Annotated in this window: 16 protein-coding genes; 1 reads left to right on the forward strand and 15 read right to left on the reverse strand. The window is 50.6% G+C overall.

All coding sequences use genetic code 11. The features are described from left to right. The 15 genes from L691_RS27415 to L691_RS27420 all read right to left on the reverse strand — a co-directional run. Positions 1–3,814, reverse strand: a 3,814-nt coding sequence (locus tag L691_RS27415; protein ID WP_025688020.1) for a non-ribosomal peptide synthetase, incomplete at its 3' end; no start/stop codon positions are given. After that, positions 3,799–6,981: a type I polyketide synthase gene (locus L691_RS0100275; protein ID WP_025688022.1), complete on the reverse strand. Its 3,183-nt coding sequence runs from the start codon at positions 6,979–6,981 to the stop codon at positions 3,799–3,801. The genes L691_RS27415 and L691_RS0100275, both read right to left, overlap by 16 nt. A gap of 1 nt (position 6,982) precedes the next feature. Next, positions 6,983–10,303, reverse strand: a complete 3,321-nt coding sequence (locus L691_RS0100280) for a non-ribosomal peptide synthetase (protein ID WP_025688023.1) — start codon at positions 10,301–10,303, stop codon at positions 6,983–6,985. Between the two features lie 15 nt (positions 10,304–10,318). Then, positions 10,319–11,938, reverse strand: a complete 1,620-nt coding sequence (locus tag L691_RS0100285; protein ID WP_025688024.1) for a non-ribosomal peptide synthetase — start codon at positions 11,936–11,938, stop codon at positions 10,319–10,321. Then, positions 11,919–13,220 (reverse strand): ACP S-malonyltransferase, encoded by a 1,302-nt coding sequence (locus L691_RS0100290; RefSeq protein ID WP_025688025.1) that lies wholly within the window; start codon positions 13,218–13,220, stop codon positions 11,919–11,921. Before L691_RS0100290 ends, L691_RS0100285 begins: the two co-directional genes overlap by 20 nt. Positions 13,221–13,254: 34 nt before the next feature. Continuing rightward, positions 13,255–14,382, reverse strand: coding sequence for an acyl-CoA dehydrogenase family protein (locus L691_RS0100295; protein WP_025688026.1), 1,128 nt, complete (start codon positions 14,380–14,382; stop codon positions 13,255–13,257). Continuing rightward, positions 14,382–14,639, reverse strand: a complete 258-nt coding sequence (locus tag L691_RS0100300) for an acyl carrier protein (RefSeq protein ID WP_025688027.1) — start codon at positions 14,637–14,639, stop codon at positions 14,382–14,384. Before L691_RS0100300 ends, L691_RS0100295 begins: the two co-directional genes overlap by 1 nt. 19 nt (positions 14,640–14,658) lie before the next feature. Then, complete coding sequence (locus L691_RS0100305) at positions 14,659–15,510, reverse strand: 3-hydroxyacyl-CoA dehydrogenase family protein (protein WP_025688028.1); 852 nt, start codon at positions 15,508–15,510, stop codon at positions 14,659–14,661. A gap of 4 nt (positions 15,511–15,514) precedes the next feature. After that, on the reverse strand, positions 15,515–19,939 hold the full coding sequence (locus tag L691_RS0100310; protein WP_025688030.1) for a type I polyketide synthase: 4,425 nt from the start codon (positions 19,937–19,939) through the stop codon (positions 15,515–15,517). Between the two features lie 4 nt (positions 19,940–19,943). Further along, the gene (locus tag L691_RS0100315; RefSeq protein WP_025688032.1) at positions 19,944–29,783 is read right to left on the reverse strand and encodes a hybrid non-ribosomal peptide synthetase/type I polyketide synthase; all 9,840 of its coding nucleotides are present in this window, start codon (positions 29,781–29,783) and stop codon (positions 19,944–19,946) included. Positions 29,784–29,795: 12 nt separating this feature from the next. Continuing rightward, positions 29,796–30,503 (reverse strand): thioesterase II family protein, encoded by a 708-nt coding sequence (locus L691_RS0100320; RefSeq protein WP_025688033.1) that lies wholly within the window; start codon positions 30,501–30,503, stop codon positions 29,796–29,798. 21 nt (positions 30,504–30,524) lie between these two features. After that, positions 30,525–30,785 (reverse strand): hypothetical protein, encoded by a 261-nt coding sequence (locus tag L691_RS0100325; RefSeq protein ID WP_025688035.1) that lies wholly within the window; start codon positions 30,783–30,785, stop codon positions 30,525–30,527. Positions 30,786–30,813: 28 nt separating this feature from the next. Next, a complete protein-coding gene (locus L691_RS0100330) occupies positions 30,814–32,262 on the reverse strand; it encodes a serine hydrolase domain-containing protein (RefSeq protein ID WP_198022946.1) in 1,449 nt (482 codons plus the stop codon). Positions 32,263–32,355: 93 nt separating this feature from the next. Further along, positions 32,356–36,831: a non-ribosomal peptide synthetase gene (locus tag L691_RS0100335; protein WP_198022947.1), complete on the reverse strand. Its 4,476-nt coding sequence runs from the start codon at positions 36,829–36,831 to the stop codon at positions 32,356–32,358. Between the two features lie 10 nt (positions 36,832–36,841). Continuing rightward, entirely contained in the window at positions 36,842–39,586 is a 2,745-nt protein-coding gene (locus L691_RS27420; RefSeq protein ID WP_025688039.1) for a type I polyketide synthase, read from the reverse strand. 834 nt (positions 39,587–40,420) lie between these two features. On the opposite strand from L691_RS27420, the gene L691_RS30385 reads away from it, so the two are divergent. Further along, a complete protein-coding gene (locus tag L691_RS30385) occupies positions 40,421–40,594 on the forward strand; it encodes a hypothetical protein (RefSeq protein ID WP_156934110.1) in 174 nt (57 codons plus the stop codon). Positions 40,595–40,955: the final 361 nt, after the last annotated feature.

Consider the following 40,955-nt stretch of genomic DNA (forward strand, 5'->3'; position numbering starts at 1 on the left):
GAAGCTCTGGCAGAACTGCTTCCTTACCTGCGTAGAGCCTGGCCAGATCGTTCAGAATAATTTGGAAGCTGCGGGCATCTGCGATCATTAGATCCATGCTGATGTGCAGCCGGGTAATGTTCCCCGGCATTACCACAGCTTTAAGCGCAAACATGGGCCAGGATCCAGGATGTATATGGTGAGACAGCTCCTGTCTGATCTCATCCAGAACCTGATTGCATGCCTCTTCTGAAAAGCCGGAGGCATTCACGGTCTCGATCGGGTAATCAGGGACCTCTCTCAGTACCTGCTGAACGCCATCGGGTCTGATAACTGCGCGAAGCATAGGATGCCTCGAAATCAATTGCTGAAAACAATGATGCAGTCGTTCCAGGTCCAAATCTTCGAAATCCATTTCTTGATATACATGTGTAGCCACCTGTCTAGACGTTTCCAGCGCCTGCCGACCTGTCCAATAGGCCATCTGCACTTCGGTTAGCGGGAATGTGTCAAAGGCTTCAGCAGGTGAAGCTATATAGGGAGGAAGCATGACCTCCCTTCCGGTTACTTCTACTGTATTTTGCTTGCGTAGCCGGGCAGCGAGCCTGGAAATGGTGGAATGCTCCAGCAGTTCACGTAAGGTAAGTCTGCTGTTCATTTGCCTGTTCATCTCGTGAAGCAGCTTCACCGCGGTTAGCGAATTTCCTCCTAAATCGAAGAAGTGATCATCCGCCCCGATGGGAGAACGGCCCAGAACCTGCTCCCATAATTCCATAAGCTGGCGTTCTGCTTGGTCCGCCGGCGGCCGGTATTTTCCCGAATCGGTCAAGCGGGGTAGCGGACGCCTAACCAGGGTGCGGCGGTCTACTTTTTTATTGGGCGTGAGCGGCAGCTCCTCTAACCGGATGAACCGGTCCGGTACCATATAAGCCGGAAGGGCTTCCCGAAGCTTGCTTCTCCACTTTCTGGTCAGTTCTTCTTCCGACGGTCCGCTGACTGCAGCCACCCAGTATGCTGTAAGTGTATGGCTTCCTCCATCATCCTCTGATACGACAACCACCGCGGCAGCCACCTCAGGCTCGTTCCATAGAAGCTGTTCTATTTCTGCCGGTTCAATACGGAAACCGCGAATCTTGATTTGCTGGTCTGCCCTTCCGACGTAGACCATCGTTCCGTCCGGCAGCCACCTCATCAAGTCACCAGTGTCATACAGCTGCTTTTCACCAAAAGGCGGCTTTCCAAGCTTCACAAATTTGCGGTGGGTTAGCTCCTCTTGACCATAATAACCTGGCGTAACACCGTCTCCACCAATATATAGCTTGCCGATTGCCCCCATTGGCAGCAGCCTGTGCTCCTCATCCAGAATATAGCAAGTCGTTCGTCCAATCGGTCTGCCTACGGGGACAGGCTGCAGACCCTTGTCCTCAAGTCGGTAGGCCAATGACCATATGGTCGTCTCTGTAGGACCGTAGAGATTCCAGACACTCTTCCCCCGCTTCATCAGCTGCGAAGCCAGCTCGGATTGCAGCTCTTCTCCCCCGCAGAGAAGCGTCATCTGCTTCGCTCCCTGCCATCCTTCCAGGATCAGCATGTTCCACAGTACCGGCGTAGCCTGCATGAGGGTTGGCGCATATTGATGAATCTCCCGAATGAGAAGCTGCGCATCACCACGGCTATCGACGCTTGGGAATATCACGGTTGCCCCTTGTGACAGAGGCAAAAACAGCTCGAGGACAAAAATATCAAAAGAGCAAGTAGTTACAGATAATAAGGAATCTTCAGGTTGAACCTGAAGCAGCTCCTGCATCGCATTCAGAAAATGTACCGCATTCCGGTGAGTGACCGGGACTCCTTTGGGCTCACCGGTGCTTCCGGAGGTATAGATCATATAAGCCAGCTTGGATTGCCCTTCGCCGGATTCACGATAGCAGCGGTCAGTGTTCTGCCAGCATTCACTGTTCTTGGCTATATCCACACAAGGGATGCCGGCAAACATCGAAGCCAAGGAACTGTCCTGCATGAGAATACAGTCCAGTTCTGCATGCCGGGCGATGTATTGCAGACGCTGCTTAGGAAAGGCTGGGTCCAGCGGAACGTAGGCAGAGCCGGTCTTCAAAATGCCTAAAATGCCCGCGGCGAGCTCTACAGATGGAGACGCACAAATACCGGTCCGTCGTGCAGGGCCAATCAAGTTCGCATGCTGCAAATACGCCGCTAGCTGGTGAGCTTGCTCCATAAGCTCCGCATAGGTATAGGCTGCTCCTGAACTAATTATGGCCGGAGCTGTCGGAGTAAGCCTCGCGTATTCATCGGCCATGGTATACAGGAGCGCTTCCTCCGGATACTCTACTCCTGGACCTGTTCCGGAAGCGAGCAGCCGGGAGGTCTCTTGAGGAGATAGCATATTCAGGCTGGTTAGCGGTGTGCGCAGCTCCACAGGCAGCTGGCCAAGCAGCCATAGATAATTCTCCAGCAAATTAGCCGCCATCTCTTCGGAATACAGCGCTGAATTGAACTCAAGGGAGATATCTAGTGAATCTCTTTGCTCAATGACCTCTAAGGTCATATCGAATTTAGTGGTTGACTGCGGGATGACTTGGGGTTCACAGATCGCTCCCTGCATCTGACCAAGCGCTTCTCCGCCTTTCTGAAAGATAAAAAAGATCTGGAACAGTGGAGCATAAGCCGGATCGCGTTCCGGGTGAATCATATCCAGCACCATCTCGAAGGGAACGTTCTGATGCTTGAGGGCTCCAAGCACCGTCCGAGCCGTACAGCTTAAGACCTCGGCGAAATTGCTTGCTTGCTCTATATCCGTCCGGAGGACCAGATTATTGACAAAGCAGCCGATCATGGATTCCGTCTCTTCCCGGGACCGCCCTGCCGTTGGTGTGCCTACAATGATGTCCCTCCTGCCGGTATAGCGTGACAGCATCAGCTTAAAGGCGGCAAGCATCGTCATGTACAGCGTTGCTCCAGCACTCTGGCTGACTATTCTTAATCCATCAAGCTGCTCCTGTCCGACGCGGGCGTGGATCGTTTTCCCTTTGAAAGTGATATGTCTGGGACGAGAGCGATCCGGCGGAACCGTGAAGAAGGGATCCATTCCTTCAAGCTGCTTCTCCCAGTACAAAGCCTCCTCCCGCAGCATCTCCAGATCCATCCATTCACGCTGCCAGACTGAATAATCCGGATAGTCATACTTAACAGAAGCTTCAGCAGGAGCCCTTCCTAGAAGAAGTTCGTTATAGAGATGAATCCATTCCTCGGTCAGTAGTTTCAGAGACCAGCCATCTGAAATAATATGATGCATTACAAAGACCAGCACATGCTCATTCGCAGATAACGGGTACAAACCTGCCCGAAGCAAAGGAGGACGGTTCAAGAGAAAGGGTTCGTTTACCAGCTTAAGTGCCTCTTCTTCGAGATTCCGCAGTCGCTCTTCCTTATCCTCACCCTTGACCTTCAATTGCCGAATGGCTACGGGCGTGTCAGCCGCAATGTACTGAACCGGAGTTCCCTGCTCTTCGACAAAACAGGTACGGAAGCTGTCATGACGATGGGCCAGCAGCTGCAAGCTCTGTTCCAGAAGCTCTGGCTCCAAATGACCGGTAATACGAATCACCTGATGCAGATGATAGCTGGAGCCGGCCTCACTCATCTGTTCCATAAGCCACAGTCGTTCTTGGCTGTAAGACAAAGGAAAGCTATTGCCCTTCCTGGGCTGCCTTTCCAGTGGAATCTGCGATATAGGAATGCCGCGTTCTTGCATCTGCTGCCTTAACCATTGCTTTTTGTCCGGTGATAATGCGGATAAGGTTACTTGTTGTCCCATAAACCGTCCCCTCCACGCTTTTTGGGATCATCCTCAGCAAGGGCGCTTGCAGGCTCTGTTCTGCTCATAACAGCCAACTCTTGAAACAGATCTTCTATACTAGGCTGCTTAGCAGAAGCGCTCCGTTCCGGCTCTATTGCGGCAGCGATCTCCCGGACGGTCGGCTGAATAAAGATCGTCTCGATTGGAAGCCTCACGTTCAGAGTGCGGTAGATCTTATCCAATACTTGTGTAGCTAGCAATGAATGTCCTCCGAGCTCGAAAAAGTTATCGTTGACTCCAATGGGACTTAGGTGAAGCTGATCCTCAAGAATGCTGACCAGGATCTGTTCTGTCTCCGTAGAAGGAGAATGGTAAGCAGTCGAGAGCTTTGGACGAGCATGTTTGACTGGTGCTGCCGCAGCTACATGTTCTGCTCCAAAAGCAGCTGGGCGTGACTCTGCAGCGGGGGCCACACTAGAGACTTCCGCATGTACCGCGCTACTGGGTGCATCCGCATGCACCCAGTAGCTTTCATGGGAGAAGGAATAGGTTGGCAGCGGGACCCGATTTCGCTTCTGGCCTGAGAAGAATTTGCTCCAATCCACACTTCCGCCTCTGACCCACAGCTGTGCGATCGCTCGCATGAGGTATTTGCTGTCCTCCTCCAGGAGATGGCTCGGCTTTAGCGCCGATACAAATAGACTCTCCTCTTGTGCCAACTTGTTCTGACGCGCTAAGCCGCACAAAGTCACTCCCGGTCCAACCTCCAAGAACAGCCGCTGCGGGTCGGCAAGCAGCTCCTCCATCCCTGTCATGAATAAAACCGGCTCTGTAATATGACGGGCCCAATACTCGATATCGACAGCCTGCTCGGGCTTCAGCCATGAACCGCTCAAGCAGGACATGATCGGCGTTGAAGGTGCTTTGAGCTTAATTTGCGAGAGCAATTCGCGATATGGCTCAAGCACCGGATTCATGAGCGGTGAATGGAACGCATGAGAGGTTGTCAGCCGTTTATGAAAAACCCCATCTTGCGTCAGCTGATTCTCCAGAGCTTCAATAGCGCTCATTGACCCGGACATAACGCATATTCCGGGGCTATTTATAGCCGCTAAGGCTATTGCTTCTCCTACATATCTATGAATCTGATTCTTGTTTACGCCGACAGCTAGCATAGCTCCCCGTTCCATGCGCATCATCCATTCTGCCCTCCGGCACACAAGAAGCAGGGCATCTTCGAGGCTGAACACACCTGCAACGGCAGCTGCGACATATTCTCCCAGACTGTGACCGATCATGGCTTCCGGCTTCAGTCCTCTGCTGATCAAAAGCTGGGCCAGGGCATATTCGACTGCGAACAGCAGAGGCTGGGTCAGTGAAGTTTGGTGAATATCAAGGCTTGTCCCCTGTCTTTCCTGAGTGCTCTCTTCCGAGCACATCAGTGGAAGAATGTCCGTCCCCGTGTAACGCCGAATCCAATCCGCACACTGGTCAAACTGCTGCCGGAATACTTTTTCATCTCGGTATAAGCCTTGCCCCATTCCAGCATATTGAGCGCCCTGTCCTGTAAACATGAACACTAGCGGACGATCCGCTGACACCTCTTCTGCGTAATAAATGTCGGCCGATCCCCGTCCGTTCTCCAGCATCTCTTCCGCTTCATGGGGAGTTGTACAGATCACAGCGGTCCGATGAGAGAAGGCCTGACGACCCGTTGCAAGAGTATATGCAGTATCTTCAATTGAAACGGCAGGATCTCTGTGCATGTATTTCTTCATATTTCTTAAATTTCCTTCCAGGGATTCCTTATTTTTGGCGGATACAGGGAGAGTGCTCCAGCTCGCTTTAAGCGTGCCTTTATTTCGTTCAGGGGCTTCTTCCAAAATAACATGTGCATTCGTCCCCCCCATCCCAAGTGAATTCACAGCAGCACGTCTGGGGTAAGATCCCTTCTCCCAATCTTGGAGACTTGTATTCACATAAAAGGGACTGTTCTCAAAATCTATAGCAGAATTAGGTCTGCTGAAGTTAAGGGATGGCGGGATCTGCTTATAATGAAGCATTAGTGTAGCCTTCATGAATCCAGCGATCCCCGCTGCAGAGTCCAAGTGACCAATGTTGGTCTTTACCGATCCAATGAGACAATATCCGCTTTGGTCCGTAGAGTGGCGGAAAGCCTGCGACAAGGCTTGAATCTCAATAGGATCTCCCATTCGAGTCCCCGTACCATGAGTTTCAACATAGCCGATTGTAGAGGCATCTACTTCGGCGAGAGCCTGAGCCTGAGCGATGACTTCCGACTGCGCATTGACGCTAGGTGCTGTGTAGCTTACTTTTTCCGATCCGTCATTATTGACAGCAAACCCTTTGATGATAGACCAGATATGGTCACCATCTCTTAAGGCCTCTTCAAGTCTTTTCAGCACAACCAGTCCATAACCATTCCCGGGAACAAAACCGCTGCTCCCCTCATCAAAAGCACGGCAGTGGCCATCCGTGGACATGATTCCACCTGGTTCATACATATAGCCTGAACGCTCCGGCGGCCCCACGGTGATCCCTCCTGCAAGCGCCATATCGCACTGATAAGTCAGCAGACTCTGAGCGGCCATACAGACAGATACTAAAGAGGTAGAAGAAGAGGATTGGATGGCCATAGACGGCCCCTTCAAATTCAAACGATAGGAGATCGTCGTGGCCATGCTATCTTTGTCATTGCCGATTGCGGCCTGAAGGTTACCGGTTGCCAGCATCTTCTGAATATGCGGATATAAGTTAAGAAACAGATAAGAGCTCATGCTTTTGCCGACATATACGCCTACAGATCCAGGGACCTTTCCGGGATGATAGCCGGCATGTTCCAGAGCAGCCCAGGCGCATTCCAGCATCATCCGGTGCTGAGGGTCCATCAGTTCGGCGTCCCTGGGATTAATCCCAAAGAAAGAGGCATCGAATGCATCCAATCCGCGAATTTCGCCCTTGGCTTTCACATAATTGGGATGATTGAGAACTTCCGCAGGGATCCCTGCTTCCTCCAGCTCCTCGTCGGAGTAGAAGGTAATGCATTCCTTGCCCTGCACTAAGTTGTCCCAAAACTCGTCAATGCTGTCTGACTTCGGGAATCTTCCCGCTAGTCCGATAACAGCGATCTCATTTCCGGTATAGGGATGCTCTGCATAACTCATATCATCTTCCTCCCTCGATTTCAGTACTGACAGCCGCTTCTGCAGAAGAAGCTCTCCGGTAACGGCGGAACGCACTTTTTTGCTTCTCTGCCTTTTCTTGAATGATCGCGGCCGACGGGTCTTCGGTTTCCTCATTCAAAAATGCAGCCAATGAACGGACAGTGGGATACTTAAACAAACTGATTAAAGTCAGATGATTGTCAAGCTGCTGGCTCAATCGATCCAGCACTTTGGCAAGCAGGAGGGAATGCCCGCCTAAGTCAAAGAAATTATCGTTTACCCCAATGTGATTCAGATGGAGTACCTCTCCCCAGACGCGCGCAATCCATTTTTCGGTTTCGGTAACAGGCTTGTCGTAGATACTTGGCTGACTAGAGACAGCCTTAGCCGGATCTGGCAGTGCTGTCGTATTCAGCTTGCCGTTCAGATTCCAGGGAATGCTCTCCAGCTCAAGATATGCTGAAGGCTTCATATAAGACGGGATGCGAGTATCCAACCAGGCTGACAGCTGTTCAGCCATTAAGGCATGTGGGGTCCGCAGGGTATAATAAGCCACTAGCTGGAGACTCCCTTCATGATCAGCCCTGGGATGAACAACCGCCTCTGCAATGTCCGGGCTAGCGTTAAGATGTTTCTCCACCTCGTCAAGCTCAATCCGATATCCACGGATCTGGACCTGGCGGTCTTCCCTTCCTGCGAACGCCAGCTCTCCGCCGGAAGTCCAGCTGCCATAATCTCCGGTTAATAACAGCTTCTCCCCTGGTATAAAAGGATGGTCTGTAAACTTTTGCTGCGTAAGCTCTGGCCGATTCAAATACCCCCTGGCCAGCCCTCGTCCGGAAATACAAATTTGTCCACGAACGCCAACCGGTACGGGACGAAGCAGAGAATCCAACACATAAACCTGCTGATTGGCTACCGGACGCCCTAGAGAAGATGCTGCATCGAACTCTTCTTCAGGCCTGAAGAATGAGTAAGTGCTGCAAACTCCCGATTCGGATAGCCCGTATCCGTTAACAAGTGTAATCCCCTTCAACTGATTAACATGAGTGGGAAGCAGATGCTCTCCTCCGCTCAAGATCAGTCTCAAGCTGGAAGGAGGATTCGCTTCATCATTCAAGCGTCTTAACATCGAAGGGACCGTGCTAAGGATCGTAATCCGATGCTTGTCCATATATTTGTTTAGCAGAGCGGGCTGCAGCAATGTCTCCCGATCTGGCAGAGCGAGCGTCCCGCCCGCCGCCAGAATGGGGAGAGATTCACCAATAAAGCTGGATGAAGCTACTGATGTCACGGGGAGCACTCGGTCGGCATTGTATACCCTATAAGAGGTAACAAATGATTGGACTAAATTATCGATGCTTCGCTTCTCCAGCATGACTCCTTTAGGTGCTCCAGTTGTGCCGGAAGTGAAGACAATATAAGCCAGGCTGTCATCCTTAAGCTGTTTTCTAAATTCTACCGCAGCCGGAAGGAACTCTTCTCCGAGAAGATCAACCATGATGCACATGTCTTCAGGAAGAGACACTTGATGAACATGTATGCGATCGCTAACGATATAATAGCTGCCCAATTCTCTCAACATGGAATGAATTCGCTCCTTCGGCTGAGTTGGATCCACTGGAACCACTATCCCGCCAGCATAAGAAATCCCAAGACATGCCGCTACATATTGGGCGGAAGAGGGAAGGCATATCACAACAGGTGTCTCGGACATATTGCCTCGGCTTAAGAGCTCTTGAGCAATCATGCGGAGCATCCGATCAAGTCTCTCATAACTTATAGGTGTTTCTCCCTCAAGGATGGCGACGTGTTCTGGATTATTCAGTACAACCTGTTCAATCCGATCGATGTAGCCGAGCGGCAGCTCCGGTGATTCGGTCGCATTCCATTCTTCAACAAGCAGGTGATAGTGCTGCTGATCCAAAAGGTCATGCCGCTCGAGAGTATCTTCTGGATCGGTAAGAACGGATCGTACGAGCTGAATGTAGCTGGAAATCCACCAACGAATGGTTTGTCGTGAGAACAGGTCTGTACTGAACTCAAAAGTCCCCTTTAGCTGCTGCCCCTCTTCCCAACAGGATACGGTCAGGTCGTTCTGGGCAAATCCTGTATCCAGGGGGATGACCGAAAGCCGGATATCCTGTACCTTCATCTGAGGCACCGGAATGTTATCCATCTGGAACATCGTTTGGAATATAGGGTGATAGCTCTGCTCTCTGGAGGGGTTCAGCCCCTCAACAATACGGTCAAAAGGTACCTGCTGATCATTAAAAGCCTGCATAACTTCTTGATGGACTTGTCTAAGGTATTCCTTAAAAGAAAGGTCGCCACGGGGCCGGCTGCGAATTACAACCGAATTGACAAACATGCCAATTAAGCCTTCAAGCTCGGTTCGAGATCGTCCTGCGACAGGTGTACCCACAAGCAGGTCTTCCGCAGCACTGTATCTAAACAGGAGCGTTTTATATACGGTGAACAGAAAGGTAAATATAGTGACCTGCTCTTGTCTGCAAAAAGCCTGCACCTGCCCGTAAAGCTCTTCATCCAGATGAAAGGCGTCGAGCCCGCCGCGTCCACTCATTTCAGTCCCCCTGCTATAATCTGTTGGCAGGTTAAGGAGTGGTGGGGCTCCCCTTAACTTATCCAGCCAGAACTGCAAATTGTTCTTGAATTTAGATGTGCTGGACTCCTGCTGAAGCCAGTCCACATAATCCCTATATTGAAGCGAAAGGGGCTTAAGCCTGGACGGTTGGTTCAGAACGGCCGCCTCGTAGAGCTGGACGAACTCTTCCAACAACACGGATTTGGACCATCCGTCTGAAATAATGTGGTGCATTGCAATGACTAGGACGTGCTCCTCGTCTCTTATGCGGAGTAATGTGAATGTGATGAGGGGGTCCTGATCGAGACGCATGCTGCGGGATACAAGCCGCGATATGGCGGACACTACAGCCGGGTCTTCTGCACTTCGGATGTCCTCATCTAGAGAGAGATATGTAAAATTCAGCGGCCTCTGCCGCGGGATTGCCTGGGGCACTCCCTCTTCCACTACTATATTTACGCTCAGGATTTCATGTCTGTCCACGATAGCCCCGAGCGCTATGCGCACGCTTTCTACATCCAGCTTGCCGGAGATTTTTACAGCCGTTCCATTGTTAAAGGCCGTGCTGCTCGGATTAAGTTGCTGTAGAAACCAGATTCCTCGCTGGGCATCCGACAAGTCGAACGGTCCCTTCCGTCCAGAACCCGAAATGCGCTGACTGCCCGGAACTTGAATTCCCTTGTCCTTAAGCAGCTTCAGATAAAGCTCATCATTCATCCTAGCTCCGCCCCCTTAGCGCTGTACGGTTGTCACCTTCTGATTAGAGAAGAGCAAACTCCGGTCCGCCTTCCCGTTCGGCTTCAGCGGAATTTCGTCCACTCGGATTATACGTGTCGGAATGGCATATTCGGGCAGCTCGCGAGCTAGCTCGCTCTGCAGTGACTTTTGAAGCTCCGGTTCTGAGCCGCTCCCGCCTACAATGTAAGCCGTTAGAATTTGGTCACCAGAACCCGTTACATGAACCCCGACTACAGCATTCCGAACCTGATCACAGCTCATTAGACAGTTCTCAATCTCTCCTAGCTCGATCCTTAAGCCGCGCAGCTTAACTTGATCGTCCTCCCTGCCGATATACACCACTTCCCCGCATTCATTCCAGTAAGCCAGATCTCCTGTTCGATACATGCGTTCGCCTGGCTCATACGGATTCAAAACAAACCGGGAGTGGGTTAACAAGGGGCTGTTCAAATAGCCCCGCGCGAGTCCAATACCGCTAACATATAGCTGACCGGTTTCCCCTATGGGAGTAAGCGAAAGATCCTCCCCTAAGATATAGAACCGGGTATTATCGATTGGCTTGCCAATAGGTACGGGCTGAACTCCTTGATCCCGCTTGCACAAGTAATACGAGACATCAATTGTGGCTTCTGTAGGGCCATATAGATTAATCAGCTTGACCTCGTGCCCAGGCGGAAAGATGGAATAAAAGCGTGATACCAGCTCAGCAGATAGCGCCTCACCGCTGCAGAAGACATAACGAAGGCTGCTCAGACGTTCAAGATCAAAATCGCCTTCGATATATTCCAGGAACAGGCGCAGCACGGAAGGAACGAAATGAATCACACTGATCCCATGCTGCTCAATCAGCTTGACGAACCGACGGGGATCGTTCTCTCTCCCGGAAGGGAGTAAAACGACGGATGCGCCAGTGAGAGTCCACCATACCAGTTCCCAAACCGAGACATCAAAGGTATAAACGGTCTTCTGGAACAAGACATCATTGCTGCTAATCGGAAAAGCCCTCTGCATCCACTCAATCCGATTCACTAAGCTGCCGTGTTCCACCAGTACACCCTTGGGATCGCCTGTCGAGCCGGAAGTATAAATCAGGTAAGCAAGATCACTCTGCTGTGCTCTTGTATCCGGATTGGTGTCTGGATAGAGATCTAACCCGAGCGATTCCACCGTGATCGTATCTACTCCCGGCAGCCCAGGAGCAGGCGTACTGGCTTCGTCTTTCAGGAGTACCAAGGCTGCCGAACTATCGGCCAGTATTTTCATAAGCCGGCTTGGAGGACAATTCGGATCAAGCGGCAGGTAGGCGGCCCCAGCTTTTAAGATTCCATAAATGCATACCAGCATGGTATACGAACGATTCATCATGACCGCCACAATGCTGCCTGCCCCGATACCACGTTCCAGCAGCGTGTAAGCTAACTTATTGGCATCGCAGTTCAGGCTGCTGTAGGTGTACATCTCATTTCCTTCATAAACGGCTGGCTGAGTTCCCGAAGTCTCGGCGGTATTTTCCAGCCACTTGACCACCGTTAGATCCGTAGAGTAATCGCAGGCTGTCTGATTGAACTCCTGAAGCCTTAGTAGCAGAGATCTTTCATCCTCCCAAGGATTCATAGGCATCCCCCTCATCGTCAGGCATTCTCTCAAGAGATGGAGCGATTCCAGTCTTGCTGCGAATTTGCTGCAGACGCATCTCCCTTTCTTCCATAGGTGTCCGTTTGTCCTCGAATACAGCTTGCAGCATGGCAAAAGCTTCATGAAGATGCCGATCAGTAAGCACCAGGCGATGGGCATCTACCTCCTGTTTGACCTGTTTCACCTGCTCGTACCTTTTCAGGGAGGGCAAAGCGGATCCAGGCAGAGGGTCATGATTCCGGGTCGTAACAGCATGAGTAAGGCACATGGCTAGAGCCTTTAGCCGCAGATCTTCTTCCTTCTTAACCGGCGTGGTCTCGATACTTCTCCAGCCGGTGATTTTCAACCGGTCGGCCTTCTCATCATGAGCATAGACCTGGAATGAGCCGGAGGATTCTTCGGTCAGCAATGTTTTTAAGACATTTTGCGGGCCCATCTCCAGGAATACATTTGTTCCCTGCTCTATGAGATAGCTAATGGACTTATGCCATAGGACGGGGCGGAACAGCTGCTGCGGCAGATATTCCAGAATCTCTTTCATGGATTGATAGGGCCGACCCGTCACGTTAGAGAGAATTGGGCTGGCCGGCATGCTCCAGTGATATTTCTGCAATTCCTGGGCCATTTTCTCTGCCTGCGGCTTCATCAATACACAGTGATATGGTGCGCTGCCTATCAAATAAGTCACCTTCCCGCCTTCATCCGTGATAAGCTGTTCCAGCTCTTTCAGAACCTCATCCATACCCGATACAGCGGCCTGGCGGGATGAATTCAGACACGCAACCCCAATCTCCCGACCGGGACCACTAAGCTTCCGGCATAACGCTTCAACTCTTATCGGATCTACCTGATTCATAATGCTCATGCCGCCGCCGGTGCACTTCATAATCTCTTCAGCCAGCTGGGCTCTAAACTGAACTAGCTTCAATCCGTCTTCAAAGGATATGGCGCCCGCACAGATCAGTGCGGTGTACTCTCCAAGACTGTGTCCGGCCATATACGCCGGCTCTATCCCTGTCTTCTCCATATAGAAGCGATAATGAGCTACGCTGGCGGTGCAAATCGCCGGGAGCATGTACCGAATCCGGTTTAATTTCACCGTACTTCCATGCATCATAACTTGGGAAAGCTCCATTCCCAGCACCTGATCCGCTTCGTCCAGCGTCCGCTTTACAATAGGTGTGGATTCATATAGGCTGCGCATCATGCCCTTATACTGGGAACCGGAACCGGGAAACAACAGCGCCAGATTCATCGTCATAGAGATCCCTCCATTTGTTCGCTCGGCGAAATGACTACAAGGAAAACGTCCTTGCAATCTGCAGCTCATGCATTTGCGAGGTCCCTTCAATAATCTCCATAATCTTGGCGTCCCGATAGAAGCGTTCTACAGGGTTGCCATGGATACAGCCGGATGCACCGTGAATTTGCAGCGCATGATCCGCCGAGTGGACAGCAGTCTTAGACGCATGGTATTTAGCAACCAGCGTGTCGTTTATGGCAGCAGGGTCACCCTGCTCCCGCAGTCGGCCAGCAGCTGCACAAAGCTCGCGGGCAGCTTTGATCTCGGTGATCATCTCGGACAGCATTTTCTGCACCAGCTGATGCTTACGCAGCGGCTCTCCAAATTGCGTCCGTTCATTCGCATACATCAGGCTGTGCTCCAGGCAGGCTTGAGCTAATCCAACACTGCCGGATGCGGTAGTATAGCGGCCTTCATCCAGGGCATAGTTGGCTAAATGCGTAAATCCATAACCGATCTTGCCTACCAGATGACTTGCCGGTACCTTGCAATTCTCAAAATTCAGCTCGGCGAGCATATTGCCCCGCAGCCCCATCAATCCAGGCAAGGGAGTGATTTGAAGGCCTGGGGACTCTCTCTCAACCAGCACCGCAATTCCTCGGCCACCAAGGCGGGCGAATACGAGAAACAGATCAGCCACCTGGCCAAGCGTGATGTATTTTTTGGTACCATTTAAAGTGATCTGATCGTTCTCTATAGTTGCCGTAGTTTCTAGCTTGGCGATATCACTCCCCACCTGCGGCTCGGTGATGGCGATGGCTGGAATGACATCCCCGGCTGCGATTCGGGGGAGCCATCTTTCCTTCAGCTCTTCACTTCCGAAGCGAGTCAGCGGTTTGCAGACCATGGCAAACACGGTACAAGCATTCTGAACCGATGCAAAGCCGCGGCTGAGCTCTTCATGCAGGGCGCCAAGCAAGGGGTAATCCGCTTCCGTCCCGCCGTACCTGCGGGGAATCGAAAGCCCGAAGAGCCCCGCTTCAGCCATCTCACGGAATACCTCCGGGAAGATGCGCTGTTCAAGATCCATTGCGGAAGCTCGAGGAACGACCTTCTCTGCAACAAATTGACGGACCTGTCCGATGGCAGTAGATTCGGGGGCAAGAGCTGTCTTATTCATCAGAGGGACACCCCGGACTGTTGGTTGCGCTCAATGAGGGATACGATATCCCTAACGGTTCCGATTTGCTCCAAGTCCAGATCCTCATCATCAATTTCGATATGAAAATTTTTCTCGATGAACATGATAAGCTGGATCATGAATAAGGAGTGAACTAAGCCCAGTTCCATAATGTTCTCATTCTCCCCCAGCTCCTTGCTGCGCATGGAACGTGTCAAAAATTCGGTCACCTTGTCTTTGATTTCATCGCGTGTCATAACCATCAGCCTCCTCTTTTTAGATATAAGAATAGAAACCTTGCCCTGATTTCATGCCATGCAGCCCGGCATCCACCATTTTTTTGAGCAGCGGACAAGGACGGTACTTGCTATCGTTAAACCCGTCGTATAAGACTTCAAGGGATTTAAGAATCGTATCCAAGCCGATGAGATCAGCGGTTTGCAGCGGACCCATCTTATGCCCGAAGCACTGCTTAAACAGAACGTCAATCTCTTCTGCAGTGGCTACTTGCTCCTGCAGCATGAATACCGCTTCGTTCACAAAAATCATCATCGCCCGGTTCGTCACAAAACCAACGGAGTCGTTAACAACGACGCATTCCTTGCCAAGACTGTGAAGCACTTCCTTAGTAGAAGACAGTGTGTCTTCACTTGTGTGGTGACTGCGGATGACTTCAACCATGGATTTAAGCGGTACAGGATTCATGAAATGAATGCCCACCACCCTATCGGGCCGCTGTACTAGGGAGCCCACCCTGGTAATGGAGATGGCTGACGTATTTACACCGAGAATGCAATCCGGCTCACAGATCAAGTTGAGCTTCTCATAGACCCCCCGCTTCATGTCCCAATTCTCGGTGATATTCTCTACAATGAACGAACATGGCTGTAAGGCATTTAAATCCGTTGTAAACTGGATACGGTCCAGCACAGCCTCTGCGCCTTCCTTAGGGGCTGATCCTGTCATCATCTTCTGAAAACGCAAGTCTCTGCGGATCTTCTCACGCGTTCGTTCCATCTGTTCTTCAGAACGGTCAACCACTATCGTCTTGTATCCTGCTTGGGCAAATACCTGGGCCACGCCGCTGCCCATCACTCCCGATCCTACTACTCCAGCAATGTGAACCATCCTATCATCCTCCACTATATTGGGATGTCATCTCTTCACAAACCAGCTTCTGATACTCTCTATAAGAGGCTGCAATCTCTTCAAGCACTCCCCTGCTTCCCCATTCTTTCTCAAGACCGTGAATTACTCCTCGGACTGTCGGTGTTTCCAGCAATGTACGGAGAGGCAAATCTATACGAAATACATCTTTGATCCGGGACAGAAGCCGTGTCAGTAATAGCGAATGGGCTCCCAGATCATAAAAATGGTCTTCAACTCCAACCGGATGAACGCCGAGCTGCTCTGAGGCCAGCTCACACAGTACCTTCTCAGCTTCTGTTCCTGGCTCTGCGTACGCTCCGAGCTGATAAGGCCGCTCTCGCAGTCCAGCAGGAATTGTTGAAGAATTGGGTTGATTCATATCTTCTCGGGTGGCACTTGGCTTAGCCTCTTTCATCCTGTCCTGAATGGGTATGGCAGAGATCACGGCACGGCTTAGACTGCCGCGCAGTCTCCACAGCTGCTTGTACACAGATAGCGCTTCTTCCTGAGTAACCCCTGTAACCGGATAAGCTCCTGTGCGGATAAAATCCCGACTAACCGATGTCCAGCATACTGGCAAATTTAATTGGCTGTCGGCGGCGGCATCATACATGCTGGCACATGCAGCCAGTTCGCATAATCCATGTCCTCCCGTAACTGAGGCAAGTGAAGATAGAATCCAACCAAAGCCAAGTGTAGCCCCGGATGCGGAGAGAGCCGTATTTAAATGTTTAAAGGCTGTCATGTTCCAATTGACGGGCTCCTCTATCCTCGATAATTCTTCCAAGGTTCTGATTTCCATAGAGCTTGAGATCGGTTCATAAATAATTCCGTCAATACGGCCTGTAATTCGCGCCGCTTCCGCAACAACTTGTTCGATCTCCTGCAGGCTGTCCCCTCTGGAACGAAGAATGACGGTATCCGTTCTTGTTTCGAGGAACAACTCTATGCTGAAATCCCCTGATGCAGAAAGATATAGGATGACCTGTTTGACCTGGGCCTGCGCTTCCCATTCTTCCTTCGGCACTTCCTCATGAGGAATTGGCTCGAAGTACTGAACCAGCCGGTTCATCCCCCGGTAGGCAACGACAGCTTGTTCGCCAGGTGACGCGGTTTCTTGCACTAAAATATCCTTCAGCCGATTTCCTGAGTCACCTTGACAATCCACGAGCTTGATCTGGAGCTGAGCATACTCATGCGGGACTGTAAGCAGTGGACCCATCAAGGCTCGTCGGACAGGTTCAGCCGCTGCCGAGCCATAAATGTCCACAATGCCGGTTGCAGCTACGATAAGCTGAGGCTCTTCCCCAAGAACCTGATCAGACAGAGCAGCTAAGAGATGAATCAAAGTCTTATAGCCGCGCTCCAGCACAGAATAAGGTGGATCTAGGGTCGCGTTTTCATGAGTTGCTGCCTCCAGACACCAGCCATGAAGGATGTGATCAATACGAACTCCGGCAAGTCCCAGGTCTTCGAGCAGCATATGAAATGGCTTTGGAGCACATGGATTTACCGTATAAGTCATTTCCTCGTCGCGGGCGTACTCTTTACCGGGCTGGACGGTAATGCACCGATGCCCGATACTAAGCAGGTAATTGGTCAGAGGCTGCAGATTACCTTTGTCTTGCAGAATGAGCCAGGTACCTTGCTCACGCGGCTTGACAAGAGGCAGCGGCTGCGGTTTCCACACAGGCTGGTACAGCAATGGCCTGACGGTTTCCCTCTTCTGCAGCATTTGGAGCTCCTTCGGTCGGGAAGGCAGTATATAAGTCTGTCGGTCAAAAACGTACAGGGGCAGCGGAATCCGCTGGCGCCGGCCTCCTGAACTCAGCGCCTCCCAAGTCACAGGTATCCCTTGGCTCCATAAGCAGGCAAGGCTCTCCAAGAAAGATTGCAGCTCTCTCTCCGAACGGGAACCGAACGAAGACAGGACGGTCCGGCTGGCTGAGGCTTGAGCTTCGACCAAGCCGCAGAGCGTCTTGCCAGGACCTACTTCAAGCAGCATGTTGTGCTCATCTGCCAGACAATTCGCTGCAATCGTGCTGAAATGAACAGTGCCCCGCAGCTGATCCGCCCAGTACTCCGGATTTACAGCCATGTCTTCACGAATCAATTCCCCGGTCAGGCAGGAATAGAATGAGATCCGTGGTGGAGACAGCTTCTTCTTGCGCAGCACTTCGGTGAACGGCTTCAGAATGTCATCCATCTTGGAGGAGTGAAAGGCATGTGAAGTGTTCAAGCGACGATGAAAAACTCCTTGCCGGCTCCATTCCGCCATCCTGACGGAAAGTTCAGCCTCTTCTCCTGAAAACACACAAAGTTCAGGGCTGTTCACTGCCGCAAGTGATACGGCTTCGCTAGTGTAGAGGGCAGCATCTGAGGCAGGCACCGCGGCAGCGACCATACTTCCTCCGGAAGTGGACTGCATCAATCGTCCCCGAGCTACCACAATCTCCAAGGCATCATCCAGAGAGAACACATCGGCAAGAGCTGCAGCCACATATTCTCCAATGCTATGTCCTGCCATAAGAACAGGCTTAATCCCCAAACTGATCCAGACTTGGGCGAGAGCATACTCAAGTGCGAACAGCGCTGGCTGGGCAAGCCAGGTCTGATTCAGCTCGGATAGATCTACGCCTGCTTGACCGGCTCCTTCGTCCGAGTGACAGAGATATATCCTGATGTCAGACCTAAGCATCGGAGCAAGCTTCTCTGCCAGATGATCCAGCTCACGGCGGAATACAGCATTGTTTCGGTACAGTTCAGCCCCCATTCCCGGATACTGCGAGCCTTGCCCTGTAAACATGAATACCACCTGGCTGGCGCCCAGCGACTCCCTAGACTTGGCATGGGCCGCTGCTTTGGCTAAACGCTTTAAGGATTGAGCTGCTTCTTCCTTGCGTTCAGCTATACACACGGCACGGAAGTTGAACTGCCCCCTTCCCACCTGAAGCGTGTAAGCCGCATCTGCTAAATTCACCTTGTCCTGCTGCTCCAGATAGACCGCCATTTCATGCAAAGCGTTCTGCAGCGAAGTCGGACTTTTGGCTGAGAAGGGCATGATTACCAAAGCATCCTCAGGGGAGGAAGCGCCGCGCAGCGGTGCTTCTTCAAGAATCAGATGCACATTGGTGCCGCCAACCCCAAACGAACTGATCGCTGCCCGACGCGGACCGGCGTTTCGCTTCCATAACATAGGCTCCTTGTTCACATAGAATGGAGATTCCTCCATCTCCAGCAGAGGATTGGGTTCCTCAAATCCTGCAGTTGGCGGAATCACCTCGCGGTCTAGAGCGAGAACGGCTTTGATGAATCCGGCAATGCCGGCTGCCGCGTGCAAATGCCCAATGTTCCCTTTAACCGATCCGATGGGTAGGCGGTCTTCCCGCTGATCCATTACCTGTCTTAAGGCCTCGAACTCAATCGGATCGCCTACTCGGGTTCCTGTTCCATGGGCTTCAATGTAGCCGATGGTGGAAGGATCAATATCTGCAAATTCCCATGCGGACCGAATAACCTCTTTCTGCCCTTCCAGACTGGGTGCGGCAAACCCCACCTTTCGCCGTCCATCATTATTGGTGGATGAGCCCTTGATCATCGCATAGATATAGTCACCATCCTGAACGGCGTCCGAGAGCCGCTTCAAGACAACCGCACCGGCACCCTCTCCGAAAATTGTGCCGTCTGCACGGCTGTCAAAGGGACGGCAAACTCCGCTTTGAGAGTGGATCTTACCCTCTTCATAGAGATAGCCCGTTACGCTGGGCTGTTCTAAGGTAACGCCCCCGGCTATAGCCAGATTGCAGTCCCCCAGCAGCAATCCCTGGCAAGCAAGATGAATCGCCGCTAGAGAGGTCGAGCAAGCGGTATACAGCGTATAGCTAGGACCCGACAGGTTCAACTTGTAGGATATCAGCTGGCTAAGAAAGTCCTTGGACGACACAATCCCCGTTTCAAGAATCTCCTGGTCGATGCCTCCCCTGGACAGATGCTTGCCCGTCCATTCAATATCAAGCGGGGCGCCAGCGTACAAGCCGATTTTTCCGTCATAATGCTCCGGGTGGTAACCTGAGTTCTCTAAGGCATGATAGACACATTCGTGAAATATTCGGGTCTGAGGATCCATACTTTGCGCTTCCCAAGGCGCATAACCAAATAGGGAAGCATCGAAATCATACACATTTTTAATGTAGGGCTTGGCCCTTACATAATTCGGATGCCGAACTATATGCTCGGATAACCCCTCGGATATCAATTCCTCTTCCCTAAAATAAGAAACTGCGCTTGCTCCATTCATCAGGAGCTCCCAATATTGCTCAAGGTTGTCGGCCCCGGGGAATCTCCCGCTCATGCCGATCACTGCTATCTCCAGCCCGGTTTCGTGATTACTTCCTACCTCGTTGTTCACCGTATCACCTCAATCCTTTGATGGATTCCAGCGTCTTTAGCCTGCCTGCCTTTCTCTTCAAATCTTCCTTGCTCTCTGTTTCCGATCTGGATGCCACGCTGCCTTTCGAGTCGCCGCTTCTCTCAGCAAATAAATATTGGTTCAGCTCATCAATCGTCGGATAAGAGTACAGCTTGACCACAGAATGATCCTTGACCGTTAGCTGATTAATTCTAGTGTTAATCTGGATGAGATCAAGCGATGTCGCCCCGGCTTCAAAGAAATTATCGTGAAGTCCCAACTGCTCCAGTCCTAGGAAATCCATGAAGATTTCGGCCAGCTGCTTCTCCATCTCCGTGACCGGAGCCGTAAATTCCGTACTCATTACCGGCCTTTTCTTCGTCCGTCTTGTGCCCAAAGGCTTCTCCTTTACGGCTACACCCTCGATCATTCCGGGCTGAAGCTGGCTTTGCCGTTTGGACAAATCAGACACAGATATAAGATATTGAAGTGGAACATCTGAAGCTTCAGATAGGGCAGCCCGCAAAATATGTTCAAGAGCCGCCATGCCCTCGGCATTTCGAATCCCCCCCGATAGCTCAGCTTCCGGCAAGCCGGGACTACCATCCAACTCGCCGTGACAGATTACGATCTTTCCAATATGCCGGGCCGATGCCATAAACCGGAAGGCCTCTGCCGTCTCCTTAAAACTGTACGGAGTCATGGGCAGCGGAGTAATCGCCCTCTCCTCTACAAGACTAGCGATCTTGCAGAACATGTTGCGGAAGTTAGGCAGCTGGGTATCAATACTGATGGCCGAGAACGATATCCCATTCGCGAATGCCTGCATGCCAAGAGCCTTATTCTCTGTGATATCCCGGATGCCCAGCTCCAGAAATCTTCCGTGCGGGCCCAGAAGCGACAAGCTCTTCTCGGCCGCCTCTCCGGTGAGGGAATTCAAGACTACATCGACAGCCCCCACAGTGGATTGAATTTCCTCAGCGAACGTCACATCGCGAGAAGAATAAACATGACGAATGCCAAGGGAACGAAGATAATCCCTCTTCTCTTCTGTTCCTGCTGTGGCATGAATTTCGGCCCCGACCCATTTTGCAAGTTGAACGGCGGCTAATCCAACGCCCCCAGTTGCTGCATGGATCAGAACCTTCTCTCCGGCGTACAGCTGTCCGCGAACCACAAGCGAATAGTAGGCGGTCATGAACGAAATCGGAATGGTCGCTGCTTCTGCAAACGAAAGTGCAGACGGAATTGGAACTGCCGAGGATGCAGGAGCACATACATATCGGCCCAAGCTCTCACCGGCAATAGCCATGACCCGGTCCCCAGGTTTGAGCCCTGTCACCCCATCCCCAACACGCGTAACCGTACCGGCACACTCTAGTCCGAATCCGAAAGAATGGGACGATGGGAGTGAGAGCATTCCCAGCGCGTACAAGACTTCTTTAAAATTCAGCCCGTTAGCGGCCACTTTGATCTCCACTTCTCCATACTCCGGCTTACGCCTGAACTCTGTTCTAAAACATAATTCCTCTAGGCGCCCCGGCTCTGACAGCGTAAGACGGCTATTTCCGATCTGCGTTAGGGTGAAGTCTGAAGTCAGAGGCAGCATGGCGTCTGTAGCAGGGTTATGCACCCTGCTCATCATGAACTCGCCAACATCGAGCAGTAACTGTCCCTGCCCGCTGTATAACTGCAAACAGAACGACTGCATATCCTCATTGCTCCTGCTGATCCGGCCGCAGCTATAGGTTAGCGGGGGCAGGGAGCTGTAAATCCGTACATTTTTATAAGCAAAGGGCAGATAGGACTCCCCTCTTGTGCTTGCCGTATCCATAAAGCTGGTGGCCCGATCCATTAATGCAGGATGAATATAGAAATCCTCGGCATCTGAGCAGCATTCCTCATCCATGTAAAGCTCGGCTATCCCCTCTGCGTCTTCCAAGTAAACCCGGCGGACTGCGTTCCAGTGCCGGCCATATTGAAGGCCAAAGGATACACTCTCCTCGCTTTGCCCGGAAACATCCTGTATAGTCTGCAGACTTCCAAGGAGCTGTCTAAAGCTGTCCGCTTCCAGAGGCATGCTGCCAGCTATCAGCAGAAGTGAAGCAGCCCCTTTCGCGTACTCATTCCAGGTGCCCGCTTCCCCTCTCAACAGCACGGAGAACAGCCATGTTTCATTTTCTGAGGAGAACCATACGATTCTAATCTCCGCTTGCTGCTCCACAATGATCGGCTTGACAAAGATGAGCTCCTGAATCTCCATAGGTGTCAGGCCCGTCAAATCTGCGAATGATGCCCGAACCAGTTCGAGAACTGCCGTGCCGGGCAGGACGGATGTGCCCAGCAAACGATGCTCATCCAAAACCCAGTGCTGGTCGGCGGACAGTTTTGCAATATAAGTTGTCATGTCCTGTGCGTCTCTCCACGAACCAGCCTCCGGCAAATCGCCACCCCACCGGGTAGTGCTGCATCCGGAAAGCCATGGATGAGACAGGGATAACGGCTTCATTACCAAGGATTTCTCAGACTGGTCTATCCCTTTGTAACGGCTTAATGCATCTACAGCCATCCCTGTCTCATTCCAAGCATCCCAATCCATGCTCACTACCCGTATACGCTCCTGGCGGGACGCTTCAGCAAAGCCATCCAGGAAAGCATTGGCTGCAGCATAGCTGGCCTGGCCACACGCCCCCAAGGTACTGCTGATGGATGAGAACAGGACCAGAAAGGAAGGGGTACTCGCGAGCTTGTTCAGCGCATGATAAATGGATAAGGTGCCTTCCACCTTCGGAGCTAACACAGACTCGATATGTTCCCTGGTTACCTGGTGCAGCATTCCGCCTACATCGGCGATGCCTGCCGCATGGAACACACCATCCAGCTTCCCGTAACGCGATATGACCTCTGCTACGATATGCTCCATCGCGGCATGGTCGGTTACATCCGCGATCTCGATATGCACCTGACCGCCATGAGCCCTCATCCGCTCGGTGTGCTCCTCCATCTCCCGTGGTGAGCGCCCGATTAGGGTTAGCTTGGCTTGATACTTCTCGACCAGAAACTGGGCAAGCACCCGTCCAATCCCGCTTAGTCCTCCTGTAATAAGGTAACTGCCACCCTGCTCAAGCGCCGGGAAGGTGCGGAAGGAGCGAGAATGGTCCTCCTGCACAAACTCGCGGATGTAGCACCTCTGATTGCGCATTGCGTAGCGTGTAAGCAGCGGTTCGCCGCTTTCCGATTCTCCCGCAACTTCACCTGGCCAATCTAGCAGGAACTCAAGGGTCTCTTCAAGCGACTCCGCATCGGCGTCGATTGAAGTCACTTGCAAATGCGGATACTCTAATGGAATTACGCTTGCTGCTCCTGTGAGCAGGGATCTTATCGGGTTTACCCGATCTGTCGGCTGCACGCATTCCATCTCGCGGGTACCAAAAGTAAGATAAACCGGCTCAGCGTTCGAGGCTTTCCCTGCCTCTTTGACAAGATAGACCAAGCTGTACAAGCTGCGGTTCAAGCTATCTTTATAGCTGTCTGCTGCTAGTAGGGATGCATCTTGTTCCGCCATGGCCCATAAATGAATAATCCGGCTTGGCAGCGGATCTCCGCTTTCATTCAAATATTCATATAATTGCTTGTAATCAGACGCATTGCCGTGATCAAGCATGTACATTCTGTCGGATACCCTGTTAAAAGTAGGATGCGGGTAGACCCGAATACAGCAGCTTCCCTGCTGTTCCAGAAGGCCTGCCAGTCTGTCTGCTAAAGGGCCCCGGTCACAAAACAGCAATACGGTCTGTTTGTCTAAAGATGCCAACTTGCGCTCTCCTGGGGTGAAAGCTTCGGTCTCCCTCCACTTAGGAACATAAATCCAATCCTCAACTTGACGCTGAGCTTGCAGACCGCCGGATACACGGGTGATTTGCATTTGCTGGGCTTCAAGCTGATACTTCCAATAATACCGTCTCTCAAACGGATAGGACGGAAGGGAGATACGTTTGCCGGGCCGGTGCTCATAGAATGCATCCCAGTCCAATCCGGCCCCGTACATCCATAAGGATGCCAGTCCCTCCAGCCATTTGCGTGCTCCCGTCATCTTCTCGCGCATACGCGGAATTAAATCAATGACAGGGAATTTCGCGGGGATGTTCCCATTCTGGCGCACAAGCTGACTCAGCGTTCTTCCAGGCCCAACTTCCAGGAACAGCGGACTTATTAACTTCGTGGACAGCGCCTCCAGTCCTTCCCTAAAGCGTACAGTCCCGCGTACATGGGACACGTAGTAATCCGGATCCGAAGCCTGCTCGGAGGTTATCCAATCGCCTGTCAGGTTGGAGATATAAGGAATCTGGGGTGCAGACCAAGTTATCTCTCCGGCAAACTCCCCGAAAATGTCCAGCATAGGCTCCATCATGGAGGAATGAAAGGCATGGGACACTTGCAGACGGATAGGTTCAATGCCCATATGCTGCAATTCCTGTGTGATTTCGCTTATGCAGGCTGCCGGTCCTGAAATGACCGAGAGCTCCGGACTGTTGCTTGCCGCAACAGATAGATCAGGCCAATCTCGTAATAAGTCGGGCAGCCGGTCTAAGGCAAGATTCACACTAAGCATTTCTCCAGGCAGCATCTGCTGCATGAGCGCAGAACGACGGGCGACAAGTTTAATTGCTTCTTCGGGCGTTATAACACCGGAGATGCAAGCGGCCGTATATTCTCCTAGACTGTGGCCAATCATGCCTGCGGGCTGTATTCCCCATCGCTGAAGCAGCCGTGCCAGTGAATATTCGATCATGAACAGTAACGGCTGTGCAGCCTCAGTCTGGTCGATCGGACTGAGTGCATAAGATGCAGCTGAAGGACCGGGGTTATCTCTGCCGTGCTGACCTGAATTCACACCATGCATCCATACCTCGTATGGATAGAAGTTTACTGCTGAACGGGCGATCTTTAGGCAGCGGTCCATCTCTTCCCGGAACAGCGGCTCCGATTCATAGAGATGCTTTGCCATCTCCGCATACTGAGAGCCTTGTCCCGGAAATAAGAACACGACTTGATAATCCGAAGCGGTATTTACAGCCGATAATTCACCACTAAGGAAAGCCCGCAGTCCTTCGCATAATTCCTGACGGGTTGAAGCTACCAGGGCAAAACGCCATTCAAGCAGCTTTCTACCGACAGCGAGCGTATAAGCAACATCATGGAGCTCCAGGTTAACAGCACGCTCCAAGTTATCCAGCATCTCTTTGCACTTCTGGCGCAGGGCGTCCTCCGTATGGGCCGAGAAGACAAAGATCTCTCCTGAAGAGCCTCCAGCCGGATATCGACCTTCGTCCTTCGCCTGTTTCTCGGAAATGAAAGGAGCCTCCTCTAGGATCACGTGTGCGTTGGTCCCCCCGATGCCAAAGGAGCTGACGCCTGCTCGGCGCGGATAAGCCTCAGACGGTGCCCAGTCACACAGCTCCCCGTTAACATACAGACTGGTCTCGTCAAACCCGATGCCAGGATTTGGCTCGTGAAAATGCAAGCTTGGCGGAAGCTGCTTGTAATAAAGTGACAGAACGGTCTTGATGAATCCGGCAATACCGGCCGCCGCATCCAAATGCCCCACATTGGTTTTCACCGAGCCAATGGCCGTGCGGTGTTCATGTTCTGCCGGAAAGAACTCGGACAGCGCCTTGATTTCAATAGGATCTCCCAGCGGTGTTCCAGTCCCGTGGGCTTCAATATATCGAATTGAATCGGCCTGAACTGCTGCCGCCTCAAGCGCAGATGCGATAACCTCCCTCTGCCCTGTGATGCTAGGTGCGGTAAACCCTGCCTTACGCGTTCCGTCATTATTAATCGCTGCCCCCTTGATCACGGCGTAAATATGATCCCCATCACGGAGCGCATCCTCCAGCGATTTAAGTACGACCATCCCCAATCCGTCTCCGCTAACCGTTCCTTGTGCCGCGGCATCAAAAGCTCTGCAATACCCGTCAGGAGATTTAATCATCCCTTCCTGATACAGATATCCCGATTTCTTCGGTACCGTAACCGATACTCCGCCAGCCAGAGCAATCTTAGATTCCTGACGAAGCAGCGACTGGCAGGCCAGATGAACCGCAACCAGCGAAGAAGAACAGGCGGTTTCCACGGTGAGGGAAGGGCCTCTAAGATTTAATTTGTAGGAGATCGGCATACTCAGCGAGTGTACATTCAAATGCGACGCTTTCCAGCGGTCCGTGTCATCTTCCAATGCATGAAATAAGTGATTCACCCAGCCTAAGTTGACGGTTCCTCCTACAAATAACCCGATTGCATCCTTGTAGCGTTCCGCATCATATCCGGCATCCTCCAGAGCAGACCAGACGCATTCATGAAGCAGCCGGAGCTGTGGGTCCATGAGTTCAGCCTCTTGCCCGCTGTAACCGAACAAATCTGCATCAAAGTACTCAATGCCCTCAAGCATTCCTTTTGCCTTCACGTAATCGGACCGATTGAGAAGTTCTTCCGAAATCCCCGACTCCCGCAGCTCCTCCTCGGTGAAGAACGAGATCCCTACTTTGCCTTGCTGCAATTGGCGCCAGAACATTTCAATATTGTTCGATCCAGGAAACCGGCCTGCCATGCCGATCACCGCAATATCCCCGTTATGTCCAGCCTCTTCCTGCGTGTCCCCTCCTAATGAAGTATCCTTGTGGTGCTGGGATTGACGTTTGGACAGATATGCTGATAATTGCCGAACCGTAGGGTACTGAAATAAATCAGTTACCAACATTTCAGTTCCGGTGGCTTGACGAATTCTGTCGCTGATCCGAATCGTCAATAGGGAATTGCCCCCGATATCGAAGAAGGCATCATCAAGACCAATCTGCTCTAACCCAAGCGCTTCTTTCCAGATCTGAAGCACCGTCTGCTCCATAAAAGCGGTAGGAAGCGCCGTTTGCTTTACGGGTTCATCTACAGTCTTCCTTAGGTGAAGCAGTGCCTTCTTATCGATTTTCCCGTTTAAGGTCAGCGGCAGGGTATCCAGCTGAATATACTTCGTGGGTACCGCATAGAACGGAAGATGCCGGGACAGCTGCTCCCTAATCTGTGCGATGGCCAGATTCTTCTTAGACACGTAGTAAGCCGTCAGCTCTTTCTCACCTTGCATGGTTTGGGGAACCTGGACCACACATGCATCGATGTCAGATAAGCGGCTCATCGCCGTTTCTACTTCCTGCAGCTCGATACGATAGCCTCTCACTTTGACCTGATCATCCGTTCTGCCGAAAAAGTCGATATTTCCGTCCGGCAGCCATCTAGCCAAGTCTCCCGTCTTGTACATCACATAGCCTTGATAGATCGGATCGGGAACGAACTTCTCCTTCGTCAGCTCCGGCCTGTTCAAATATCCGCGAGCCACTCCTTCCAGGCCTACACAGAGTTCACCAACGGCCCCTGCAGGCAGTAGATGATGATGGCGATCCACAATATAAGCGGTTGACCGTGTAATCGGCTGACCGATCGGAATCCGTGTTTCGTAGCTTTTGGTAATATGAAGTGCTGTGGACAGTACAGAGTTCTCTGAAGGGCCGTAGCCGTTAACCAAGGTGAGCTCCGGACAAGCCCTCCTTACCTTATTGATATGAGGAGTTGATAAAGTATCTCCGCCAACGATGAGGTAACGAAGGGAGCCGAATATAGACGCATCTACCCCTGCCAGCTGATTAAACAGCGGTGTTGTCATCCACATTAGCGATACGCCATTTTCCAAGAGAGCCTGCTTGAGCACTTGCGGCATGAGCAGCTTCTCCTGCGGCAGCAGGGAGAGTCCGGCACCGGCCAGCAGCGCACCCCAAATCTCGAAATTAGACACATCGAATTCAAAAGGGCATGTCGGAAGAATGACATCGCTGGAGCGAAAATCTACAAACCCGGTATTTTTGACCAGCCGGACAATCCCCTTATGCTTTACCATGACTCCTTTGGGCTGACCGGTTGACCCTGAGGTATAGACAATGCAAGCCAGGTTATTGCCCTTTGTCCGGACAGGCGTTAGAGAATGCTGTTCCGAATGCGCTCCCGCCTTCACTTCAGAATAGACTCGCTGCACATCAATGCCGTGGACCCCAGTAAGCTCCGCATATCTTGCTGTAAAATCCGGTTCGGCCAGCAGAAGGCTCATCGCTGTATCTTCTATCATGTACTTCACCCGCTCAGGCGGATATTCCGGATGAATAGGCACATAAGCAGCTCCGGATTTAAGAATGCCGAGTAATCCGGCAATCGTAGCCGGTCGGCGGAAAGACTGGATACCTACACACTGCTCGGGCCCTGCCCCCTTCCGCTTTAGTTCTGCTGCAATGGCATCTGATATTAGATCTAGTTCCCTATAGGTAATCCTATCGTTCTCAAAGAGGATAGCCGTGTGGTCAGGATACTGCCTGACAGCTTCCGCGAAGAGCTGGGGAATGCTCAGGCCTTCAAGGTCAAGCTCTGCAGGATAAGGCGCAAGCAGTCCATTCAGAAGAGGGTGCTTGGGCTGAACGAGCGCAACATCTGCCAATCTGTCCGAAGGACGGTCTGCCAGGTCTTGAAGCAGCTGTATCAGACACCCCCCCATCTGCTGAACCACAAAATACTCATATTTACCAGCATCGTATACGAATTCGAACTCAAGCCCTTCAACCGTTTTGACCAGGAGCGTAAGCGGATAATGCGTGTGCTCATCCATCTGGTAGGATCTGAAATATAGTGTAGTGTCTGCACTAGATGGTTCTTCGGGCTGTTGTAACAGCTTTTTATCGAGCGGATAATTCTCAATGACCACAAATGTGTCAAAAAGCTCCTCCGGACCCTGCAACCCGGCAGCCTGACGAATCGAAGGAAGACCGGAATGCTCATAGTCCCGCCGCTCGGCTAGCAGCCTATGTACTCTCCTAAAATAGTCTTCGGCACGCTCTTCTCCGCTGCTTCGAATTCGTAGCGGCACCGTATTAATGAGCATTCCGGCAGCTGTATCGATCCCGCTTAAGCTCAATCCCCTGCCAGAGACCGTCGTTCCGAATACCACATCATCGCTATAAGTAAAGCGTCCGATCAGCAGAGCCCAGGTACCATAGATGAAAGTGGCTATAGACATACCTAATTCCCTGCAGAACTCCTGCAAACTAGCTAGTGTGTCCGGGGCGATACGTTTAGAGACTTTCTTAAATTCGTAACAGGTAGGCTTGTAGAATGGCTGTACCGGCTGTTTGATCTCATATTCGGACAAGTGATCTGCCCAGAACTGGGCCTCGGACTCAAGATCCCGGTTCTTCTGAATCGCTGTCAAAATCGACTTTAGGGAAGCTTTGCCGCGCTGGACGGCGGGTTTATTCTCTGAAAGGGCACGGTACACGCTAAGCCATTCTTCCAAGATCACGCCCAGGCTCCATCCGTCGAGCAGAATGTGATGGAAGGTCAGGAACATGTAACACTCGCCGCTGTATTTGTATAAGGAGATTTTCACCGCTTCCTCAGCCAGATTGAATACTGTGGAACGCTCACGATCACGGATCTTTTGACGGCTCGATGACGTACAGGTCTCTTCCGAACAATCATGAATCTCAATCCGGGGCTTACTGTGTTTTAAGATGATCTGAACGGGGTTTCTGAGCTGCTCCCACCTGAACACCGACCTTAAGGCCTCATTCGCTTGAAATACATGCTCCCAGGCTTGAACGAACCAAGTGTCCTCTATGCGCCCTTCAAGGCCCAGCATAAGGGATTCCACGTACTTGCCTTCCTGAGTTCCCTTCAAATAGTGGTACAGCATTCCTTCCTGCACAGGACGCAGCGGCCATATATCCTGAACATTGGTTTTCTCAATTTTCATTCGAAGGCCTCCTCACTTATGGACAAGAAGTGCACTCTCCACAGCATCAATGACTTTATCCAGCTGATCATGTATAAAAAAGTGTCCGCCTTGCATTTGGATCAATCGGAAAGAACCCCGGGTATATTGCTCCCATGCCTGTCCGTTCTCTAGCGGCATCAGTGGATCACTTCTGCCAGCCAGGACGGAGAAATCAACAGGCAGCTGAACCACTTTTTCTTTTCCGGCGTACAATTCATAGATCCTGTAATCCGACTTGATAATGGGTACAAAGATTCTCATCATCTCCGGATTGACCTGCAATTCTTGGGCGGTGCCGCCCAGCTTGACAATCTCCTTCAGAAACAGCTCATCAGGAAGCATATGAAGATTCTCTTCGCCATAGCGAAGATGTGGAGGATTACACCCGGACAAGAACAAATGCACGGGCAGTTGATAGCCGCACTCCATTAATTTGACGCTTAGTTCATATGCCACTAGGCCACCTAAACTGTGTCCATAAATGGCGTAAGGCTGTTCATCGATTTGGCTCTGTATACAGCTGTATAAATCTTCAATTAACTCCGACATACTGCCACATAATTTGCTCCCAAACCTCTTCCCTCTGCCCGGTAATTCCAGGGGAACGAGCTCAATCTTCTCGGACAACAGACGGTTCCAACTTAAATAGACAGATGCCGTACTGCCCGAATAAGGGATTGTAAAGAGTCTGATCTTCATACCTACCCTCCTTCATGCAAGCTATTGAAATGAAATCTGATAACCCATTTGGGACAGGCTGCCCTGGTTAGGCTGAATCACAAGATCAGGATAATCGGCAAACACAGAATATAATTCATCCGGAGCATGATCCGAGTCCATATTGAAGAAAAAGATAGCCGCCTGTAGCCGGGTTAACAGCTGTTCGTAGGGAAGCTCCCACTCCGTAATCAGCCCCCGCTCTTCACACTGAATCAACTGCTGCTTGAATTCCTGAATACTCGGGATATTACCGATCCGCATTGGTTCATCTCCTTAACAAGATATATTGTCATACCGCCAGACTGATTGGCTGTTCCTCAGCTCTTCTCGGGAACAAGGCTGCTGTAATTCGCAAGCCTGCAAACAAGATTGCAGTTATACCTAGCGAGATCATTGCAGGTGCAACGGTAAAAGGAGCCCACACGATAATAAAGGGCCAAGGGTATCCCCAAAACAGCAGCTTTGGAATATACCATGCGACGCCTATCATCAGAGCGGCAAATAATATCCATAATGCTGTTTTTATATAAAGTGCTGCTGTGAATCCGGTAAATACGCGCCTTCCGCGCTGCATCGCCAGTATGAGTAATACTAGTCTATAAAGCAGCCACAGGCTTAGAAGTATGGATAGAACAAGAAGTATGGTCGCTGCTAGGTTGGCAGTACTTGTCGTGTCTGGGGGCGCCGCCGCGGGCTGCTTGCCCAGCAGTATATCGTACAACCCGGAGGCAATGGCATAGGTGTAAGTTGAATTGCGGTTCCCCATAACGGCGACTCCTATCTTTTTCTCCAAATCAACAAGCACGTAGGAGGAGAAATTGGGATTATTGCCGCCATGGGACAGATAAGGCTGCTCTCCTCGATCAAATACTAGCCAGCCTCCTCCATATCTGAACGGAGAATCATAAGGCTCCGTCAAGGTTGCAGCCACCCGGTCATCCGGAATATGAGATGCGTTAACCGCTCGGTGTAGCGATTCCGGGAGGGTATCATCCTGTTCAAGCTGGATTTGCAGCCACCTGGCCATGTCCTTGGCATTGGATACAATATAGCCTGCCGGCATATTTCCCCGATAAGTTGGAGCTTCATAACTGCGGTTCCCGATCAACCCCAGCTTGTACCCGCTTGACAATTGGGCATCTGACGGCAAGACAGCAGTTCCGGCATAAGTGCTCGTTAAGCCTAATGGCTTCATCACCTCGGTGGCCATAAACGACTCATAAGACTGGCCGCTGACTTGTTCAATAATTGCGCCAAGCACATCATAATTGCCTGTCGAGTATAGGAACTGCTGTCCGGGCTTGTACCATAAAGGCTGACTAGCCAAATTACGCACCGTATCTTGAAGTGCCTGCTCATCCTTGGAAGGCTTAATCAGCGCTATAGAATTGCTGCCCATTCCGCTGGTCTGATGCAGGAAGTCCTTAACCGCAGGGTCAACCTGCGCCTGGTCAAACTTCCACTCGGTCTGAGGCAGATAACGGGATACCGGTGCTTTAAGATCGACCTTCCCCTGCTCAGCGAGCAGCAGGATCCCCAGTGCTGTGTAAGCTTTGCTGTTCGACCCCAGTTCAAATAGGGTATCGGGGCTAACCTTCCGCTTAGCAGCCTGATTGGCAAGCCCGTATCCTTGTGTATAGGTTTCATTTCCATTGACTATGGCGATGGAGACGCCGGGAAGGTTATCCTTATTCACCATATCAGCCACATATTGATCAAAAGCTTGCGGATCAGGCATCTTTGCCTCTGCTGATTGCGCGTTAGGAATGATGGCGCATCCTAGTATCAGAAGCGGTATGAATAAACGCCGCAGTCGCATTCCGTTCCCCCTTTATTTGAATATGGCATCGAGCTCCTGCTGTGTCAGGTCAACCGCATCAAAGTCATCCGGCGTGAGAATAAGTTCTTCCTCTGCCCCAGCTGCTGGCTCTTGGATCAGCTTCATCATTTTTGACCTGTAGCCCTGAATCAGACGCTCCATTTGTTCTAATTCCATAGCCTCCGGGGAGACCATGAATTCAATTTGCAGTTGTCGCTTCATCACTACCGCATTCAGCTCCAGCAGGTACGGGAAATGGTTCTCGGGTGCCACATCCGGACCGGAGGCCTCATACAGAACTCGGAACTTCTCCTCATCCTGAATTGAAAATTCTCCAAGATAGTTAAACACAATGCCTGGTGATGCAGGAGTTAGCTGCTGAAGGGAATATGCCAGCACGCCATATCCCACGCCTCTATGAGGAACCTGCTTCAATTGACGCTGCAGTCCAAGTCTTCTCCCCCTCTCTTCCAGCTCTGTATCAAATTTCAATTTGACAGGATATAGACTGGTAAACCATCCTATGGTGCGCGATAGATTCAGGTCGGCGAACAGCGCTTCCCGGCCATGTCCTTCAGTCCAGATCGTTAGCTCCTCCGATGGGAACTCCCCCTGCCACGCTAATGCCAGCTCTGTCTGCATGTGTTCAGCGGTAGTCATGCCACAATTCCCCTGCAGGATTGCCTGGGTTTCATCTGCGGAAAAAATAATCTTGCGTTTGAAGCAATCGCTTCTGAGAGGCATTGGCCGTTCCTCTGCTTCTTTGATTCTCTTATTTGCTTCACTTTGCCGCTTCCAATAGTCTAGCTCGGACTGGAATATAGGCTGCGAGCGCTCCCAAAGTGCACTCGACCACCGCTGGAAAGAAGCTGTCTTGGGAGGCAGCGGCTGCTTGGATAGTACTCGCTTTAGGTCCTCTAAGAGAATCCTCCAAGATACTCCATCGATGCACAGATGATGGGCTGCTAACAGCAGCCGCCGTTTACGTCCTGGGACAGTGATTAGCAACGCCTGCAGGCAAGGCTTGTCCGCTGATGTAAAGCGGATTTTTCTTTTGAAAGCAGTCATTTTTTGCTCAAGCTCAATTTCTTGCTGTTCCTCCGAGTGGGCATTGATATGGATGATCTCTGGAAGTTCCTCTCCCAAATGTAAATTGTCGCTGTAGAACATCTTTTTCCGAACGTCATCATAGTACAGACGAAACGCGTCATGGTGCCGGATCAATGACCTTATGCCTTCAACAAGGTCAGCTTCAGCAATATCATCGGCCAATTCCAGCATGATGGATTGCTGGTAGTAATCCGCGTTCTGGAACTGCTGCTTTAAGAACCAAGATTGAATAGGTGTAGGAAGAAGCTCTCCTACTGCGGGTCCTTGTTCCTCCTCATGGAATTCCTGCTTAAGATGAAGAAGCATATCTTTGAGAAGCGGATAGTCCAATATCACTGCCGCACTCAGATCGAATCCCTGGCTTTTTAACAAGCTGGAGACCTGAATGGCTTTGATAGAATCGCCTCCCCTCTCAAAGAACTGGTCTTCGATCTCAATGTTGTCGGTCTCGAGGACAGTTCTCATCGCAGCCAGAAGATTACCTGAATACGTTAATGGCTCTTGTTGAACGCTTGGGCTGTGCCCCTTGTTCATCATCTCGGTAAGCTGCTGTTTGTCAGCCTTGCCGTTCAGCGTTAAGGGGATTGCCGGAACACTGTGAATCCGGTCAGGGATCATATAAGAAGGCAGGCTGCCCAGCAGCTGCTGCCGGATCCAGGCAGAGTCCGGTTCGTCACCATCCACGCATGCAAGCAGCTCGGCTGACTGGTCCTCACCCGTTATGAAGACAACAGCTTCCCGAATGCCTTCCAGACGAAGCAAGGCCTGTTCAATCTCTTCCGGCTCAATCCGGTATCCCCGGATCTTGACCTGGTCATCCATGCGGCCGATATACTGCAGCAGATAGCCTTTACCCATCCGCACTCTATCGCCGGTACGATACATTCTGTTCCCTTCTACATAGGGATCTGCAAGGAAACGCTCTGCAGTAAGCTGATGCCGATGGAGGTACCCTTCCGCTACGCCCGGCCCTGAAATGAAGAGTTCGCCTACAGCTCCTGGAGGAAGCATCTGCATATGTTTGTCAAGAATGTACAATCTCGCATTTGCAGCCGGAATCCCGATAGGAACCGCAGATTCCTTGTCGGTCAAGGGGTTAAACCGGTGGATCATGCATCCAACCGTTGCTTCTGTGGGACCATATTCGTTATAGATGGACAGCGATGAGCCGAACATTGCTTGGATTTGGGAGGCAAGATGTGTCTTAAGGCTTTCTCCGCCAACGATCAGGGTATGCACAACTGCATTTGGATTACGACGATTCGGAAATAACGCGAGATGCGAAGGCGTTAATTTAATGATGGTTGCTTTATTGTCTTGAAGAATACGGCTCAGTGTGAATTCATGCTGATTTGGGGGGTAAATTCTAAGCTGAATCCCGCTTGTTAAGGGAACAAACAGGGAAGTAAGCGTTAAATCAAAGGAAAGTGACGAGTAAAATGCAAAGATATCACGATCAGATTTTAAATAGACGGAGGATGCCCAGGTGATGTAGTTGGCCAGACTAGAATGCAGGACTTGAACTCCTTTGGGTTCTCCTGTGGATCCTGACGTATAAATAATGTAGGCAGGGGTATTCGCTTTGCTTACTGTGCTTTCGGAGAAAGCAGACAACTGCTTTTCTTCCACTGCTTCATTCTGAGCAAGCAGTCCTGGAACGGTTAGTACAGGTACAGTCCATTCCTCGGTTTCTTCATCCGATAGCAGATAAACGGCTCCCGAATCTCGGAGCATAAATTCAACCCTGGATCTGGGGATTTCAAGAGCAATCGGCATAAATGCTGTTCCTGTCTTGATTACAGCCATAATGGCAACAACCAGTTCAGGACTGTGCCTCATCCGAATCGCTATCGGTCCCGATTGAATGCCCGGCTTGGCCGCGAGCACTGCAGCTAAATGATGAACCTGTCTCCATAGCTGGCCATATGTCATCTCCTCTTGCTCCCAGCTGAGCGCTGTTCGCTCCGGGTGAACACTTGCTTCTCGCTCAAACAAGTCCAATACGGTAAGATCCTCTGCATATTTATGAGCAGCCTGCAAATTGTAGTGCTCGACTGTATTCTCCCACTGCTGCTGATTCAGGAGGGAGAGTCTATGAATCCTAGCATCCGGGCTTGAAGCCATCTCGGCTAGCAAGCAGATCATGGAGTCGAGCAAAGACTCGGCTTCAAAGTCGTCAATCAAGCTGGTCTGATAATCCAAGCTGAACAAGAGCGTGCCATCGTCCGACCAATCCTTGATCACCAATTGCAGCGGATAAGCCTGCTCACCCGAGTAGAATTCCTCGTTAAGAATCGGTGAGCCATGGATACTTGTTCTAAGATGGGTGTTGTAGTAATTCAAGGAAGTTTGAGCTAAGGCCTGACGGCCTTTCTTCCGAAGCTGAAGTCGCCCTGCTAACAGGTTATATGGGTACTTGTGGTTGCCTAGATTACGCATATACTCCCGCTTTAGGTCCCGCAGAAAGTCATGCAGGGGCCTGTCTTCTTGCATACGAATCGTTAACGGCAGATTATCGGTGAACATGCCTACTATCGTTTTCGTCATGGCATTGCGATTAGCAATAGGCATCGAGAGAACAATTTCGTCCTTCTGGTAATAACGGGATAGCAATATTCCATAAGCCGCACTCAAGAATATCGGGACAGATACGTGATGCTGATCCGCTGCATCCTTGAGCCTGCTTGTAGTTTCCTTGTCCAATAACCGGGTTAGACGGTTACCCGAAGGATCACGGGGAGTTTGTTCAAAAAGAGGTTCCGGTAGTTGGGTGAATTTCTGTTCCCAATATATGCGATTGTTCTCACATCGGTCTGATTGTAAATACGCCTGCTCCATATCCAGATATTGCAGATAAGAGGTACAAGGCTGCATGGGATCGCTTGCTTCCTGAGAGCTAAGAAGCTGGTACCGTTCCAGAATGTGCTTGGTAAGAACATCCATGGACCAACCATCACAAATAAGGTGATGAGCCCGCAGCAAAAAGCCGTTATCACGCTCACCCAAACTAAACATGGCTATATGATAAAGAGGTGAATCATAGAGGTTATAGGGAGTCTGTGCCTCGGCGGTAACCCAACGTTCATAAGCTGCTTGGGAATCCGAAATTTCCGAGAAGTCATAAAAAGGCAGCGGTTCTTCCTGATAAGGAGCAACGTACTGCACCGGCTCGTCATGCCTGAGCTGCAGCTGAATCCGTAGACCCTCATTGGCCTGAATTACGGAATGTATAGAGGCCTCAAGAGCATTAAAATGAATAGGCCTCAATATACGTACACATCCTCCGATGTGATTCACACTCGATTGCGGGTAGAGCTGTTCGGTATACCATATTCTCTTTTGAGGATGACTCAAACGATGTACAACCAGCTTGTCCATTAGCATAACATCAGCTACCTTTCAGAGGGATTGGCTCTGTTAAAAGGGATTCTAGCGCTTCTGCCAATTCTGCGATGGATTGATGCTCCAGGAAAACTTCAAGCCCTATATGCGTTTTAAAGATATCACCTAGATTTGCATTTATTGACGCCGCAAGGAGCGAATTGCCTCCGAGCTCGTAAAAATTATCCTCAGTGCCTATGGGAGTCACTCCAAGGTGCTTCTCCCACAGATGAACCAAGATTCGCTCTGTAGCGCTGCGCGGTCCCTTGTAACCGGCAAGCTGTTCTGCAGACAGCTTAAGGGGAACAACCGGAACAAGCTCCGAAGCGGCTTTTGCCCCAGAATTAGAGTGCTGATCAGTCTCGGGTTCTACCCAGTACCTTACTCTCTCGAACGGGTACGTAGGAAGAGCAATTCGCTGTCTCTTCTCTCCTTCATAATAAGCCGACCAGTTGATGGGATAACCCTCTATCCAGAGCCAGCCCAAGCAGTAACAGATGCTTCTGTCTATGCTTTCGGTTCCGGTCACATTTTGGTCTGTCATATGAATATCTCCGCTTGCGATAGACGGCCTTGGACCCAGTGTTAATTGCACATGATCCGAAGGTGGATTATGATCTGAATGAAATAGAGACGGATCATGCAATAGGGATGATAGAAGTTCGAATCCGGCCAGACCCTTCGTCTTCTTGCGAGAATCCGGATCCCCTGGCCATATTAATGAATCCGGCAGCCTGTCCAGATCGACAGTCATTTGCTCGAGTCGACGTTCATAACTATCCGCCCAGAGACGTTGTTCTACAGGGTTCAATTGACGGCGCGAGAGCTGGAAACACATATACAGATACGCTGCATCCTCCAGCTCCATCCAGCCTGATGCTGTTGCAGCAGCATAGACGCCGGCCCCTTCTCCTTTGTAATAAGAGGGTACAATCCCCCACCGCTTCCACATGTGCGACATACCTATTTGGAAGGCAAAAGAGCGTAAAGCTTCAAGCACATCTGCCTGAGACTTTTTCGCCAAGGAACTGAGTTCATACTTGACAGCTTGCTTCATCCTCATCAGCAGTTGGGTCCAATCTTCATGGAAACGGGGCGCTGTTTTGGTCCATTCGATGTACGAAGCCTCCAAATCTAACTGCTGATCCGCAAAGAAGAAGGTTAAAGGCTTCATTACACCACTAACCTTCCCCGTGTGGAATTGAGGCTCCTGGATTATACCTTCATCACCCGATTTCATCATACTGATATAAAAACCGCGCTGCTCCAACCCTTTACGTCCCACCTGGAGCGTATAAGCTGCATCTGCAAGGCGGTTCTCAGGAAAAGTTGCCAGCGAAGCTTGAACCCGGTCTTTATAGTTGTGAAGCGCGGTCGCTGTTTGGGCAGATAGAACGAAGAGGCATGCCTCCCGTTCAGAGACCGAAGGGTCTATTTGCGGCGGCTCTTCGACAATGACATGTACATTGGTTCCACCAAGTCCAAATGAACTTACTCCGGCATAGCGGGGCAATCCTCCACTGCCCCATTCAAGCGGAATTGGGTTTAGATAAAATGGGCTGGTTCCAGAGGCTAGACGGATGCTGGGCATCTCAACATTAATGGCTGGCGGAAGCACCTGCTCCTTCAGTGCCATAACGGCCTTGATTAAGCCAATGACTCCGGCGGCAGGGCCGGTATGCCCGAAATTAGCCTTGGCCGATCCCAGTGCACAAAAAGCGGTCTTTGACGTGCTTTTAAGGAATACCTCATGCAAAGCTTCAAGCTCAATTGCATCTCCCAAAGGAGTTCCCGTTCCGTGAGCTTCTACATAGCCAATCTGTTCCGGCTTCACGCCGGAGACCATCATAGCCCTTTCTATGACTTCAATTTGGCCTTTTACTGAAGGGGCAGTAAATCCAGCCTTCTGGGAGCCATCATTGTTCATAGCAGATCCTTTGATCAACCCGTAGATGGTATCCCCGTCCTCCCAGGCGTCCCGAAACCTCTTGAGCACGACACACCCAGCCCCTTCGCTATACAAAGTCCCTGTTGCCTCGGCATCAAAAGCTCGAAGATGGCCATCCGAGGATAATAAGCCGTTATCCTGATATTCATATCCGGCAATTTGCGGAATACTGAGCGTCGCTGCACCGCATATCATTACATCACTAGAGTATGTCAACAAACTTTCACAAGCCAAATGTACGGCCGCCAATGAGCTTGAACATGCGGATTGAACATTAAGCACTGGACCTGTAAGATCCAGCTTATAGGCGGTCATGGTGGCTACATGGTCCTTCTCGCTGGCAATCTGCATTTGCAGATTGGTGGCGGCCTGTGCATCGCTCAAATGCGGGAGAAGATGAAACATGGAGTAATAATTTGCATATACGCCCGCATACACCCCAATCAGCTGTTTCCTATCTTCTGCGGCGTATCCTGCGGTTTCTAGCGCTTCCCAGGCCAGCTCCAGAAACAGGCGGTGCTGCGGATCCATCCAGGAAGCCTCTGTGGGGTTGATGTTAAAAAACGAAGCATCAAAGTACTCGATGTCCTTGATATTATTGTTTGCACGTATAAAGGGTCTGGGATTATCGGAGTGATGCCATGGCCCCTCTTTGGACACTGCGCCAAGATCTGCGACCACTTCATCACCCTGTTTAATATGCTTCCAGAACTGTTCTATGTTTTCGACACCAGGCAATCGTATGGACATGCCTATAATTGCGATATCCGTCTTTTTATCTGCAAAATCAATATCAAATGACATTGGATCCCTCCAGTCAGATGAAAATCATATATACACTTATGTAGATTTGCCGTACTTTAACTCGAATTCTCTGTAATAACCTTATCACGTTTACTTCCATTAAAAAATAGAACGTTGGAACTATATACCATTTATATAAAATTTTCTTAATTTAAAATCTATAATTTACCATAACAAGTATAATTAGAGATGATCTTATAAATCTACAATCTCACATTTGTGTATTAGGTTTGTATCAAAGTCAATGCACATTTTATGGTTCTTAGGAACCGTTTTTGTACAAGAAATCTACATATAAATTACATGAAAAAGGAACATAATCTTATGCGGTTCTCAGGCTGTCGAGAAGACTCGGCAACCATTAATATGTTGATTAATTCAACAAGTGGTAGATATTTTTTTTGTATTAAGGGAAGGTGTTCTGCGATGCTGCGTAAAACCGAGAAGGACAACAGGCCTACGATTTTGTGTCCAATGAATAATTGGTTACCCAAAATCATTTGCTTCGGAAAATTTGGATCGCTAAATCGATTTATCATTTATTGATGAAAAGGTTCGACCCCTCTATTGCGAAGACAACGGACGTCCAGCAATTGATCCTGTTGTGTTGTTCGAGAAGATCTTTCTCGGTTTTGTACGGCATTCGGTTCGAACCACAGTTGGAGCGAGAGATTTTAACCAAGCTTTCTTACCGCTGGTTTCTGGGTACTGGAACTATCAGATAAAGTCCAGGATCACACGACCATCAGCTGGAACCGCCGAACTCGATTTAAAGATACTAACAATTTTTGGGATATCTTCGATTAAATTGTATTACAGGGCATGCAGCACCGGATGATTGGCGGCCGGGTGTTGATTTCAGATTATACACATGTGAATGCAAACGCCAACAAGCGCCAGTACATGAAACAGCAGGACCTTCAATATACACTTGATTACATGGGTGAACTCAATGATGTGGTTGAAACGGATCGGAGAGCGCATAGAAAAGAGAGCTTTAAAGCCTAATGAGGAGGTGGTCGAGGAGAAAGAAAGTAAAGTGATCAGAACGGATCCGGACATAATTCGAGATGGCAACGCCGGTCAACCGAACCGAACATATTTAGTTTCATATTGTATTTTAATTAAATAGCCTTCAGATTCCTCAACCATGTTTATTGCTTCAGCCAAATGATTATCCCAATCTTCCACTTCGCCGAAAAATTCACCTAGAAATCTATTTTTTGTCGATTATTTAATTTCCGTTTTTTCACCTTCATTATCTTTTTTGGTAATTTATCTAATAAAAAAGTCTCATACCTTTACCTTCTTGTATTTCTTTAAGCTATTGTCTCCCGTTAGTCATAATGAACGAGGCGGCCCCAATCGC

Source organism: Paenibacillus zanthoxyli JH29, assembly GCF_000520715.1.
In the GTDB taxonomy this organism is placed as follows: Bacteria; Bacillota; Bacilli; order Paenibacillales; family Paenibacillaceae; genus Paenibacillus_AQ; species Paenibacillus_AQ zanthoxyli.

Bases quoted from the DNA above. Each gene is read 5' to 3' on its own strand.
- L691_RS0100300 (WP_025688027.1), bottom strand. From the start codon at position 14,639: ATGACACGCGATGAAATCAAAGACAAGGTGACCGAATTTTTGACACGT.
- L691_RS0100335 (WP_198022947.1), bottom strand. From the start codon at position 36,831: ATGGACAAGCTGGTTGTACATCGTTTGAGTCATCCTCAAAAGAGAATA.
- L691_RS0100330 (WP_198022946.1), bottom strand. From the start codon at position 32,262: ATGCCTGATCCGCAAGCTTTTGATCAATATGTGGCTGATATGGTGAAT.
- L691_RS0100280 (WP_025688023.1), bottom strand. From the start codon at position 10,303: ATGAATGATGAGCTTTATCTGAAGCTGCTTAAGGACAAGGGAATTCAA.
- L691_RS0100325 (WP_025688035.1), bottom strand. From the start codon at position 30,785: ATGCGGATCGGTAATATCCCGAGTATTCAGGAATTCAAGCAGCAGTTG.
- L691_RS0100320 (WP_025688033.1), bottom strand. From the start codon at position 30,503: ATGAAGATCAGACTCTTTACAATCCCTTATTCGGGCAGTACGGCATCT.
- L691_RS0100285 (WP_025688024.1), bottom strand. From the start codon at position 11,938: ATGAATCCTTGGGAGGATGAAAGATCTCTGCTACTAAGGCTTCAGGAG.
- L691_RS27420 (WP_025688039.1), bottom strand. From the start codon at position 39,586: ATGTCATTTGATATTGATTTTGCAGATAAAAAGACGGATATCGCAATT.
- L691_RS0100305 (WP_025688028.1), bottom strand. From the start codon at position 15,510: ATGGTTCACATTGCTGGAGTAGTAGGATCGGGAGTGATGGGCAGCGGC.
- L691_RS30385 (WP_156934110.1), top strand. From the start codon at position 40,421: ATGATTGGCGGCCGGGTGTTGATTTCAGATTATACACATGTGAATGCA.
- L691_RS0100295 (WP_025688026.1), bottom strand. From the start codon at position 14,382: ATGAATAAGACAGCTCTTGCCCCCGAATCTACTGCCATCGGACAGGTC.
- L691_RS0100315 (WP_025688032.1), bottom strand. From the start codon at position 29,783: ATGAAAATTGAGAAAACCAATGTTCAGGATATATGGCCGCTGCGTCCT.
- L691_RS0100275 (WP_025688022.1), bottom strand. From the start codon at position 6,981: ATGAGTTATGCAGAGCATCCCTATACCGGAAATGAGATCGCTGTTATC.
- L691_RS0100290 (WP_025688025.1), bottom strand. From the start codon at position 13,220: ATGACGATGAATCTGGCGCTGTTGTTTCCCGGTTCCGGTTCCCAGTAT.